The sequence below is a fragment of the Alkanindiges illinoisensis DSM 15370 genome (genome assembly GCF_000619845.1).
GTDB lineage: Bacteria > Pseudomonadota > Gammaproteobacteria > Pseudomonadales > Moraxellaceae > Alkanindiges > Alkanindiges illinoisensis.
Genome location: NZ_JHUX01000011.1, coordinates 1 through 51156, shown reverse-complemented (window position 1 = coordinate 51156; position 51156 = coordinate 1). Strand labels below are relative to the sequence as shown.

47 protein-coding genes and 2 pseudogenes are annotated in these 51156 nt (G+C 47.1%); 23 read left to right on the top strand and 26 right to left on the bottom strand.

The annotated features are described in order from the left end of the window. Positions 1–725: 725 nt before the first annotated feature. On the bottom strand, positions 726–1937 hold the full coding sequence (tyrS, locus tag Q337_RS0114075; RefSeq protein WP_026472131.1) for a tyrosine--tRNA ligase: 1212 nt from the start codon (positions 1935–1937) through the stop codon (positions 726–728). Between the two features lie 73 nt (positions 1938–2010). Here tyrS and Q337_RS0114070 point away from each other — a divergent pair, with 73 nt between their 5' ends. Both Q337_RS0114070 and Q337_RS0114065 read left to right on the top strand, forming a co-directional pair. Continuing rightward, positions 2011–3141, top strand: a complete 1131-nt coding sequence (locus Q337_RS0114070; protein ID WP_026472130.1) for an anhydro-N-acetylmuramic acid kinase — start codon at positions 2011–2013, stop codon at positions 3139–3141. A gap of 30 nt (positions 3142–3171) precedes the next feature. Next, positions 3172–3438: a hypothetical protein gene (locus Q337_RS0114065; RefSeq protein WP_026472129.1), complete on the top strand. Its 267-nt coding sequence runs from the start codon at positions 3172–3174 to the stop codon at positions 3436–3438. Positions 3439–3493: 55 nt separating this feature from the next. On the opposite strand, the gene Q337_RS0114060 is transcribed toward Q337_RS0114065, so the two are convergent. The 4 genes from Q337_RS0114060 to Q337_RS0114045 all read right to left on the bottom strand — a co-directional run bounded on the left by Q337_RS0114060 (position 3494) and on the right by Q337_RS0114045 (position 7287). Next, the gene (locus tag Q337_RS0114060; protein ID WP_026472128.1) at positions 3494–4396 is read right to left on the bottom strand and encodes a metal-dependent hydrolase; all 903 of its coding nucleotides are present in this window, start codon (positions 4394–4396) and stop codon (positions 3494–3496) included. 211 nt (positions 4397–4607) lie between these two features. Further along, positions 4608–4943, bottom strand: a complete 336-nt coding sequence (gene erpA, locus Q337_RS0114055; protein WP_026472127.1) for an iron-sulfur cluster insertion protein ErpA — start codon at positions 4941–4943, stop codon at positions 4608–4610. Positions 4944–5074: 131 nt separating this feature from the next. Continuing rightward, positions 5075–6073 (bottom strand): putative solute-binding protein, encoded by a 999-nt coding sequence (locus tag Q337_RS0114050; RefSeq protein ID WP_034280510.1) that lies wholly within the window; start codon positions 6071–6073, stop codon positions 5075–5077. A gap of 221 nt (positions 6074–6294) precedes the next feature. Next, entirely contained in the window at positions 6295–7287 is a 993-nt protein-coding gene (locus Q337_RS0114045; RefSeq protein ID WP_026472125.1) for a putative solute-binding protein, read from the bottom strand. A gap of 333 nt (positions 7288–7620) precedes the next feature. Between Q337_RS0114045 and Q337_RS0114040 the strand changes: the two genes are divergently transcribed. Further along, positions 7621–9639 carry an ATP-binding cassette domain-containing protein gene (locus Q337_RS0114040; RefSeq protein ID WP_026472124.1) on the top strand — a complete coding sequence of 673 codons (2019 nt, stop codon included), beginning with the start codon at positions 7621–7623 and terminating at the stop codon, positions 9637–9639. 92 nt (positions 9640–9731) lie between these two features. On the opposite strand, the gene Q337_RS0114035 is transcribed toward Q337_RS0114040, so the two are convergent. The 5 genes from Q337_RS0114035 to dnaA form a co-directional block, all read right to left on the bottom strand. Next, entirely contained in the window at positions 9732–10223 is a 492-nt protein-coding gene (locus Q337_RS0114035) for a CinA family protein (protein WP_034280508.1), read from the bottom strand. Positions 10224–10415: 192 nt separating this feature from the next. Then, positions 10416–12923 (bottom strand): DNA topoisomerase (ATP-hydrolyzing) subunit B, encoded by a 2508-nt coding sequence (gene gyrB, locus Q337_RS0114030; RefSeq protein WP_026472122.1) that lies wholly within the window; start codon positions 12921–12923, stop codon positions 10416–10418. A gap of 33 nt (positions 12924–12956) precedes the next feature. After that, positions 12957–14078, bottom strand: coding sequence for a DNA replication/repair protein RecF (gene recF / locus Q337_RS17895; RefSeq protein ID WP_051526904.1), 1122 nt, complete (start codon positions 14076–14078; stop codon positions 12957–12959). Between the two features lie 24 nt (positions 14079–14102). Beyond that, positions 14103–15257 carry a DNA polymerase III subunit beta gene (gene dnaN, locus Q337_RS0114020; protein ID WP_026472121.1) on the bottom strand — a complete coding sequence of 385 codons (1155 nt, stop codon included), beginning with the start codon at positions 15255–15257 and terminating at the stop codon, positions 14103–14105. A 137-nt stretch (positions 15258–15394) separates the two neighbouring features. Further along, positions 15395–16780, bottom strand: a complete 1386-nt coding sequence (gene dnaA / locus Q337_RS0114015; protein WP_026472120.1) for a chromosomal replication initiator protein DnaA — start codon at positions 16778–16780, stop codon at positions 15395–15397. A gap of 823 nt (positions 16781–17603) precedes the next feature. Between dnaA and rpmH the strand changes: the two genes are divergently transcribed. The 5 genes from rpmH (at position 17604) to mnmE (ending at position 21680) form a co-directional block, all read left to right on the top strand. Then, positions 17604–17738: a 50S ribosomal protein L34 gene (rpmH, locus tag Q337_RS0114005; RefSeq protein ID WP_026472118.1), complete on the top strand. Its 135-nt coding sequence runs from the start codon at positions 17604–17606 to the stop codon at positions 17736–17738. A 38-nt stretch (positions 17739–17776) separates the two neighbouring features. Then, the gene (rnpA, locus tag Q337_RS0114000) at positions 17777–18181 is read left to right on the top strand and encodes a ribonuclease P protein component (protein WP_026472117.1); all 405 of its coding nucleotides are present in this window, start codon (positions 17777–17779) and stop codon (positions 18179–18181) included. 11 nt (positions 18182–18192) lie between these two features. After that, complete coding sequence (yidD, locus tag Q337_RS0113995) at positions 18193–18489, top strand: membrane protein insertion efficiency factor YidD (protein ID WP_026472116.1); 297 nt, start codon at positions 18193–18195, stop codon at positions 18487–18489. A gap of 36 nt (positions 18490–18525) precedes the next feature. Further along, on the top strand, positions 18526–20223 hold the full coding sequence (gene yidC / locus Q337_RS0113990; RefSeq protein WP_026472115.1) for a membrane protein insertase YidC: 1698 nt from the start codon (positions 18526–18528) through the stop codon (positions 20221–20223). Positions 20224–20327: 104 nt separating this feature from the next. After that, positions 20328–21680 carry a tRNA uridine-5-carboxymethylaminomethyl(34) synthesis GTPase MnmE gene (gene mnmE / locus Q337_RS0113985; protein WP_026472114.1) on the top strand — a complete coding sequence of 451 codons (1353 nt, stop codon included), beginning with the start codon at positions 20328–20330 and terminating at the stop codon, positions 21678–21680. A gap of 125 nt (positions 21681–21805) precedes the next feature. On the opposite strand, the gene Q337_RS0113980 is transcribed toward mnmE, so the two are convergent. The 4 genes from Q337_RS0113980 to mpl all read right to left on the bottom strand — a co-directional run bounded on the left by Q337_RS0113980 (position 21806) and on the right by mpl (position 26282). Continuing rightward, on the bottom strand, positions 21806–22363 hold the full coding sequence (locus Q337_RS0113980; protein WP_034280502.1) for a DUF4142 domain-containing protein: 558 nt from the start codon (positions 22361–22363) through the stop codon (positions 21806–21808). A gap of 400 nt (positions 22364–22763) precedes the next feature. Then, complete coding sequence (locus Q337_RS0113975) at positions 22764–23024, bottom strand: GlsB/YeaQ/YmgE family stress response membrane protein (RefSeq protein WP_026472112.1); 261 nt, start codon at positions 23022–23024, stop codon at positions 22764–22766. A gap of 203 nt (positions 23025–23227) precedes the next feature. Beyond that, entirely contained in the window at positions 23228–24574 is a 1347-nt protein-coding gene (locus tag Q337_RS0113970; RefSeq protein WP_026472111.1) for an NCS2 family permease, read from the bottom strand. 313 nt (positions 24575–24887) lie between these two features. Beyond that, the gene (gene mpl / locus Q337_RS0113965) at positions 24888–26282 is read right to left on the bottom strand and encodes a UDP-N-acetylmuramate:L-alanyl-gamma-D-glutamyl-meso-diaminopimelate ligase (protein WP_026472110.1); all 1395 of its coding nucleotides are present in this window, start codon (positions 26280–26282) and stop codon (positions 24888–24890) included. Positions 26283–26464: 182 nt separating this feature from the next. Between mpl and Q337_RS0113960 the strand changes: the two genes are divergently transcribed. Both Q337_RS0113960 and Q337_RS0113955 read left to right on the top strand, forming a co-directional pair. Then, a complete protein-coding gene (locus tag Q337_RS0113960; RefSeq protein ID WP_026472109.1) occupies positions 26465–26824 on the top strand; it encodes a DMT family protein in 360 nt (119 codons plus the stop codon). A 59-nt stretch (positions 26825–26883) separates the two neighbouring features. Then, complete coding sequence (locus tag Q337_RS0113955) at positions 26884–27270, top strand: hypothetical protein (protein ID WP_026472108.1); 387 nt, start codon at positions 26884–26886, stop codon at positions 27268–27270. A gap of 119 nt (positions 27271–27389) precedes the next feature. Here Q337_RS0113955 and Q337_RS0113950 read toward each other — a convergent pair whose 3' ends face one another. Beyond that, on the bottom strand, positions 27390–27779 hold the full coding sequence (locus tag Q337_RS0113950) for an EF-hand domain-containing protein (protein ID WP_026472107.1): 390 nt from the start codon (positions 27777–27779) through the stop codon (positions 27390–27392). A gap of 433 nt (positions 27780–28212) precedes the next feature. Between Q337_RS0113950 and purE the strand changes: the two genes are divergently transcribed. Continuing rightward, positions 28213–28731 (top strand): 5-(carboxyamino)imidazole ribonucleotide mutase, encoded by a 519-nt coding sequence (purE, locus tag Q337_RS0113940; protein WP_026472106.1) that lies wholly within the window; start codon positions 28213–28215, stop codon positions 28729–28731. Positions 28732–28777: 46 nt separating this feature from the next. Beyond that, the gene (locus tag Q337_RS0113935; protein ID WP_026472105.1) at positions 28778–29917 is read left to right on the top strand and encodes a 5-(carboxyamino)imidazole ribonucleotide synthase; all 1140 of its coding nucleotides are present in this window, start codon (positions 28778–28780) and stop codon (positions 29915–29917) included. Positions 29918–30116: 199 nt separating this feature from the next. Here Q337_RS0113935 and Q337_RS0113930 read toward each other — a convergent pair whose 3' ends face one another. After that, positions 30117–30512, bottom strand: coding sequence for a GFA family protein (locus Q337_RS0113930; RefSeq protein WP_026472104.1), 396 nt, complete (start codon positions 30510–30512; stop codon positions 30117–30119). A 655-nt stretch (positions 30513–31167) separates the two neighbouring features. Here Q337_RS0113930 and Q337_RS17890 point away from each other — a divergent pair. The 3 genes and pseudogenes from Q337_RS17890 to Q337_RS0113910 all read left to right on the top strand — a co-directional run bounded on the left by Q337_RS17890 (position 31168) and on the right by Q337_RS0113910 (position 34272). Beyond that, complete coding sequence (locus Q337_RS17890) at positions 31168–31764, top strand: nucleotidyltransferase domain-containing protein (protein WP_051526903.1); 597 nt, start codon at positions 31168–31170, stop codon at positions 31762–31764. A 276-nt stretch (positions 31765–32040) separates the two neighbouring features. Beyond that, positions 32041–33213: pseudogene (locus Q337_RS17885) on the top strand (lytic murein transglycosylase); the annotation flags it as partial. A 309-nt stretch (positions 33214–33522) separates the two neighbouring features. Then, complete coding sequence (locus tag Q337_RS0113910; protein ID WP_169733769.1) at positions 33523–34272, top strand: DUF4850 domain-containing protein; 750 nt, start codon at positions 33523–33525, stop codon at positions 34270–34272. 40 nt (positions 34273–34312) lie between these two features. Here Q337_RS0113910 and Q337_RS0113905 read toward each other — a convergent pair whose 3' ends face one another. Next, a complete protein-coding gene (locus tag Q337_RS0113905) occupies positions 34313–35089 on the bottom strand; it encodes an AraC family transcriptional regulator (RefSeq protein ID WP_034280498.1) in 777 nt (258 codons plus the stop codon). Positions 35090–35217: 128 nt separating this feature from the next. Between Q337_RS0113905 and Q337_RS0113900 the strand changes: the two genes are divergently transcribed. Continuing rightward, positions 35218–36138 carry an ATP-binding protein gene (locus Q337_RS0113900; RefSeq protein ID WP_034280520.1) on the top strand — a complete coding sequence of 307 codons (921 nt, stop codon included), beginning with the start codon at positions 35218–35220 and terminating at the stop codon, positions 36136–36138. Between the two features lie 63 nt (positions 36139–36201). On the opposite strand, the gene Q337_RS0113895 is transcribed toward Q337_RS0113900, so the two are convergent. From Q337_RS0113895 to grpE, 4 genes are all read right to left on the bottom strand, one after another. Further along, the gene (locus tag Q337_RS0113895; RefSeq protein ID WP_026472100.1) at positions 36202–37116 is read right to left on the bottom strand and encodes a matrixin family metalloprotease; all 915 of its coding nucleotides are present in this window, start codon (positions 37114–37116) and stop codon (positions 36202–36204) included. Between the two features lie 166 nt (positions 37117–37282). Continuing rightward, positions 37283–37666 (bottom strand): lysozyme inhibitor LprI family protein, encoded by a 384-nt coding sequence (locus Q337_RS0113890; protein WP_051526905.1) that lies wholly within the window; start codon positions 37664–37666, stop codon positions 37283–37285. Positions 37667–37921: 255 nt separating this feature from the next. Next, on the bottom strand, positions 37922–39880 hold the full coding sequence (dnaK, locus tag Q337_RS0113885) for a molecular chaperone DnaK (protein WP_026472098.1): 1959 nt from the start codon (positions 39878–39880) through the stop codon (positions 37922–37924). Positions 39881–40118: 238 nt separating this feature from the next. After that, positions 40119–40697 carry a nucleotide exchange factor GrpE gene (gene grpE, locus Q337_RS0113880; protein ID WP_026472097.1) on the bottom strand — a complete coding sequence of 193 codons (579 nt, stop codon included), beginning with the start codon at positions 40695–40697 and terminating at the stop codon, positions 40119–40121. A gap of 300 nt (positions 40698–40997) precedes the next feature. Here grpE and Q337_RS0113870 point away from each other — a divergent pair, with 300 nt between their 5' ends. Further along, positions 40998–41573, top strand: coding sequence for a YceI family protein (locus Q337_RS0113870; RefSeq protein WP_026472095.1), 576 nt, complete (start codon positions 40998–41000; stop codon positions 41571–41573). Positions 41574–41635: 62 nt separating this feature from the next. After that, a complete protein-coding gene (locus tag Q337_RS0113865) occupies positions 41636–42235 on the top strand; it encodes a nitroreductase family protein (protein ID WP_026472094.1) in 600 nt (199 codons plus the stop codon). Between the two features lie 96 nt (positions 42236–42331). Here the strand turns inward: Q337_RS0113865 and Q337_RS0113860 are convergent, their stop codons facing one another. From Q337_RS0113860 to Q337_RS0113850, 3 genes are all read right to left on the bottom strand, one after another. Further along, the gene (locus Q337_RS0113860; protein WP_034280494.1) at positions 42332–44059 is read right to left on the bottom strand and encodes a CocE/NonD family hydrolase; all 1728 of its coding nucleotides are present in this window, start codon (positions 44057–44059) and stop codon (positions 42332–42334) included. Between the two features lie 81 nt (positions 44060–44140). Further along, positions 44141–44980 (bottom strand): archaetidylserine decarboxylase, encoded by an 840-nt coding sequence (gene asd / locus Q337_RS0113855; RefSeq protein WP_034280516.1) that lies wholly within the window; start codon positions 44978–44980, stop codon positions 44141–44143. Positions 44981–45012: 32 nt separating this feature from the next. Continuing rightward, positions 45013–45864, bottom strand: a complete 852-nt coding sequence (locus Q337_RS0113850) for a sulfurtransferase (RefSeq protein ID WP_026472091.1) — start codon at positions 45862–45864, stop codon at positions 45013–45015. A gap of 210 nt (positions 45865–46074) precedes the next feature. On the opposite strand from Q337_RS0113850, the gene dtd reads away from it, so the two are divergent. The 5 genes from dtd to Q337_RS17880 all read left to right on the top strand — a co-directional run bounded on the left by dtd (position 46075) and on the right by Q337_RS17880 (position 49464). Next, a complete protein-coding gene (gene dtd, locus Q337_RS0113845) occupies positions 46075–46515 on the top strand; it encodes a D-aminoacyl-tRNA deacylase (protein ID WP_026472090.1) in 441 nt (146 codons plus the stop codon). A 34-nt stretch (positions 46516–46549) separates the two neighbouring features. Next, positions 46550–47266, top strand: coding sequence for a DUF2711 family protein (locus Q337_RS0113840; RefSeq protein ID WP_051526902.1), 717 nt, complete (start codon positions 46550–46552; stop codon positions 47264–47266). Between the two features lie 107 nt (positions 47267–47373). After that, positions 47374–48240: an EamA family transporter gene (locus Q337_RS0113835; RefSeq protein ID WP_026472088.1), complete on the top strand. Its 867-nt coding sequence runs from the start codon at positions 47374–47376 to the stop codon at positions 48238–48240. Between the two features lie 29 nt (positions 48241–48269). Then, a complete protein-coding gene (locus tag Q337_RS0113830; RefSeq protein WP_026472087.1) occupies positions 48270–49010 on the top strand; it encodes a hypothetical protein in 741 nt (246 codons plus the stop codon). Positions 49011–49050: 40 nt separating this feature from the next. Next, positions 49051–49464 (top strand): DUF1622 domain-containing protein, encoded by a 414-nt coding sequence (locus Q337_RS17880; RefSeq protein ID WP_084494864.1) that lies wholly within the window; start codon positions 49051–49053, stop codon positions 49462–49464. Here Q337_RS17880 and Q337_RS0113820 read toward each other — a convergent pair. Together Q337_RS0113820 and Q337_RS0113815 are read right to left on the bottom strand one after the other, a co-directional pair. Further along, positions 49427–50593, bottom strand: a complete 1167-nt coding sequence (locus Q337_RS0113820) for an aminotransferase class I/II-fold pyridoxal phosphate-dependent enzyme (RefSeq protein WP_026472086.1) — start codon at positions 50591–50593, stop codon at positions 49427–49429. The genes Q337_RS17880 and Q337_RS0113820 overlap by 38 nt on opposite strands. A gap of 20 nt (positions 50594–50613) precedes the next feature. Next, a pseudogene (locus tag Q337_RS0113815) lies at positions 50614–51156 on the bottom strand (biotin synthase BioB); the annotation flags it as partial.

Genomic DNA, 51156 nt, shown 5'->3' with positions numbered 1-51156 from the left:
ACTTGCATGTGTTAAGCCTGCCGCCAGCGTTCAATCTGAGCCATGATCAAACTCTTCAGTTTAATATCAATTGTGCCTTTAATCTAAGACACCAAATCTGGCTCATTAATCGAATACTTGCTAAAAATTCGCTCAAATAAACTTCGAGAAATTCTCACCAGTTCAAATCAATGATAATTTATCATCGCCAAAAACCAGTAAAAATCCACACAAGTTGTTCTTTACAATCTTTTAATGAATCAGCCCTTAATCTCTTAAGGGCCACAACACCTCGTCAGTGTTGCATCGTTCAGGTCGGCCATTCTACTCATTTCAAACCGCTTGTCAATCAGTTTTTAAATATTTTTTCGATCATCTCTACTTCAACTATTTAAATCATTTTACTGATTGATTTGGCTAGGTTTTTAGCTAACTCGCTGTTTAATAACAACTTATCGTTTCGCTTCATCATCGCCGTGGTGCGCATTATAGGGGGTTTAAAATGCTTTGCAACCCTTATTTTAAAATAATTGATTAGGCGTTTATGTTTTAAGCATTTTTCTGATATATGCTTAGTTTTTGGTCTATTTAAGCTTGGTTTCAAGCTTTTTATCATTCCGCATTGCAAAAAGAACTTTATTTAATCTTTCATTTATTGTGATTATTTTGGAAATTGAAAAACAGTGAATAAATGACTTTTAATAAAAAAGCGGCCTAATGTAGCCGCTTCTTGCAAATACTAGTAATTAGGCAACTACCTTAACGCGTGCAATGGCTTTTTTACCCGCCTGAATGATGACTTCATCCCCCTGCTTCAGGGTAAAACTGGCATCAATCACTTGCTGATCGACCTTGACTGCACCACGGCCTAAAGCATCCTTGGCTTGTGCCGCATTTTTGGTTAGACCGGCGCGTGACAATACACTAGTAATAAATAGCTGCTCCTGACCTTCCAGTGACAGTTCAACTTTATTGATGTCTTCCGGGATTTCGCCATCAACAATGCGATTGCCAGCACTCTTATGTGCATTGGCGGCAGCATCAGCATCATGGAAGCGTTCGACCAGTTCCAGTGCAATGATGCGTTTGATCTCCTGCGGATTGCGCCCTGTGGCCATTTCTTGCAGGTATTGCTTTACTTCCGACATTGGTTTAAAGCTGAGCAGTTCAAAATAGCGCTCAATCAGGCTATCCGGCATGGATAGGATTTTCTGGTAAATGGTACCGGGGGTATCAAACACGCCAATATAGTTGCCCAAGGATTTGGACATCTTTTGCACGCCATCCAGACCTTCCAGAATAGGTACAGTAATGCATACCTGTGGTTCCTGATCATAACGGCTTTGCAGGGTGCGGCCCATGAGCAGGTTAAAGGTTTGGTCGGTACCGCCTAGCTCGACATCGGCCTTGAGTGCTACTGAATCATAGCCTTGTACCAGCGGATACAGGAATTCATGAATGGCAATTGGCTGTTCTTCATTAAACCGCTTGTGGAAATCGTTACGTTCCATCATGCGTGATACCGTTTGCTGACTGGCCAGACGAATCATGTCAGCAGCAGTCATCTTGTCAAACCATTCGCTGTTAAACACCACTTTGGTTTTGACCGGATCAAGAATTTTAAAAACCTGTTCCTGATAGGTTTTGGCATTGGCCAGTACGTCTTCACGGGTTAACGGCGGACGCGTAGCACTTTTGCCCGTTGGATCGCCAATCATGCCAGTATAGTCGCCGATCAGAAAATACACCTCATGGCCGAGATCCTGAAAGGTTTTGAGCTTATTGATCAGCACGGTATGGCCCAAGTGCAAGTCAGGGGCTGTGGGATCAAAACCGGCTTTAATCCGCAGTGGACGGTTTTCTTTTAATTTTTTCAGCAAGTCTTCGCGGGAAATGATGTCGGCAGTGCCGCGCTCAATTAGCTCAAGTTGTTGCTCAGCAGGTAAAAATGTTGTCATGGCAAATCAAAAACAATAAAGTTGGCATTGCGCGATATACTAACTTTTTTTTGGGCGAATTGCAGGCTTTGATATGACAGCAATATATATAGGGATTATGTCGGGCACCAGCATGGATGGTATTGATCTGGTGGCTGCCTCATTTGATCCGCTGGTATTGCATGCTACCTTGACTGTTCCTTTCCCTGAAGAATTGCGTGATGAACTGATGGCCTTAAGCTCGCCCGGTGACAATGAAATTGAGCGCATGGGTCAGGCCGATGTGGCTTATGCCCGTCTGGTTGGACAAGCAGTGCTTCGATTGCTGGAAGAAAATAAGCTGGATTCATCAAAAATTATAGCCATTGGCAGTCATGGTCAAACGATTCGTCACCGGCCGCATTTGGGCTTTAGCCTGCAAATTGGCGATCCAAACTTAATTGGTGAAATCAGTGGAATTCCTGTGGTATCTGATTTTCGCCGCCGTGATCTGGCAGCAGGTGGTCAGGGTGCGCCATTGGTGCCTGCCTTTCATCAGGCCCTGTTTGGCGATGCCAGCATTAATCGTATTATTTTAAATCTGGGTGGAATTGCCAATATTAGTGTGCTGCCTGCAGGAAATCCGGCACATGTGTATGGCTATGACACTGGCCCGGCCAATGTGCTGATGGATGGCTGGTGCAAGCGGCATACCGGACAGAATTATGATCAGGATGGCGCCTGGGCTGCCAATGGCAACTCGATTCCAGCACTAATGGAAATTATGCAGCGGCATGATTACTTTGGTAAAAAGCCGCCAAAAAGTACCGGACGTGAAGACTTTAATATGGACTGGCTGGATAATCAGCTGGATGACTGGCGTAATCAGGCCGATTATGACCCCAATGATGACCATCCTGAAAATATTCAGGCTACCTTGCTCAAGCTTACTGTTCGGCCAATTAAAAAAGCCATTGCACGCTGCGGCCTGCCTGGCGGGGAGCTGTATGTTTGTGGTGGTGGAGCATACAATAAAACCCTGATGGAGCAGTTACGCTGGAAACTGGGCAAGCATGACTGGATTGTTGAAAGTACTGAGGCACTGGGCTTGTCACCCACCTGGGTTGAAGCCACCGCATTTGCCTGGCTGGCCAAACAGCGTATTGAACAGCAGCCGGGTAATTTGCCCGTCGTGACTGGTGCCAGTGGATTACGGATTTTAGGCACGCTAACAGGCTCAGTTTAGGTGCTAAATTGAGAAGCACTGGTTAAATTTATGTGGAAATGGTTATTACAACAACTTGATATTAGTGCCGAGCTGCCAAGATTTTCTATGCTGTATATGGGCTTGTCTGGGGTCGTGATGGGCATGGCTTTTGTCGGGCTGTATTTTCATTATGTACAGCAGGATAACCATTTGTTGGGCATTGCCATTATTCTCACCTTGCTCATGTCATTGTATGAACGCTACTGGATTAAAGCGCATAAAAGTGCCAACCTGACATTGCTATCTGCCGTGATTTACAGCCTGCTTATGTTATAAACAGGCGTTTTCACTCAAGCTTTACTATTTAAAATTTTAAAATTAAATTCCGGATTTAAGCAGCCGTCAGTGCGGCAGGTGAGCGATTGAGATAATCCAGTGCCTGCTGGGTATTGCCTTCGTGCACTGGATGGAAACTGGGTAGCAACCAGCGCAAACTGGCTTTAAGCAAATAGCTAAAGCGCGGCACATGATCGGTTTTACGACCCGTTTTTTCCATGGCCCATAACATTTGCAGTGCATTATAGCGCGCATACTGTTTGGCATCGGCATCCTCACGGCAAATTGCGCGCAGGCCATCTGCCCAGACTTTGACTAATATTGGCAATACAATCGCCATGAGTGCCTGTCGGCTCAGATAAAAGCCAAACTCATTTTCAAACAAATGGGCAAACAGGTCAAACGCTACACTACGATGTTCAACTTCTTCCGCCAGATGCCAGCGAAACAGGTCAGCCATCACGGGATCAGCGGCATCCAGACTGGTGTTGTCCAGCGACCACTGGCCTGCCACGCCGGTAAAATGTTCAATTGCAGCGACTACCCCAATACGGGTGAGCAGCCATAATTTTTCAGTGGCTTTAAATTGCAGTGCCTTTATACCTGCCGGTGCTTCACCCAGTAAAACCTCAAACAAATAATGCATGCGGCGGTTATAGGCCTCTACATTAATCTGATGGGCTTTAAAATACTGTAAGGCATGCTGATGGGTACGCCCATGCACGGCTTCCTGGCGGATAAAGCCCAGCACATCCTGTTTCAGTTGCTCATCCTTAATATAAGGCAGCGCCTTATTATAGACCCGGCAAAACCAGAACTCACCGGCTGGCAATACCAGATGGGCCACATTTAAAAAATGGGTAGAAAAGGCATCATTGGGAATCCAGTGCTTGGGAACCCCTGAAAAGTCAAACTGAACCTTACGTGCTTTAAGCTGATGATGGGCAAATGCGATCATGGGCTTTGTCCTGCTGCAACAATCAATACTGTCACTACTATAAAAAATTGCAGTCCAGGCAAACCAGCGCTATTGAGGACATTGACACGCCTTGTTGTCCTTTAATGATAAAACAGGCGATAAACCCTATAAACAAAGGCAAATCCATAAAAAAAGCGCCCTGATTTAGGACGCTTTTTCATTATATTAATAGGCGTATTGCAGTACTAGCTCATATGGAAAATGAGGAACCACAGCCACAGGTAGTGGTGGCATTTGGATTTTTTACAATAAACCGCGACCCTTCCAGTCCTTCCAGATAGTCCACTTCCGAACCCACCAGATACGGATAGCTTAATGAATCCACCAGCATGGCAACGTCACCATTTTCAAATCTGGCATCATCATCATTGGCTGCTTCTGCAAAGCTAAAGCCATAGGAAAAACCTGAACAACCGCCACCCGTCACATAAACGCGTAGCATTAAGTCGTCGCCACCTTCCCCTTCGCGCAATTGACGAACCTTGTTCGCTGCACGATCTGTCAATACCAAAGCAGGAGCGTTCATGCCTGTCTCCAAAAACATAAAATCCGGGCCAGTACACTGGCAATATCAGGTTGCTACTGTAGCACAACCCAAACTATAAATTGGGTTGTGCTGCTGCCTTTTCAAGCATTTTTGCAACAGGATAACCGATTTTACTCGTCTTTGAGCGCACATTCAAAGCTGGATGGTTCAGCCTGACAGCGCGCACGCTTGAGGAACGACATCATTTTCTTGTTATAAATGCCTTCTTTGGTTAAGGCAATCCGCGATTCACGCATCAGTTTCACATAGCCAATCTTGTCATTGGCTGGAATGTCCATCCAGTACTTGGCTGGTACTTCTTTTTCCATTTTGCCCAACATGCCAAAGGCACGCGGTAACTGGCCAGCAATCCACTCACGGGATTTTTGTCCGTAGCCCGCCGGGAACTTATCCTTGCGAATAATCACGTTACCGGTGACCTGCAATAATGGGAAACGCACAATCGCGCCCTTGGTTCCCAGACCCTTGTATAATTCCATGGGTTTATAGGCAACAATCGGTGCGCCAATAATATCAACCTGACCATTGTTAAACTTGCCACCAAAGTTGGTGACATCGCTGGATACCGGCTGTGCACCAATCTGCTGAACCATTTTGGCCTGTGCCTTGTCATAGTCCAATACGGCAATTTTTTTGCCGGCTGCCTTGGCAATAGTATTTAAGTTGCGGTCATTAACAAACAAATAGGCTGCACCAACGGGGATTACACCAGCCACTTCATACGGTCCACTCACCATATCGGCGGCCAATTGGGGCTTGGCCAGTAACTGCATGACATTTACAGCCAGTTTCAAGTCAGGCAGTGCGCCAATGGCATCAATTGAACCGGTAAAGCTATTGAACTGGCGGCCACGCATGCCACTAATGGCAGCACCATCACACTTGCCGGCTTTGAAGTCTTCTGCCGCCACGCGCTCATCGGTATAGGCTTTAAGCTGAACATCAGCACCCCAGCCTTTGGCAGCCAGTGCATAATCTTTCATTAACGCATAGACATCACCAGCAGTGCCTACCAGATCAAATACGCAAAAAGTTTGTTTGGCCTGAACCTGACTGGATGCCATGGCAATAACACCCGCCATTACTCCGAATTTTAACTGTTGTAACATAATTTTTATGTCCTCATGTCCTGTTGGGGATGGTACTGCTTTTCCAAGCAGCTTTAACAGTGCTAGGTATAGTCGCTTCCGTTGCGTTTAACAATAATCTTTTGGCAGTTTTTCCTGTCACTACGGTCAATAAAAAACCCGACCTAAGCCGGGTTTTCTATTACTTTCCAGGATAGCAAATATTTATAACATCAGCGATCAAGGCAGCTTATTGTCGAGAATTACTCGTCTTTCAGTGCACATTCAAAGCTGGATGGCTCAACCTGGCAACGCGCACGTTTTAGCAGGCTCATCATGCTCTTGTTGTACAGGCCTTCTTTGGTTAAGGCAATGCGTGATTCGCGCATCAGCTTCACATAGCCTACTTTGTCATTGGCTGGAATGTCCATCCAGTACTTGGCAGGAATAGCAGCTTCAGTTTTGTTAATTAGAGAGGTCATGCGTGGAAGCTGGCTAGCAATCCAGGTACGGGATTTTTGACCAAAACCAGCCGGGAACTTGTCCTTACGAATGATCACGTTGCCAGTAACCTGCAGAATCGGGAAGCGTACAATCGCACCTTTAGAACCCAGACCTTTATGCAGTTCCAGTGGCTTGAATGCCATGGCTGGTGCGCCAATGATATCAACCTGACCATTGTTAAACTTGCTACCAAAGTTGGTAATATCAGCAGAAACAGGCTGTGCACCAATTTGCTGAACCATTTTGGCCTGTGCCTTGTCATAGTCCAGTACTGCAACTTTTTTACCGGCTGCTTTTGCAATGGTATTGATGCTACGGTCATTCACCATCAGGTAAGCTGTACCCAATGGCACTACACCTGAAACTTCATAATTACCATTAACCATGTTGCTGGCCAGTTTTGGGCTTGCCATTAACTGCATGACGCTTTGCGCAACCTTGCTGCTTGAAATCGCGCCAATCGCATCAATTGAACCGGTAAAGGTATTGAACTGACGTCCACGCATGCCCGTTAAGCTAACAGCATCACATTTGCCGGCTTTAAAGTCTTCTGCCGCCACGCGCTCATCGGTATAGGCTTTAAGCTGAACATCAGCACCCCAGCCTTTAGCAGCCAGCGCATAATCTTTCATTAGGGTGTAGGTATCACCGGCGGTACCCAGCAAGTCAAACACACAAACGGTTTGTGCCTGAGCAGTATGGGACAGGGTGAAAACAGACGCAGCCGTCATGGCCAAAGCAATTTTTTTCATCTTTAACTTCCTAGCAGAAAATTTCAGCTATGCTTGTAGGGTGAAATTGGACATCATCCAAGTTGATATATTCTATCGGACAATTGTGTGAAACAATAGAGTATTTACTCCAATTTGCTCCACCATTTTTTGTTTTTTTACGTGTGGTTTATATTATTTGTTAATGGATTGTCTGTTAATAAAACGGGCTAAGTATTCATCCTGCTTTCATGATGATGCTACCATGAACCCACTATGAAGTCATGTCACACGAATTCTAAGGCTTAGCCTAGCACAAGTTAAGTAGTATTTAGACTATAATTTGCCTTTCCTTTACATTGCTCCGGATGCGTCATGATTCAGCTTCAAAATTTTGCTATTCGCCGTGGTGGCCGCCTGCTGTTTGAAAATGCCACCATGCAATTGCATCATGGCTGGAAAATTGGGTTGACCGGCGTGAATGGTGCAGGTAAATCCACCCTGTTTGCGGCCTTATTGGGTTCTATTCAGGGTGATGTCGGCAGCTTATCCCGGCCTGCAGGCTGGATTGTGGCGCACATGGCGCAGGAAGTTGAAAGTCAGGAAACCTCAGCCATTGATTTTGTATTGTCTGGTGATGAGGAGTGGTGGGATATTCACCAGCAGCTGGAACATCAGGCTGACCAGCTGGATATGGATACCCTGACCCAGCTGTATGGCCGCTTTGATGAAATTCATGGTTATACCGCGCCTGCCAGAGCAGCACAAATGATGGCAGGACTGGGCTTTCTGGAAAACCAGATCAGGTTACCTGTATCGAGTTTTTCCGGTGGCTGGCGCATGCGCCTAAATCTGGCGCGTACCCTGATGAGCCGCTCCGACCTGCTATTGCTGGATGAGCCGACCAACCATTTGGATCTGGATGCGGTATTGTGGCTGGAAGACTGGCTTAAAGCCTACGAAGGTACACTGGTACTCATTTCGCATGACCGTGATTTTCTGGACGGCATTGTTGATCATATTATTCATATTGAAAATGCCCAGGTAACGCTTTATACCGGCAATTATTCCACCTTTGAACAAACCCGCGCTGAACGGCTGTCCCAGCAGCAACAGGCTTTTGAAAAACAGGAAGCCACCCGCGCACACCTGCAAAAATACATTGACCGCTTTAAGGCACAAGCTACCAAGGCGCGACAGGCGCAAAGTCGTATCAAACAACTGGAGCGTATGCAAAAACTGGCGCCTGCGCATGTGGATACGCCATTTACCTTTAGCTTCCGTGAACCGACCCGTATGAGTTCACCCCTATTGCGGCTAGATCATGTGGATGCGGGTTATGCCAGCAAACTAATTCTGAAAACGATTAACCTGCAAATTACACCCGATAGCCGTATTGGTTTGCTGGGCATGAATGGCGCGGGTAAATCCACTTTAATTAAAACACTAGCGGGTACACTGGCGCCTTTAACAGGTGAACGTGCTGCCAGTGAATTGCTCAATCTGGGCTATTTTGCTCAGCACCAGATGGACGCGCTGGATGGTGATGCCTCACCTATGCTGCAACTGGCACGTCTGGCTGGCCGGCAAATATCCGAAGCCACTTTGCGTGCTTTTTTAGGCAGCTTTGGTTTTAGTGGTGAGCGCATGGATACGCCCTGTGAAAGTTTTTCTGGTGGCGAGCGTGCCCGTTTGGCGCTAGCACTGATTGTCTGGCAAAAACCCAATGTATTAATTCTGGATGAACCCACCAACCATCTGGACTTGGACATGCGCCATGCGCTCACCATGGCCTTGCAGGATTTTGAAGGTGCCGTAGTGCTGGTGTCGCATGAACGCCAGCTGATTGCCAGTGTATGTGATGAACTGATGCTGGTGCATGATGGCAAGTGTGAAGCCTTTGATGGCGATCTGGTGGATTATGCCAACTGGTTACGTCAGGCGCGCATTGAAATGGAAAAACAGCAAAAAGCCCTAACGCAAAAAACTAACGATCAAAAAACATCATCGATTCCTGCTGAAAAACCTGCGGTTGTAGCAGCGCCTGTTCAGGTGTTAACCCAGCCTGCCCCTTCTGTGTCATCTGCTGCTAATACAGGTTTAAGCAAGGAAGAATCTCGTAAAGAAGCTGCACGGCGCCGTGAGGCCACTCGGCCGTTACGGGATAAAATTGAAAAGCATGAAAAGCAGCAGCAAAAAGTTCATCTTCGGTTAACTGAAATTGAAAATTTGCTGGCCGATGAATCCTTATATTTGCCTGAGCAAAAGACTGTATTACTAAAATTGATGACTGAACAAACCGAGTTAAAGGCCACGCTGGAACACAGTGAAAATGAAACGCTGGAACTCATGCTTGAGCTAGAAGAGATGCAACAAGGGTTTAATCAAGCGTAGATTTTATTTTTAAAAATTAAAAACCATCTGTTCCACGTGGAACAGATGGTTTATTTTTCTTTGCAATAACAATGGTTGAACGTATTTACCTTTTAAGCTGCATGTTGCTGTTTTAGGTATTGCATCACCAGTTGGGCAATCCGGTCTATGGCCTGTAAAATAATTTCTTCGGCCGAACCCTGAAACACTTCACGGTGATTATAGGATTGCTCCCGAATAATGATATGAAAAAACATGGTGCCCACTGGCTTTTGTGGGGTTTCACTACCGCCCGCTGAAGCCAAACCTGTCACACCAACAATAATATCCGCATCAAAAAACTGCTTCAGGTTTTTAGCAATGGCTTCAGTTACTTCGGCGGATTCAGGCGTGAACTGATCAATTAATTCCTTGGGAACTTTTAGCAAATCCTGCTTGATACAGGCATCGTAACAAACCAGACTGCCCAACAGGCACTTTCCCGCATGATTGGTCAAAGAAAATTCTGCGGCTAAACGCCCGGCTGTGGCACTTTCCACAAAAGCAATTTTTAGTTTCTGCTCTGCCAAAAGCTGAGCACATTGTGCAACATGCTGAGACGACATATTCATCCATTCCAGTTACTTTCCTTCTGTCGAAGTTAGCATGGATATTCTTGCGTCGGCGTTATGTTTTGGTTGAGGTTTATTATCGTGGTGCAGTGTTTATTTTCCGTTTTTTACTATGGCGTATCCAGCTTTCACCTATAAAAAAGCTGCAACCTGTGCAGCTTTTTTATAAGGAACTAACTCAAAACATTAAATGTCCAGATTGGTTACTGTCAGGGCATTTTCTTCAATAAATGCACGGCGTGGTTCCACGTCATCCCCCATCAGGCAGCTAAACATGTGATCGGCATTGATGGCATCATCAATCGTCACTTGCAGCATGCGGCGATTTTCCGGATCCATTGTGGTTTCCCACAGTTGTTCAGCATTCATCTCGCCTAGTCCTTTATAACGCTGGATCATCAGGCCACGACGGGAATCCTGCATAATCTGGTTCCACAGGTGATGGAAGCTACCAATGGGAATCTGTTTGTCGCCACGCTGCATATAAGCCCCTTCTTCCAGCAAGTGCAGCCAGCTTTGGCTGCTATTGATCAGACGGGCATATTCTGTAGACTGCAATAGCGCAGTTTCTAGCAAATAATGCTGTGGCAGGTTATGCACATACACTGTCAGACGCGGCCAGTAAAGGGTTCTGGCCACTCCTTCGGGTGTTTCACTGCTAAAACTTTCCAGACTAAATTCAGGTAACAGGCTTGGCTGAATCTGATTGATTTTCTCAACCAGTTGACCAGCCCAATGCGTGACATAAGCCTGGTCTACTGCTTGTTCCACGTGGAACATCGGCACTTGCAGCAAACCTTGCAATAGACTGGCCGGATAACGCTGACCTAATCTGTCCATGGTTTTCTGGGTAGTCTGGTAATCAGCAATCAGCTTTTCCAGTGCACTACCATTAATGGCAGGCGTATCCGGACTGACATGTAATTTCAGCTCATCCAGTGCACTCGACACCAGATATTGTTCCAGGGCTTCACCATCTTTGAGATACTGTTCCTGCTTGCCTTTCTTGATTTTATACAAAGGGGGCTGGGCAATATAAATATAACCGCGCTCCAGCAACTCAGGCATTTGACGGAAAAAGAAGGTTAGCAACAGGGTACGAATGTGAGAACCATCCACGTCGGCATCAGTCATCAGGATGATCTTGTGATAACGCAATTTGTCCGGGTTGTATTCTTCGCGGCCAATGCCACAGCCCAACGCAGTAATGAGTGTGCCAACTTCCTGACTGGAAATCATGCGGTCGAAGCGCGCCCGCTCCACGTTCAGGATTTTACCTTTTAGCGGTAAAATAGCCTGCATCTTGCGGTTACGGCCTTGCTTGGCACTACCACCCGCAGAGTCCCCTTCCACAATATACAGTTCGGACAATGCCGGGTCTTTTTCCTGACAGTCCGCCAGCTTGCCGGGCAAACCTGCAATATCCAGTGCACTCTTGCGGCGGGTCATTTCACGGGCTTTACGGGCTGCATCACGGGCACGCGCTGCATCAATGATCTTGCCAACAATGGTTTTGGCTACATTGGGCTTTTCCAGCAGGAAAGTTGAAAACTCACGGCTCATGGAGGATTCCACCGCAGGTTTTACTTCACTGGATACCAGCTTTTCCTTGGTCTGGCTGGAAAACTTGGGATCAGGCACTTTTACTGAAACAATGGCAGTTAACCCTTCGCGGGCATCATCACCAGTGACATTTACCTTTTCCTTCTTCAGCAGGTTTTCACTTTCCATATAAGTGTTCAGACAGCGGGTTAACGCTGCACGAAAGCCAGCCAGATGCGTACCGCCATCTTTTTGTGGAATGTTATTGGTAAAGCAATACACACTTTCCTGATAGGAATCGTTCCACTGCAAGGCCACTTCCACCCCAATGCCATTATCTGCCTGCACGGTAAAATGGAATATTTCATTGAGTGGATGCTTGCCTTCATTAATGTATTTGACAAATTCAGACAGGCCGCCTTCATAGTCAAACACATGCTCAACATTGGCCCGTTCATCTTTGAGGACAATACGCACGCCAGCATTTAGGAATGACAATTCACGCAGGCGACGTGCCAGAATATCAACTGAAAAAATAGTCTGGGTAAACGTATCACTACTGGGCCAGAAGCGTAATGTCGTACCTGTTGTGCTGGCTTCACCAGCGACACGTAGCGGATAATCCGGCACGCCATGGCTGTATGATTGCTCATATAGCTGGCCATTACGGCGAATATTCAAGGTCAGCTTGCTGGACAGGGCATTAACCACCGACACCCCTACCCCATGCAAACCACCGGAAACCTTGTAGCTGTTGTCATCAAACTTGCCACCAGCATGCAGGATGGTCATGATGACTTCAGCAGCGGATACACCTTCTTCCGGATGGATATCCACCGGAATGCCACGGCCATTGTCACTGACGCTCACGGATTCATCGGAATGAATGATGACCTTGATTTCGTCACAGTGACCGGCCAATGCTTCATCAATGGCATTATCCACCACTTCAAACACCATGTGGTGCAAGCCAGTGCCGTCATCAGTATCACCAATATACATGCCAGGACGCTTACGAACTGCATCCAGACCGCGCAGCACCTTAATGCTGGAAGAATCATACGCCTTAGGAGTGTCTTGCTGTTGCAGCGAATCTTGTACTGAATCTGGTGATGTTTCGGTCACTGACTGGGTCTGGGAATCAGAACTCATGTTGTCTCCCTGATGATTCATATTTAAAAATGCTTAATTCAAATGAGATGGCACGTCATCGCCAGAAAATGGCTGGGACTGAACCTGACCGTTGCTGACTTCAAAAACAGCCGCCGGTGTGCTCAGGATTTCCTGCATTTTCTGTACCGCACTGCCATTGAGGGTAGTTATAAAGACTTGACTGTTTAAGCCGGCCAAGGTGGACAATAATCGTCCCTGGGCAGTGTCATCCAGCTCGGCACTAAAATCGTCTAATAATACCACAGTTTCCTTGTTCAAGTCTTGCAGCAGATGTATTTGCGACAGCTTTAATGCCACCATCAGCAGCTTTTTCTGGCCACGGGACAGTACCTCATCAGCAAGGCCTAAGGACGTTTTTAACCGCAAGTCTGCGCGATGTGGCCCATGCTGCGTGGTAGCTCGATCCATGTCCCTGCTACGGTGCTGCACCAGACTGGCAGCTAGTCCCTGCTCACTGTCAAACCCTGCCGTATAGGTCAAACTAATTTCAATTTGTGGTAGTAACTGCTGGCGGTAATGCTCAAATAAGGGCTGCCATTGCAGTATGACTTTTTCACGCAGGCCATCAATCAGCTCGCCGTATTCAGCCAGCCCATGCTCCCAGCTTTGAATACTTTGCAGCCAGAGTTTCTGATCACTGAGCGGATGCTTCAGCAAATTATTTCGCTGCTTTAACGCACGTTGATAACGCAGCCATAAGCCGTGAAACTCATGTTCCACGTGGAACATCAGCCAGTCCAGTAACTGACGGCGTGGCTTGGAACCCGTATCCAGCAAGCTAATGGTATCCGGGTCAATCAGCTGGATTGGAAGTAGTTTGGCCAGCTCACTTTGTGTGGCGACCGTATCACCATTAAGCCGGATAATTTGTTCGCCAGATACAAACTTTTGCAGGCCTAACCGGTAGTGAGTCGATTCAGCGTAAACTAGCCCGTCGAGCTCACTGTGCTGAATATATTGCTTAACCAGATTGGTGCGGAATGAACGGCCAGTGGCCAAAATATGAATGGCTTCCAGAATTGATGACTTGCCACTGCCATTAGCACCATAAAAAATATTAAAGGGCTGAAGCTGGGCCAGCTCCACCCCTTTTAAATTACGGATACGCTCAATATGCAGGCGCTGTAAATGCATGGCAAATGGCCAGAATGAACAGGATTAAACCCGCATTGGCATCACAACATACAGGCTGCTGCTAGTGGTCGGGTCTTGTACCAAAGCCGAAGCATTGGCCTCTGACAAGGTGAGCTGTACCTGATCACTGCTTAGTACTCCGATTACATCCAGCAGATACTGGGCATTAAAGGACATCTCTAAGCTATCCCCTTCATAGGAAATGGCCATGTCTTCAACTGCCTCATCCTGCTCGGGATTATTGGCCCGGAGTTGCAGTTCATTGTTTTTAAACACCAGAAATACACCACGTAATTTTTCATTACTTAAAATCGCAACACGCTGCAAAGACTGGCGGAATTGATCATGGTTAATGAGTACAATCTTGTTGCCATGCCGAGGCAGCACACGACGGTAATCCGGAAACTTGCCATCAATCAGCTTGGTGGTAAAACGAACAACAATCTCGTTGTCCTTTTCCTTATCCTTGCTGTTTAAGGTAATGCTGACATTCATCAGCTCGCGGCCAATAATCAAGGTTAAGGGCTGCTCATCCATCGAGAGCAGGCGCTGTAGCTCACCCACAGCCTTGCGTGGCACAATGGCTTGCAGCGTTTGCTGGCCTTCAAAAATAGCGGAGGTTTCAGATAGTGCCAGACGATGGCCGTCTGTAGTCACAGCACGCAGTTGCCCCTCGCCGGCTTCAATCAGTGTTCCGGTTAGGTAAAAGCGCACATCCTGCACAGCCATGGCAAAGGCGGTTTTATCCAGCAGCTTTTTCAGTTCACTTTGCGCTACCTGTACAGACTCACCAGCCACCACGCCATTGCTAGCCAGCAAGGGGTAATCTTCTGCTGGTAGTGTCCCTAGTACAAACCGGCTATTTCCCGACTTTAAAATGCAGCGCTGGTCATCAGTCACTTGCAGGTCAATCAGCGCAGCATTAGGCAGGGATTTACAGATATCTACCAGCTTGCGCGCAGGCACGGTAGTTTCTCCTGCCTGCAGACAGGCACCATTGGCAAGCTGGGCACTGGCCACCAGTTCAACTTCCAGATCAGAACCCGTTACCGTGAGTTGCTGCTCGGTAACCTGTAACTTGATATTGGACAAAATACTTAAGGTATGACGACGCTCTACCGCCCCAACCACATGAGATAAGACATTTAATAACAAGTCTTTACTGATTTTCAGGCGCACGCTGCATTCCTCTTGAGATCATACATTTCAACACCGCATGCTTATTAACGCATGGTAATTTGATTTAATGCGGATTGAAATTAAAACAATAATGATTACAGACGCAATCATAAAAATAATAGTGTTTATTGTGCCAGTTAACTCTGCAATAAGCGCAATAAATTTTGATAATCTTCGTTAAAGGCTGGATCTGACTGACACAGCTCCCGAACCTTGTCACAGGCATGCATCACGGTGCTGTGATCGCGTCCACCAAAGGCTTCACCAATATCGGGAAAGCTGTCATTGGTTAGTTCACGCGCCAGTCCCATGGCAATCTGACGTGGCCGTGCATAAATCCGGGTACGCTTGGGGCCAATCAGCTCTTTCAAGGGAATCCGGAAAAATTCGCTGACCACGCGCTGGATATTGTCAATGCTCATGGTACGGGCACGTATCGCCAGCACATCCTTTAGGGATTCACGCACCACTTCAAGGTCAATGGTCGTGCCCTTAAAGCGTGAAATGGCAACAACTTTATTTAAGGCACCTTCCAGTTCACGCACATTGGCCACCACCTGCTGGGCAATAAATAATGCACAGTTGCGTGGTAACTCAATGCCATTGCTTTCGGCTTTCTTGAGCAAGATTTCAATACGGGTTTCCAGATCCGGCGGCTCTACCCCAACGGATAGTCCCCATGAAAAACGCGATACCAGACGTGGGTCTAGTTCAGTCAATTCCTTCGGATAGCGGTCTGACGTCAGGATAATCTGCTTGGATTCATCCAGTAAAGCATTGAAAGTATGAAAAAATTCAACCAGACTGGCTTTACCGGTCAGCAAGTGAATATCGTCAACCAATAACAAGTCCAGTGAACGACAATTTTGCTTGAACTCATCAATCTTGCCGCGCTGCAAGGCACTGACAAAATCCTGAACAAAATTTTCTGAGGTCATGTAAATGACCCGCGCATTTGGTTTGGCCTGTAGCAAGGCATTGCCGACTGCATGCATGAGGTGAGTCTTACCCAGACCGGTAGGCCCATATAAAAACAGTGGATTGTGTTGTGATTCCCCCAACTGGGTCAGGACCCGGCGGCAGGTTTCAGCGGCCATCTGGTTAGAACGGCCTTCAACAAACAAGGCAAAAGTAAATTGCGGATTTAGCTGGCGTTTTTTCTGAGCTGGTGGATTTTTACTGCTATCGGCTTCTACCGCGACCTTGCGCTCCCGCCCTACCCCATTCATGGCTTCAGCAGTAGGCGCTGCACTGGCAGGCTCAGCAGCCTGGGAAATAATTTCACCGGGCCGCGAATCAACCTGGATATGCACTTCGGAAATACGCCCGGCACTGGCCTTATTCACCAGATGACGGATCTGGTCCAGATGATGTTCCTGTATATAGCGGGTCCAGTAATGATTGGGCGCAAGCAACACCAGCGCATTGTCACGTTCTTCAGCATGAAGCGGACGAATCCACATCGTGAATACATTATCCGACAACTCATGCCGCAGTGTATTCAGACATTCTGCCCAGATCATGACACCCCCAAACAATGATGAACAATAAAAAAATGAACTAACGATAACCAGCGCTAATCAACTACGGCATATCTCATGCATATCCGGGATTTTATCAATGCTCACTTCCTGATGAGGACAGCATTCTAACCAACTTATCAACATCTGTCATGGCGTCCATACCCTGTGCTTGCTGCTTTCTTGAACATTAAATTCATTTTTTACGAATTTAAATTTAAAAATGCCTGTGGAAAACTTTTTGGATAAACTTGTGGATAAAATAATACCCAAAGTTATCCACAAATCATACACAAATCTCAATTCCTTTTATCCACAAGCTAACTTAATGTTTAAATTAAAAAATAAGCTGGTTTCCACAGAAAAACACGCTCCTAATAATAATAAAGATGAATTTAATAAATTTAAATTTAAATTATGTTTATGGTTTTATGGGGATAACTTGGATTCTCTGTTATGAATTCAAAGTTGAAAAATTCAGGCTTAAACATAATTATTCCTAGCATGGACGTAAATATAGTAAGCTTGTGGATAACTTTCAACAATAAGTTAAATTATTGAGATTATACTATTGTTATTTAAAGATTTAATTTTTAATAATTAATTGTGAATAATTTTGTGGATAACACGGCAAGGGCTTAAAATTATATATTTATTTAAAAAATGATCAAATATATCATGCGGTTATTTAAATAAATAATTTGAATGCTTGTTTGGCTGCTCCGGCATTAGCACAAAAAAAAGGCATCAAACAAGGGCTTTTGTTTGACACAGCGAGCAGAGGTCAATAAAATCGCGTTCTTTTTGTCAGCTTTGAGTTTTCATCATGAAACGTACTTTCCAACCCAGCGTGATCAAGCGTAAGCGTGTCCATGGTTTCCGTGCCCGTATGGCTACCAAGAATGGTCGTCAGGTGCTGGCGCGTCGTCGTGCAAAAGGCCGTCATCGTTTAACCGTATAAGCAGTTAAACGTGCAAAGACGCGTGCGCGTCGGGTAATATGACATCGTTTGCATTTCAGCCAGAATGCAGGCTACTGACAGCTGCTGATTTTAAGGCAGTGTTTGACTGTGCCATGTATAAAGTCCATCAATCTGGTTTTTTGGTATTGGCAATCCGGCGCAATGCTGAATCTTCTCAAAGCCGTATCGGCATTGTGGTGGCCAAACGAAAAATCAAGCGCGCACATGAGCGTAACCGCTTTAAACGGTTGACCCGAGAAAGTTTCCGGCTGCACCAGCAACAGCTACCTGCACTTGATATTATTGTGATGGCAAAGCAAGGCGCCGATCACATTGACAACCCGCAATTGCATCAGGAATTGCAAAATGCCTGGCGCATGCTACATACCCGGGTTAAAAAACAGCAGCTGATCCAGCAGCCAATTTCTCCTCCAGTCACGTAAAGGGCAGGCCAATGGCTGGTTTTTTACGCTGGTTGATCCGATGTTATCAAATTGCCATCAGTCCACTGCTTGGACCCCGATGCCGCTATATCCCTACCTGTTCCCAATATGCCCTTGAGGCAGTTGCCCTGCATGGGGCAGGCCATGGCGGCTGGCTGGCTTTCAAGCGGGTCTGTCGCTGCCATCCGTGGGGCGGGCAGGGCTATGATCCGGTGCCTTCGATCCGACAGCCGATGCGCCAATTTATATCGTTTCAGCCGCTTGATGCAAAGCAGGTAAAATCTGGTATTCCGTTTCGGCAATGCTAGGTGTTTCAGACAGCTTTATTTTTTGGGGTAAGCACTATGCAACAGTGGGGCAGAATTGCAATTCTGGCAGCCATGTTTGTGACCGCGTATTTAATTATCTTGGCGTGGCAAAAGGACTATGGTCCAAACGCTCAGGTAAACCAGCCACCAGCAGCCATTGCAGCAAAAGCAGGATCAACAGCAGATGTTCCCAGTGCAACCCGTACTGGCACAGCTACCGATATTCCCTCAACGACGCCGGTAAATGCCGCAAACCCTGCTGTGGCGAATGTTGCTGCCAGCAGTAATCTGATTGAAGTGACAACTGACGTTTACCATTTGTGGATTAATCCCAAGGGTGGGGACGTTGTGCGTGCTGAATTGCTTCAGCATGACCTGAACAAGAATCAGGACAACAAGCCGTTTGTCATGCTGGAAAACGATGCCAGCCGGGTTTATATCGCCCAGTCCGGCTTGATTGGCACTAATGGCCCGGATAATGCCAATGGACGTGCCAGTTTTGAAACCGAAAGCAAGCAGTACAAGCTGCTGCCTGGCCAAAAAACACTGGTGGTGCCACTGGTCTATCAGGCCAGCAACGGTGTTGAAATTATCAAGAATTTTACCTTTAAGGCCGGTGAATATCCGATTGGGATAAGCTACCGGATTATTAACCGTGGCAGCCAGCCATGGCAGGGCCAGATGTTTGGCCAGATCAAGCGTGACAGCAGTGCTGATCCCAGCAAGAGCCATCAGGGTATTTTCCAGCTGGGAACTTATCTGGGTGGTGCGTGGGGAACGCCAGACGAGCAGTATAACAAGCTCAAGTTTGATGACTTCCAGAGTGATGGCTTAAGCCAGCAGGCCAAAGGCGGTTGGGTTGGCGTGGTTCAGCATTACTTTGTCACTGCCTGGATTCCAGATGCCAAGTACAATGCCACGCTGGAATCACGCAAGGTTGGCAATGACAATGTGATTGGTTTCCGTACCCCGCTGATTAATGTTCCGGCTGGCAAGCAAATGGACGTTAGTGCCACGCTGTATACCGGTCCCAAGGTACAAGCCAAGCTCAAGGATTTGGCACCAGGTCTGAATCAGACAGTGGATTATGGCTGGTTGTGGCCCATTGCCCAGATCCTGTTTATGGGACTGAAATTCTTCTACAGTATTGTAGGCAACTGGGGTTGGGCCATTATCCTGCTAACCTGTGCCGTTAAACTGGTACTGTTTCCGCTATCAGCCAAAAGTTACCGCTCCATGGCCAAAATGCGGGTGATTGCACCGGAAATGCAGCGCTTAAAAGAAGAGCATGGCGAAGACCGCATGAAGTTTTCGCAGGAAATGATGGCACTGTACAAAAAAGAGCAGGTTAATCCATTGTCCGGTTGCTTGCCTTTATTGCTACAAATGCCGATTTTCCTGGCGCTGTACTGGGTGCTGATGGAAAGCGTGGAACTGCGTCATGCCCCGTGGCTGGGCTGGATTCAGGATTTGTCTGCCATGGACCCGCTGTTCATTTTGCCGCTGATCATGGGTGTTACCATGTATGTGCAGCAAATGCTCAACCCGCAGCCGACTGATCCGATGCAGGCCAAGGTGTTCAAGCTTATGCCCATTATCTTTACCGTGTTCCTGCTGTTTTTCCCGTCAGGACTGGTACTGTACTGGATTTGCAATAACCTGCTGACCATTCTTCAGCAGTGGCTGGTTAATCGTTCGATTGCCAGGGAAGCAGCAGCCAAAGCCACCAGCTAAATGCTGCTATGTGTTTTTAAAAACCGCCTGAAGTGATACGCTTGGGCGGTTTTTTTATGCCAGCTGTTAAACCATTTATTCGCCTGTTTACCTGAGGTGCGATTATGACGCTAACCACCACGATTACTGCAATTGCCACGCCTCAGGGACGCGGCGGTGTTGGTGTTATCCGCCTGTCAGGCCCCAATGCTTTTACCATTGCTGAGGCTTTAACAGCAAAGCCGCTGCCGGCACCGCGTATGGCCGGATTTCGCCAGTTTAAGGACGCACAGGGTGAGGTGATTGATGAAGGCTTGATTCTGTGCTTTAAAGCCCCCCATTCGTTCACTGGTGAGGATGTGGTTGAAGTACAGGGACATGGCGGGGTGGTGGTGCAAAATGCGGTACTGGCGCGCTTATTGAGTTTGGGTGCTGTGGCAGCCAAGGCAGGTGAATTTTCGCTGCGTGCCTTTGAAAATGGCAAAATGGATCTGGTGCAGGCAGAAGCCATTAGTGACCTGATTGATGCCAGTAGTGAAGCGGCTGCCCGTTCGGCCGTGCGTTCCCTGCAAGGTGCTTTTTCGCTGCGGGTGAATGAAGTTCTGGAGCAACTCATTCATTTACGCCTGCATGTGGAAGCTGCCATTGATTTTCCCGAAGAGGAAATTGATTTTCTGGCGGATGGCCGGATTTTAAGCCTGCTGGAGCAAGTACAGGGGGCAGTAAGCCAGGTCCAAAAATCGGCCAAACAGGGACAGTTATTGCGTGAGGGCTTGCAGGTGGTGATTGCAGGCAAGCCCAATGCCGGAAAATCCAGCCTGCTGAATGCCTTGGCCGGGGTTGATCGCGCTATTGTCACCGACATTGCCGGCACCACCCGTGATGTGTTGCATGAAAGAATTACCTTGAATGGCCTGCCCATTACCCTGACCGATACTGCTGGCTTGCGTGAAACCGGTGATATTGTGGAGCAGGAAGGCATCAAGCGCGCTTATAGGGAAATTGAACAGGCTGACCTGTTGTTATTGGTCTATGACCTGACCACTGATAATGATCCACTGGCACTGGCCGATGGATTTTTTCACCAGCGTGATCCTAAGCGATTATTGCTGATTGCCAACAAGGCTGATCTGGCGGGACAAACCCCGCATCAGGATGAGTTAAATGGCTTTAAGCGCATTATATTATCGGCACGGCAAGGTGATGGCCTTAATACGCTCATACAGGCGATTAGCGCGCATGCAGGCTATCAGCCCGAGGAAAGTACCTTTATTGCCCGGACACGGCATCTGGACGCAATGGTGCGCTGCCAGCAACATCTGGCTGATGCTCGTGTTCAGCTGGTTGAATTTCACGCCGGGGAACTGATGGCAGAATCTTTGCGTCTGGCGCAAAATGCATTAAGTGAGATTACCGGTGAATTTAGTGCAGATGATTTGCTGGGCAAGATTTTTGGCAGTTTTTGTATTGGCAAATAAAGCTAAGCCCGTGCCCTGAGAAAAGCAAAACTGACAGAACAGGACGCAAAACTTAGGGCTTGGATAGCTATAAAATTGTGCTGACCATTGGCCAGCACAATCATCAGATCTAAGAATAATTGGAATTATTTAAGCGAATCACTGAGTTGCTCAGCCATTTGCAAATGCATGGCAACAGCAGCACGGGTCATGGTCAGGTGATTACGCAGATCAGGATGCTGTGCATTGGGAATCAGTTTCTTATCGATGGTTTCCAGAACCATTTTATGCACTTTTACCTGACTTTCCATATAGGTTTTATCAAAGTCCTTGGCGTCTGCCTTGTTTAGCTTCATCACCACGTCGTCACTGTCTTTTTGCAGCTTCATGCTCAAATGATTGTTCTGTGGTGCCATATTGGCACTGGTCAGCAGCGCTTTGCCTTTCTGGTCATTGTCAGTATGTTCACTCACCATGCGCTGGGCAAAGTTTCTAACATCAGCACGCTGGGCTTTTTGTAATGCAATTTGACCCTGGGAAATTTCGCCCATATTAGCTGTATGCAGAACGGATAAAATCTGAGCATCACTCATTTTGGCTTTCATCATATGCATGCCGTCACCATCATGCATTCCATCCATGCTTTGACAGCCAGTCATGGCAACCAGTACACCCAGCAATGCTCCAGTAGCAATATTTTTCATAACCTTTCCTCTATTTGCTATATACACGTGTAAAACTAAAGACTAGGGCATGAAAATAAATAATTTGTAAGATTTTAACTCACGTTTTAAAGGGGTTAGGTGAAGAATTGGCAATTAATGTAGCGTTATATAACAATTTCTGCTTTAAATAACAGTGTATTAAATTAAGTTAACAATCATTGAACTAAATAGACCTGAGCTGCAAAAACCAGTCGTGCAAATAAAAATTTAACGCCTTATTAATAGATAGGTTTACTTCAATAAAGACTTTAATCTTTAAATTTATAAGCTCAATAAAGCCTTTTAGTCATGCAAGCCTGATTACTTGTAGAGAAAATCAAAGTCAGGTTCTCGCAGCTTTAATGATCAGACCTACATGACTTTTAAACGCATGGAAATACTAAACCTGATGACGTTTACGCATCACCAGATTATAAATAAACAGCACTACTACTGCACCGATCACTGACATGATAAATCCGGCTGCTTCACCATCGGCATACCAGCCCAAGCCGCGTCCCAGATAAGTGGCTACTAGAGAGCCAATAATGCCAAGCACAGTCGTTACAATAAAGCCGGCCTTGTCATCGCCTGGATGAATGGCCCGTGCAATCAGCCCGGCAAAAAAACCAATAATAATGGCACCAATCAGTGAAAACATGGTTGTCTCCTTAATTTATGATTTCCAGTTAATTAAGAAATACCATGTGACCAAAAACAATCAAAAGGGCTTTGGTGGACTTTGGGTGAAGGATTGTAGTTATTGTTACGATTGGATTTTTTAGTTTCTGGTATAAAAAACCGTGCGCCAAAATTACCGATTGGCAAATTTAACGCACGGTGGAACAGGGACAGGCCAGATAATTAAATTGCCCAGCCACCGATATAAAACGCGGCCAGGATAATGGCAATGGTGACGGTGCCGATATTCAGCTTGCGCCATTCGCCAGCAAACAGGCGACCAATCACCAGCGCACTAAAGCCCAGCATGATGCCAGTCACAATATTGCAGGTGAGCACGATAAACACTGCACAAATCAGGCCGGACATGGCCCCAACAAAGTCGGCAAAATTGATCTTGCTCACGTTGCTGAGCATCAGCAGACCTACATACATGAGCGCAGGTGCGGTGGCGTATTCAGGCACCAGATAGGCCAGTGGCGATAAAAACAGGATCAGCAGGAACAACAGGCCTACCACAATGGCAGTCAGGCCGGTTTTGCCCCCTGCGGCAGTGCCAGCAGCAGATTCAATATACACGGCAGCAGGGGCTGTACCGAGTAAACCAGAGGCAATGCTGCTCACGGAATCTGAGGTCAGCGCACGCTTGCCATTAATAATTTGCCCGTCCTGATCAATCAGGTTGGCTTGCCCTGCCACCGCACGAATGGTGCCCGTGGCATCAAAAATGGCCGTCATCACCAGTGCAAACACTGTGGGCAGAATTTTTGGGTCCAGTGCGCCCACAATATCCAGACTAAACAGCAGTGAATGACCCGTAGTGTCGGTCAGGCTGGGCATGGCAAACAGGCCCTGAAACTTCACCGCTGGATCAAAAATCAGGCCTAAAATGGAAATGGCAATGATCACCAGCAAAATTGCGCCCGGGACTTTCAGGCGCTCAAGGCCGATGGTGACAGCAAGCCCCAACAGCGCCATGAGCACAGGAAACGAGGTCAACTGGCCCAGACTAATTGGCAGGCCTTCATTGGGATTCTTGATAATCAAGCCAACACCGCTGGCTGCAATTAAAAACAAAAACAGGCCAATGCCCACGCCAATACCATGGGCAATATCCATTGGCAGATTTTTTAAAATCCAGGTGCGAATACCCGTCACTGAAATCAGGGTAAACAAAATACCCATTAAAAATACCGCACCCAGCGCCACTGGAATACTCACCTGCTGGCCCAGCACCAGACTAAAAGCAGTAAATGCGGTGAGTGAAATGGCGCAGCCAATTGCCATCGGCACATTGGCCCAAAAGCCAATCAGCAGGGAGCCAAAACCAGCAACCAGACAAGTGGCAACAAACACCAGTTCCGGCGGAAAACCGGCCTTGGCCAGCATGCCTGGCACCACAATGACCGAGTACACCATGGCCAGAAAGGTGGTAAGACCAGCAATAATTTCCTGCCGGACATTGCTGCCGCGTGCACTGATGCCAAAAAAGCCATCAAGCCCGCGTGGGTTGGAGTGAGGGGCAGTCATAAAGTTCCTCTTCGCAGCGCCATCGCGCCGATGTTCTGACAAATACAATTTCTGATGGTTCACCCTGCACCAATCAATGCCGGTTTTTTTGGTTAAACCATGCCAATGATACACGTCCGCATCACTGTTTTGCGCGGGAAAAAGCTGGCTTAACCAGTCAGCAAGTTGCGCATTTTGCTGAGAGCAGTGTGATTAGGTAGTAAGAAACATCCCTAGCGATATCCCCAGCAATAGCGACTTGGCATATCAATAATCATAAAAAAAGCCAGCCGTCATCAAGCAATGGCTGGCTTTTTTATGGGGTAATAATGACTTATCTGGTCTTTAGTGCAGCAATAATTTTCTGGTGCAGGCCACCAAAACCGCCATTCGACATAATCACCACGGCATCGCCAGACTGCGCTTCTTGCTGAATACGGCCAATAATTTGCTCCAGTTGCTGGGAAATGGTGGCTGAATTGGATGATGCAGCAATCACTGGGGATAAATCCCAGTCCAGTCCTTCTGGCTGATACCAGATCACTTCATCGGCCATGCGGGCAGAATGTGCCAGATTATCCTTGTGGCTGCCCATGCGCATGGTGTTGGAACGCGGCTCGATAATGGCCCACAGTTTGCGCTGGCCAATTTTTTTGCGTGCGCCATCCAGCGTGGTTTCAATGGCAGTCGGATGATGGGCAAAGTCATCATAGACCTCAATGCCATCAATGGTCGCTAGCAGCTCCATCCGGCGCTTGATACCTGCAAAATTTGACAATGCATCACAGGCGACCTGTGGGCTAACCCCAACATGATAGGCTGCTGCAATGGCGGCCAAGCCATTGGACACATTATGCTGGCCGCTCATGCTCCAGTTCACGTGACCTGCGTCGATACCCTGATGAATCACCTTAAACTGGCTGCCATCGGCGCTGATTAGCTCAGCTTGCCAGTCTGTTGCTGTACTGTTGCTGTCATTGCTAACAATGGCAGTGCGCTGTACTGGCGTCCAGCAGCCCATGTCCAGTACTTCGTCAATATAGCGTTCAGTGATCGGGGCAATAATCTGGCCTTGGCTGGGAATCGTGCGTACCAGATGATGAAACTGCTTTTGAATGGCGGCCAGATCATCAAAAATATCAGCATGATCAAATTCAAGGTTGTTTAAAATGGCGGTGCGTGGCTGGTAATGCACAAACTTGGAACGCTTGTCAAAAAACGCCGAATCATATTCATCGGCTTCCACCACAAAGTAGTTTTTCTCAGCGTTTACCTCACCACCAAGACGCGCACTGTGGCTAAAGCACAACGGTACGCCACCAATCAAAAAGCCCGGATTTAAACCTGCCTGATCCAGAATCCATGCCAGCATGGTGGTGGTGGTGGTTTTGCCATGCGTTCCGGCCACGGCCAGCACATGACGGCCACGCAGCACATAATCCGATAAAAACTGTGGGCCAGAGGTATAAGGCAGGCCCGCATTCAGCATGTATTCTACGGCCTCAATGCCGCGCTTCATGGCATTTCCCACAATCACCAGATCGGGATGCGGCTGTAAATGACTGGCGCTATAGCCCTGCATTAGCGCAATGCCAGCAGCTTCCAGCTGGGTAGACATTGGCGGGTAAACATTCTGGTCTGATCCGGTGACGGTGTGACCCAGTTCGCGGGCCAGCAGCGCCAGTGAACCCATAAACGTGCCACAAATCCCCAAAATATGCAGATGCATTGCTGTATTTCTCCATGCCAGAACCAGTGCGTGCAGGCGAGTGCCTAAAAAATGGGCCTGCTAAAAATTGCCAAGAACGATAGCAAGGCTTAGGCTAAAAAGATACTGTTAGCCCTGTCTTTTACTGCTGTATTGCAGTCGCTGCATTGAGCAGGAATGCATGGCACTATTTGAGAAAATCCATGACAAATTTATGGTTTCCGCTGTGTTTGCTGGTGGTGTCCAACTGTTTTATGACGTTGGCCTGGTATGGTCACCTGAAGTTTTTACATCACGCGCCCATGTGGCAGGCTATTCTGTGCGGCTGGCTGATTGCCTTGCTGGAATATGCCTTTATGGTGCCGGCCAACCGGTTTTTAAATGAACAGGGCTGGAGCCTGGGTCAAATGAAAATCACGCAGGAAGTGATTACCCTGCTGGTGTTTGTGCCGTTTATGCTGTGGCTGTTTAAACAGCCATTTAAGCTGGATTATCTGTGGGCAGGTTTATGTTTGTTAGGGGCAGTTTTTTTTGTGTTTAGAAGTCAGCTGATGAGTGCTTAATTAGATTTAGTTTAAATCTATATAATTCAAAGTTAATAATTGAATAATAAGGATATTTTATGGATAAAAAATTTGTAGGTATTGTTTTGATAGTAATGATTGTTGGGATAGGAACATGGAAGTTCATCACTTATCAAGTCACTAAATATCAATTAAATAATGCTGAAACTAAGCATGAATGTGGCTATTTTGAAAGATATGAAGTCAGGGATGAATCTAAAGGACATATTAAATTTACTACTTATATTCACATGAAAACTTATAGTAATAAAAATCTGGAATTCATGTTTCATGGGCGATTTCATAAAAAAATAAGTTATATCGAAACAGATTTAAAACCGGGTCAAAAATTATGTGTTGATTATATTTTCCCCTTTTTAAAAGAAGATGGAGAAACTTTTCTAAAAGCCATTCAAGTTGAAAAAATGCCTATTAAGTTACAATGATTCAATAGTAAAACTCCCCCTGAAATTAATTTTTAGTATTATATTTCATAAGCTTAGTTGGAGGGAATAATAAAGCGTGATTCTATATAGAATCACGCTTTTGTAAGCTTATTTTTTTCTTACAAAGCAGGTTTCATTGCATTCCCACGATGATGCTTGAAACTGGCACGTTTGGCCTGCGCGGTTTTTAATTCATCCATGCTCAGGCTGCCATCCTTGTTGCTGTCCAGACGGGCAAAGCGGTTCTTTTCAAATTCTTGCTTGTGGGCTTCCCACGCGGCTTTTTTCAGTTCATTAAACCGAGCAAATTCGGTGCTGGACAGCTTGCCATCTTTATTGGCATCAGCCTGCTGGAACAGTGCGGCCTGCTGAGCCTGCATTTTGGCCATATGTTCGGTACGCTGTTGTGCTTTGTCAGCATTCGCTGGTGTGGTGCTGGCAGCGAAGGCAGATACGGCAATGCCACCGCTTAAGATTGCTACCGATAAGGTTTTTAATAACGTTTTCATGGTTCATTCCTGAATTTATGGCTTGAGAGGGCTTTACGTGATCAGCTCTGGAGCAGTTATCGTATGGTTTTGCACACCACCAACCTGTTTGATCACGCGATGTAGCCATCATAACGGCTGGGCGTCTCTACAGTTTGCAGAAAGCGTGTAGAACTACCCTGATTGGCAGTCCGGCTGAGGCACTTATGTAATTATTTGAAATACAGTGCGTTATTTTGGCTGATAAGTTAATTTTTATCCCATATCTGTGCAATTTCAAACCACTCGTGAAGCAATCTGGCAATTTAATAAACTGAAGCAGCTCACAACTGGCACTAATGGCGGCTATTTCATGCATTTGCACTTAAAACCTGATAATTTTCTTGGCTGCTGCTGCTTTTTCAGGCAAAATATGCGGTCTTTTTTTTAACAAACGCTCTGGATTGCCGTGCTTATGAACTCGTCCGTTAACCCTGCCAACCCGCCGCTGGTTGGAATTATCATGGGCTCTCAGTCTGACTGGGCGACGCTTGAACACACTGCCAACATGCTTAAGCAGCTCAATGTGCCGTTTGAAGCCGAAGTGGTGTCCGCGCACCGTACGCCGGACCGTTTGTTTGAATATGCTGAAACAGCACGTGCGCGTGGCATTCAGGTGATTATTGCCGGGGCAGGTGGCGCAGCGCATTTACCGGGCATGTGTGCCGCCAAAACCGATTTGCCAGTGCTGGGCGTGCCTGTGCAGTCATCCATTTTAAATGGCGTGGATTCGCTATTGTCTATTGTACAAATGCCGGCAGGCATTGCCGTGGGAACGCTGGCCATTGGCAAGGCTGGTGCCACCAATGCAGCCATTTTAGCCGCACAGATTCTGGGCTTAAACAACCCGGCCATTGCTGAAGCGGTACAGCAGTTCAGGCTGGCCCAAACTGAGAAAGTCAGCAGCAACAATATTCCCGGTCAAACGCAATAAGGCTGACAGCATGGCAACCATAAAAAATCTAGGCAGCAACTCCCCGATGGTCAAGACAGTGGGTATTTTTGGTGGCGGCCAGTTGGGACGAATGCTGGCACAGGCTGCGTTGCCGCTCGGGGTAAAATGTACTTTTTATGAAGCTGGAAGCGAGTGCCCGTCAGCAGCGCTAGGTCGGGTAATTGACAACACACAAGCCAATGCCCTGCAAACCTTTATGGACAGTGCGGATGTATTTAGCCTTGAGTTTGAGAATACGCCACTGGCTGATGCCGATGCACTAACCCAGCACAAAACCCTGTATCCACCGCGACAGGCTCTGGCCATTGCCCAGCATCGGTTGTCAGAAAAGGCGCTGTTTGACCAGCTTGGCATTCCCGTGGCACCGTATTCAGCCATCCATTCATTGGCCGACCTGCAACACGCTGCCACACAACAGGGTTTGCCCTTGGTGGTAAAAACCGCAACTGGTGGCTATGACGGTAAGGGCCAGTTTGTAATCCGTGAAACAATGCAAATTGAGCAGGCCTGGGCAGAGCTGGGCAAGGCTGCCCCACTGATTGCCGAAAGCTTTGTGCGTTTTAGCCGTGAAGTGTCGATTATTGCAGTGCGTGGGCAGGATGGTGAAGTGCGCACCTGGCCACTGGCTGAAAACCATCACCATCAAGGCATTTTATCGCATTCGATTGTGCCAGCGCCGCACAGTCAGGATTTGCAGCCGATTGCCACTGATTATATTACCCGCCTGCTGAATCATTTGAATTATGTCGGCGTGCTCACGCTGGAACTGTTTGTGACTGAACAGGGCCTGTTTGCCAATGAAATGGCACCACGGGTGCATAATTCCGGGCACTGGAGCATTGAAGGTGCCGTGTGTTCGCAGTTTGAAAACCACATGCGTGCGGTTGCAGGCTTGCCGCTGGGTTCAACGGCATTGGTGAAGCCCACCGTGATGGTTAATATTATTGGCCAGCATCCTAGCAGCACCGACATTCTGGCGCTGGAAGGTGCGCATTTGCATCTCTATGGCAAAACCGAGCGTGCCGGGCGCAAGCTGGGTCATATCACCCTGATGCCCGTAGACAGCCGCCAGTTAAGTCAGTTGTGTCAGCAACTTGCTACTCTGTTGCCAGAACCATTGGCACTCACAGCAGATATGGTGATTCCACTGGCAGATGAGGTCTAAAAAACACGGTCTTGTTAGACAATTTTTTTGGTTTTTGTGTCTTACCATTTTATAATGGTAACGTGAACGGCTAGTTTAGTTTGTTACACCCTTTCGATGGGGCACATCGACCAAACCCTCTTTCAAAGGTGGCTCCTGCCACCTTCTTTTTTGCCTAAAATTAATCAAAACCAGTTTTAAACGCTAGACTTGAAAGCCATTAAGGCCGTTCTGCATATTGTGGCAAGCCATCGCAAACTACATTCCATTCGGCTTTGGATGCGGCAAAAATATGCATACTTGGGCCATGGGTGAGTGGTGTGTCTAGTGTGCCCAAGCGCAAGCGATAATGTACTGGGTCATTGTCGCGCTTGCTATAAATCGGCGCACCGCAATTGCCACAAAACACCCGGTGTACACCGGGGCTTGAACAAAATTCCTTTAAGCTGGTTTCGCCTTTGACTAACTCAAAATCTGCACATTTAATGGGGGCATTCACCGCATAAGCACTGCCATTGGCTTTGCGGCAACGCTGGCAATGGCAAATCACCACCTCACCAATTTCGCCATGAATCTGATATGCCACACTACCGCACAAACAGGTTCCAGAATACATAGTGCCCTCTTAGATCAATTATCAGTAGTTATCCACAAGTCAGTAATATTTTTCATGGTTTTATTTGAATTTAAAAGTCCTTATTTTCAAATTCAAATTCTAAAGCTGTTAAAATTAACAGATTGTGGATAAGTCTGACTAGCTAAAAAGCGGGAACTAGAAATGAATTCAAAGTTTTAAATTTAAACTTTTGAATTCATTTTTTTATACTGTGAGCCTATGGGCATTACTAAAAAATCGGCTTTTAGCCAAGAATTATGAATTTAAAACTATAAAATTTGAATTTAAAGTTGCTGCCACAAAATGAATTTAAATTTTTGAATTCAAAAATTATGTCTGGGTATAAAAAATTTGAATTCAAAAGTTCTGGTTTAAATTTAAATATTTTATTTTGAATTTATTTTAATCATTGTTTGGGATAACACATGACAGATTTTCATCCTGTCATCTCAGCAGCAGCGCATCAAGAAATTCAACAGCGGCTTTTGCGTGCTGAATAGAAACATGAGGTCAAAATTCTGTATGCCATTGAATCAGGTAGCCGTGCCTGAGGCTTTCATTCGCCTGATAGCACACTTTATTGGTAAAAGGGACGTACGTTTTGTTTATCTCTGCTCACAGGACTGGTATTTGACTTACGCGATATATCGCTCATGTGGAAGATCGCCGCGATGTGATTGAATATCCTATTGTTGACGAAATCGATATCAATGGTTGGGATTTGCGTAAGGCACTGCGCTTACAAGCCAAAAGCAATCCGGCCATTGTGGAATGGTTAAATTCACCCATTATTTATCGTGAGCAGGGTAGTTATGCAGTTCAGGCGCGACAGTTGCTTGCACAGCACTACAATAAGGCACGTGGGTTTTATCATTATCGCAGCACTGCCAGTTTCAATTTTCAACAATTCTTGCAAGGAGAGCAGGTCAGGCTGAAAAAATACTTATATGTACTGCGTCCGCTGCTGGCAGTACGCTGGATTGAACAGTTTGGCGGCGTTGCACCGATTGAGTTTGAACGGCTGCGTCAGGTATTAAATGAGACTTCCGTGCAACAGGCGATTGATGCCTTACTGGTACAAAAGCGCCAGCATGGTGAGGCTGAAGTACAGCCAGCGATTCCCGTGTTACAGCAATGGATTAAGGCCGAATTGGCGCGGTTACAGCAGGTGATGCCGGCACAGGATATGGAACCTATCGCACTTGCCCGCTTAAATCAGTTATTTTCGCAGTTACTACACGCACAAGAATAACATTGAGGTAACCACACCAAAAACAGCAAGGTTTATTGGGCTTTATAGGTGGTCTTTGTACTGCTACATATTAAAACCAAGCGGCTTTTTATAGGCCGGGTTGGGCGTGTTAAGGTAATTAACAATAACGTGAGTATCCATAGCCATTGAATGGCTTGATTTGCATGCTGATAGTATGCAGATGGGTGCTCTAATATTTATGCGCGTTAAGGTAGAACAATGAAACGTAGTGATATCACCAAAAAACTATCCCTATTGGCCATGGCTTGCATGCTGACAATACCTGTAAGCGGTTTTGCTGCTGATGACCAATTTGCTGAAAGCCAGTTTCAGGGCTGTTTAAGCAATTTGCGGGGTGATGCGATTGCAGCCGGGGTGTCCGGGCAGGCGTTTGACCAGTATACGGCCAACCTTGATCCGGACATGACCGTAATTGAAAAACTGAATTATCAGCCCGAATTTAGTACGCCCATCTGGGATTATTTGTCAGGTCTGGTGGATCAGGAACGGGTTGATCTAGGGCGCCAAAAAATGACCCAGTATGCGGATGCACTGCAGCGTATTCAGGCGCAATATGGGGTGGAACCTGCGGCTGTAGTGGCTGTATGGGGCGTAGAAAGTAATTTTGGCGATATATCCGGGAAATATTCACTGGTGCAGGCACTGGGCACATTAAGCTGCTACGGCCGTCGTCAGGGTTACTTCCGTACCGAACTCTATGCCGCCTTGCGTATCCTGCAGGCTGGGCATATTAGCGAAGATCGCCTGCGTGGTTCATGGGCAGGTGCATTTGGTCATACCCAGTTTATGCCATCAACCTTTGAGCGTCTGGCAGTGGATTTTGATGGTGATGGCCGCCGTGATATTGTCGATAGCGTGCCGGATGCACTGGCTTCAACCGCCAATTTTCTCAAGAAATCTGGCTGGCAAAACGGCATGCCGTGGGGCTTTGAAGTTCGCTTGCCTGATGGGTTTGATAGCAGCGGCGAGGGCAGGCGCACTAAACGCTCACTGGCCAGCTGGCAGCAACGTGGCCTGACCCGCGTGGATGGCTCTCCCCTGGTTCAGGACAATTTAAGCACCTCCAGCATGGCAGGCTTGCTGGTTCCCTCAGATACCAGTGGCCCGGTATTTCTGGTATTTAAAAACTTTGATGCGTTTTATAGCTACAACGCCGCAGAAAGCTATGCACTGGCCATTGCACATTTATCTGATCGGCTTAAAGGTGCAGGCCCGCTGGTTACCCCGTGGCCAACCGATGATCCGGGTACATCACGGGCGGAACGTCGCGAAATCCAGCAATATTTGCTGGCCAAAGGCTATGATATTGGCGAACCGGATGGCCTGATTGGTGACAAAACCCGGCAAGCCATCCGGCAGGAACAGGCGCGCTTTGGCTTGCCGCAAACCGGAAGGGGCGGGCAGCGTATCCTGCAAGTGCTAAGGCAGAATGCCCAACAGCCTGGTCAAGTTAGCAATGGTAGCGCAGCAGCAAATACAGGTACTGTAAGCCAGCCTGTACCTGTCATCACCACCACTCCCACCACCGAGCAAAGTGAAAACCTGACCATTCAGCAAACGATCCGGCAGGCTCCAAAAAACATGCAGGGTGAACCGTTTTAATCCTGTTGAATAATAGGAATGACCAAGCAGGATACATGTGATCCTGCTTTTTTTATCAGGAAAACAAGCGCTATGTCTTTGCAGCTCAGTGGTTATTTTTACAGGATGCGGTTTTTATTCGTTGGCTTGGGTCTAATGTTAGGTGTAAGCACGACAGGCTTTGCCGAGGATCATATTTACCAGTTTGCTTTCCCAAAATTACACAGCTCAGCGGCAGAACGTGCCCGGATTCACCAGTGGATAGCGCTGGGCAAAGCCCGGTTTAAGGGAAATATTTTCATTCCGGCCTATGGCATTAGTATTGAAAACCCGGTTAGTGACGGCACAAAAGAAGATGCTTTACTCAAGGATTTTTCATCCTGCCAGCCAAAAGCCTGTGATTTCAACTTTACAATCAATGCTGCACAGGCACAGCAATTGGCACTTTATCAGGTCGAAGGCTTGGGATGGTTTTTGGCACCCAGGCACTGGAACATTATTGAAGCCAGCATGGGGCCATCGGGCATTGCAGCGCTTGTCATGTTTAGTCCTGATGGAAAACAGTATTTAAGCATGGACGATAGTTCCGCCTGTGTAGGCTGTGCATTAAGCAGTGCGTCATTGTTTTTTAAAACCGCGCAACAGGAAGCCAAAAAAAATGAGTTCTGGTTTTATACCGGCAGTAATGTTCCTGTAAATATTGTGCATTTAAAAACTGCTCCATACGGGGGCCAAACGGCGCTTTACCACTATCAACTGGTTTCACATTATCCTAGTGATGGCGTGGCAAAATTTACTGGCATGCAGGCAGATATTGTTAATTTCAGGCGGATGACTGTTAGCCTAAATCCAAAGGACAAAGTACTGGCACAGGCGATGCTTAATTTTTACTTGTTCAGCCATTAATCTGATTTTGAGGGAGTGATGTTCCACGTGAAACATCAGCTTAGGACTGGCGGCAAAACAGGGAAGGGGTCAAGCCAAAATGTTGCTTAAAGCTGGCGGTAAAGGCACTCTGGCTGGCATAACCGACATCAAGCGCGACAGAAATAATTTTTTCACCACGCGCTAGTTTTTCAAGCGCTAAAAGCAGCCGAGCTTGTTGCCGCCACTGACCAAAACGCAGACCGGTTTGCTGGATAAAGCGGCGCTGCAAGGTCATCTGGCTAATGCCCAGTTGCTGGGAAATCTGGGCAATGGTGCTGTGCTGCTGCGGGAAGTCCAGTAACTGCTGGCAATGCTGTTGAAGGCGTAAATCCGTAGGCCATGGCAAGTAAAAGGGCAATACAGGAGATACCTTAAGTTCATCCAGTAACAGCGCTGTAATGCGGCCTTCACGTGAATTTTCGGTATAGGGTGCCATAATCTGGCTGCTGGCCAGAATTAGCTCGCGCAGCAACGCTGAGGTTTGCAGCACACAAATGGCCGCATTAAAATGCATCACCACACTGGGTTGAATAAAGACGGTACGCATTTTAACTGCCGTTAACATGGTGACGGCATGCCATGTCTGCGGCGCCAGCCAGACTCCACGCTGTGAGGGCACAATCCAGCGGCCTTTTGCGGTTTCAATTAGCATAAGGCCTTCAATGGCATACAGGAGCTGGGCTGTATCATGTGCATGGGTGGCAAAATAATGGCCAGCCGTATAATCGGTTGCCATGCTATAAAGCGGCACATGCGCCTGTTCAAAGGCCACAAAATAATTGGGATCAGACTGCATAAACAAATGTTGCTTTGGCGACAATTTTTGAAAGTTTAGCGCAATACAATCGCAGCCAATAGCCGCATAATAGAAACATTGGCGGTCAGCCGGTGGCCGTTTTGCCAGAGTGGAGCATTGAGATCAACATGACTGAGAAACGTAGCGAACAGGATTTAATTCATGCCATTGCCCAGCTCACTGCACGGCTGGATCAATTGACACAGGTTTTTGGCCATCTTTCTCCCTCGGTAGTGCCGGATACTGCGGTGCTGGATACCGCCATAGCCTTTCGCTGGGAAAAGACCGAGGGCCTGCTACAAAGTGCTGGCTTTATTCCCTTGCACCAGCCGCAATTGATTGAGTTTGATGCCCTGTGCAATGTGGACAAGCAGCAGTTAAAAATTCGCCAGAATACCGAACAGTTTGTGAAGGGATTTTTTGCCAATAATGTGCTGCTCACCGGTGCACGCGGTACGGGAAAATCTTCACTGGTTAAGGCCTGCCTTAAGGAATTTCATACGCTGGGCTTGCGTGTGATTGAAGTAGAAAAAAAGTTTTTAAATGACTTGCCGCGTATTGTGGCGGCCATTAATAACCGTCCGGAAAAGTTTATTATTTTCTGTGATGACCTGTCGTTTGAAGAAGGTGATACCAGCTATGCCGGGCTAAAAACCGTGCTGGATGGTTCAATTGCCGGGCCTTCCAGCAATGTACTGATTTATGCCACGTCCAACCGTAAGCATCTCATGGTGGAAAAAAACCGCGATAATCTGGAATACCATCAAAGTCCAGATGGCGAAATTCATCCGGGCGACAGTATCGAGGAAAAAGTATCTTTGGCAGATCGTTTTGGCCTGCAAATTACCTTTTATGGTTTTAGCCAACAGGAATATTTAAACCTGATCCATGCCTGGCTTAGCCGCTTTGGCTGGTCTGATGAAGACATCAAGGCACAGGAAAAGTTAGCATTGCAATGGGCCACGCAAAAGGGCAACCGTTCTGGCCGGGTTGCCATGCAGTTTGCCAAGCAGGTGGCCGGGCAACGCATGATTGAGCAAGGCCACTAAAATTTTTTAGGTTCCACGTGGAACCTAAATGATAAACATCAGTATCAGTGGTTTTTATTTTAGTTATTGAAGGTGTTGTGACAGCAGGGTTTTATCAGCCACCGTCAGGCGAAAATGATCCACATCCTGCTGTTTAAGAACTGGATACATCAGAGCATACGGATCGGTGTTATGGCCAAGACCCAGCGCATGTCCCAGTTCATGCGCAATGGTCAGGCGTAAGTCAGCAGCTGAACTAAATTCATAGATATTGATGTGCTGGCCATCATAAACCCCTTTTTCAAATTCACGGGGCACAAAGCGCGCCTGATAGCGATTAACTGCCTGATTGTAGTGATCGGCCATTTGATTGAGGCTACCTGCCACCTGATTTAAGGCGTTGACTTGCTGATTATAAGCTGCAATGGCAGTGCGGATATCCTGCTGTTCTGCATCCAGCAGACGCTGCTGTTGCTCCAGTTGCTGGCGGTTAAACTCATCCAGCGTGCCCAGCGCATTCCAGTCCTGCACGGTGCGGTTATAGCTGGCTAGCCGCTGCTGAAAGGCGGCTTCACGCAGATCCAGTTGCTGGCGTTGCTGCTCCAGTTGCAGCTGGCGCTGACGATACTCACTATTATTGCTTTGCTGGCTGGCGAGTTCCTGCTCAAGCTGTTGCTGCTGGGAATGGCGCAGGTTACTTTCAAGCTGCCGCTCATCAAAACGCAGGTTAATGCTTAGGCGCGATGAGGGATCATAAACAAATAAGGTTTTGCCTGTGCCCTGATGCCAGATTTCAGCGGCTTGTTTGGCTAAATCAATCACTTCGGTTTTTGACAGGTTAAACTGCGGGTCAACCTGCCCAATCCGGTAATGTACCCGGTTATCAAATGGATGCAACAGCTGGGTGGCCAGACTGGTGTGGCGACGCTGCGATTGTCCCACCTGATATAAATAAAACAGAACGATGATGACCAGTAAGATAGGCAACCAGGAACGCATTAGCATGAACACGAATAGAGTTATTTTATTGAGTATAAAATGGCGCGTGCGCAGATTAAAGCAAACTTTTTAGTAAAAACCGACCTGGAAAGCAGGTATAAAAAACCGCTCACATGGAGCGGTTAATAACAGACAGATGCTAAAAAGTAGTTTTGGCGCAAAGCTGTTAATTATCCAGTTTGCTGGCTATGCAACCCACGGTATTACATTCACGCAGACGGTCATTGAGCCAGTTGGTGCGACTGGTGGTCTGATCCAGCAGGCAGGCGCTATCAATCACTTCACCCATATCCACGCTATTCATGGTGCAAGCCTGATCACGTTGCTTGATCCAGCGAATCTGCGCACGCCGCAGGGTTTTTTTCTCATTCACTTTGAGTTTTTTGACCAATTGCTGATAGGTAGCATTGAGCTCTTTATCGGCTTTTTGGTAAATGATATTGCTACAGTGAATGGCATCCAGACTATTGCGGGTATGGTCACAATTATCAGCCTGCGCTGCTAAACACACAGTGGCCAAGCCAGCCCCCAGTAGTAATTTTTTCATCATTGCCTGCATCATTATTGTCCTCGGTTGTTGTCTTAAATCTATTGATTAATCAAAGCCATTATTGTTGGTCATTATGAATGACTTAAGGGATAAATTTTAATGCGCGACAGGCTAAATACCAGTGCGCATTTGTTAATCCATAGTTTTAAAAGCCTGACATACAAATCCAAAAAAATTTAAGGCCATAAAAAAACCGCTCCGGTTTTTCAACCAGAGCGGCTTGTATGTCTTACCCGGAAGGGTCAGGCCGACAAATTATTTTTTGTCGTCTTTCACTTCGGTAAACTCGGCATCAACCACGCCATCATCGGCTGGTTGTTGCTGTTGCGCACCTGCATTCTGACCAAAGCTGTTTGGATCAAAACCCTGTGCACCACCCGCATCACCACCCTGGGCCTGGTTCTGCTCGTAAACGCGCTGCATCAGTGGCAGGGAAGCATTGGACAGCGCTTCGATCTTGGCCTTGATGGCATCAACATCATTTTCCTTGGTCGCAGCTTCCAGTTCAGAAATTGCCGCATCAATAGAGGCTTTTTCTTCATCGGTGGCTTTGTCGCCCAAGTCCTTGATGGCTTTTTGCGTGCTGTGTACCAGACCATCTGCTTCGTTGCGTGCCTTGGCCAAGTCCTCGAATTTTTTATCTTCTTCGGCATTGGCTTCGGCATCACGGATCATTTGTTCAATTTCAGCATCAGACAAACCGGAGTTGGCTTTAATCTGAATCGATTGCGCCTTGCCAGTACCTTTGTCCTTGGCCGATACGTTTAAAATACCATCGGCGTTGATGTCAAAAGTCACTTCAATTTGCGGCATGCCACGTGGTGCTGGTGGAATGTCATTTAAGTCAAAGCGACCCAGCAATTTGTTTTGCGCCGCCATTTTGCGTTCACCCTGGAACACCTGAATGGTGACTGCTGGCTGGTTATCATCGGCTGTTGAGAAAACCTGTGATTTCTTGGTCGGAATCATGCTGTTTTTCTCAATGATCGGTGTCAGTACACCGCCCATGGTTTCAATACCCAGTGTGAGTGGCGTTACGTCCAGCAGTAGTACGTCTTTCTTGTCACCGCCCAGTACCGCACCCTGAATTGCTGCACCTACGGCAACGGCTTCATCCGGGTTCACGTCTTTACGTGGCTCTTTACCAAAGAATTCCTGCACTTTGGCCTGTACCAGTGGCATACGGGTCTGACCACCCACCAGAATGACATCCTGAATATCAGAGGCAGATAAGCCTGCATCTTTCAGTGCAATTTTGCAGGGTTCCATGGTGCGGGCAACCAGATCGCCAACCAGCGCTTCCAGTTTGCTACGGGTAATGTTCACCACCAGGTGTTTTGGCCCAGTCGCATCCGCAGTAATGTAAGGCAGGTTTACTTCGGTAGACGTTGCAGAAGACAGCTCAATTTTGGCTTTTTCCGCAGCTTCTTTTAAGCGTTGCAGTGCCAATGGATCATTCTTCAGGTTAACGCTTTGTTCTTTCTTGAATTCTTCAACCAGAAAGTCAATCAGTGCCAGGTCGAAGTCTTCACCGCCCAGAAAGGTATCACCATTGGTGGACAGTACTTCAAACTGCTGTTCGCCATCTACATCGGCAATTTCAATAATGGATACGTCGAAAGTACCGCCGCCAAGGTCATACACGGCAATTTTGCGGTCGCCTTCTTTTTTGTCCATACCAAAGGCAAGGGCAGCAGCAGTTGGCTCGTTAATAATGCGCTTAACGTCCAGACCTGCAATTTTACCAGCATCTTTGGTGGCTTGACGCTGCGCATCGTTAAAGTACGCTGGCACGGTAATCACCGCTTCAGTCACCGTTTCGCCCAAGTAATCTTCGGCGGTTTTTTTCATTTTTTTCAGGATTTCAGCAGAAACCTGTTGCGGTGCCAGTTTTTTGTCGTTGACGTTTACCCACGCATCGCCATTGTCAGCCTGAACAATTTTGTACGGCACCATGGCGATGTCTTTTTGTACCACGTCATCGCTGTAGCGACGGCCAATCAAACGCTTGATGGCAAACAGGGTATTTTTTGGGTTGGTAACAGCCTGACGCTTGGCGCTCTGGCCAACCAGTACTTCACCATCTTTATAAGCAATAATGGATGGCGTGGTACGTGCGCCTTCAGCATTGTCGATTACTTTTACTTTGTCGCCTTCCAGTACGGCAACACAGGAATTGGTGGTGCCTAAGTCAATGCCAATAATTTTGGCCATGTGTATCTCTCCTCATCATTTTGCAGTAGTGGCTGCTTGTTATCCGATATCGGTGTGAATCGGTGAATTTCAAGCAAATCCTGCAAAAAATTTTAAAAATAATTCAAAAAAAACGTCGAAAAACAACGAATCACAGCACTGCTTATGTACACCAGCAGGTTAGTCAAACTTAATCAATCATCAGCGTGCTTTAGACAGGGCAAGATGCCAGCGCGCGGGGTTAATTCATTTGTTGCGGTTACTGACCAACGGTAACCATGGCCGGACGCAGCAAACGGCCGGACAGGCTATAGCCTTTTTGCAGCACATTGGCTACCTGACCTGCCGGGGTGTTGGGATCAATGCCTACCGCCTGATGCAGCTCGGCATTAAATGGCTGACCTGCCGGATCGACCACGCTAATGCCGTGTTTTTCCAGCGCACCGAGCAGGTTTTTGTGGGTCAGGCGCACCCCTTCGATCACCGGGTTTTCATCGTTTCCGGCAGCAGCAATGGCACGCTCCAGATTGTCCACCACGTCCAGCAAGCTACCGGCAAATTTTTCCAGTGCATATTTTTTGGCATTGTCGGTTTCCCGCTCAACCCGCTTCTGGAAGTTGTACATGTCGGCATTGGCACGGGCTTTGACATCGGTAATTTCTGCTTCGAGTTCGGCAATGCGCGCCTGCAAATCTTCCGGGTTACCGCTGTTGTCATTGTCATCTACAGGCGTACCGGAAGGCACAAAATCGCTGTCGTTCTTGATCTGATCCTGTGGGTCGATCTGCTCATTGTTGTTGGTGCCGTTTTCAGGTATGGAATTGTCTTGGCTAGACATGGCTGACCTCCGTTTAAAAAATTGAATCATGTACAGTCCTTAGGCCTTGCGGCAATATTTTGACGTTGCTGTACGTTTCAGTAAAACCTGTCCCTTGAGTGAGGGTAATCCTGCTGAAATTCAAGAAACTAATACTGTTTTTTTGGTGAGTCTGTTGATTTTTAAACCAGCAATGTTCCAAATATGCAACAAACTGTTGTTAGAAATGACCCTGACATTTAAAAACCATTGGCTACAATGAAGCACGACTAACAAATGAGGCGAATGACAATGCAAAAGTTAATGATGCAAAAACTAAAAATGCTTGCCCACACCACGGTGATCAGTACAGCGCTGATTGCAGCCAGCAGTGCCAGTATGGCAGCCACCACGGATTACCAGATTGATTCCAAGCACACGGCCACTCTGTTTAGCTGGAGCCATTTTGGTTTTTCCAATCCGACAGCCAACTTTAATGATGTGCAGGGCGTAATCAGCGTCGATGACAAGCACCCGGAAAAATCCAGCGTGAGCGTGACCATTCCTGTAAAAAGCATGGACAGCCATGTGGAAGCACTGGACAAGGAATTCTTAACGGATGCCTGGTTTAACGAAGCCAAATATCCCAATATCACCTTTAAGAGTACCAAGGTTCAAACCAAGGATAAAAAGCACTTCAAGATTACTGGTGATTTAACCGTAAAAGGGGTAACCAAGCCGGTGGTACTGGATGCCACTTTAAATGGCATGGGTGAGCACCCGATGGCCAAAAAACCAGCCATTGGCTTTAACGCCACCACCAGCTTCAAGCGTTCCGATTTTGGTATTGCGCAGTATGTACCTGCGGTTAGTGATGAAATCAAGGTCAACATTACCACTGAAGCGCTGGCTAAATAACCGGTTTTAATCAATCGATTCAGTTTTTTTAAGTTTTAATATTTTGGTAGGAATACAAAATCATGGCCAACCCGTTTTTAGACAGCATTGCAAAACGCCGCTCCATTTATCACATTGGCAAAAATGTCACAGTGTCACAGGATCAAATCAGTGAGCTGATTCAGACCGCTGTTGAACAAAGCCCGTCATCGTTCAACTCACAAAGCTCGCGTGCCGTGATCCTATTTGGTCAGGCCAGTGTGGATTTTTGGGAAATTGTGCGTGAAACCCTGCGCAAGATTGTGCCGGAAGCCGCCTTTGAAGCCACCAGCAACAAGATTTCCTCGTTTGCAGCCGGTTTTGGCACCGTGCTGTTTTATGAAGATCAGGACATTATCAAAAACCTGCAGGAGCAGTTTGCCCTGTATGCGGAAAACTTCCCGGTCTGGTCTGAGCACTCTACCGGTATTGCCCAGTTTGCGGTGTGGTCGGCACTGGCTAATGAAAACATTGGTGCTACGCTGCAACACTACAATCCAATTATTGATGATGAAGTTGCTGCCCGCTTTGGTATTCCAGCCAGCTGGAAACTGCGTGCGCAAATGCCGTTTGGTTCGATCGAATCACCAGCCGGTGACAAGAACTACATGCAGCGTGATGAGCGTTTCAAGATTTTTGGCTAGAGGTTGAAGCCTGTTTTAAGCAGGCTAATGCTAAAAAACGCAGCAGGGCATGACTTTGCTGCGTTTTTTAATTTTTCAAACCTGTAAGACCATATTTTAATAAAGAACCGAACTGGCCGGTAGCATGGTCGGTAATTCAATAAAGCCGCTGATATTGGCTTGTGCATGGGCCTTGCTGCTACGGCCAAAGTAACGGCTGCGGCTGCTAATCACCAAACCCAATACCTCACCCTGTTTAAGTTTTGCATTCACAGCTGGTAAATCAATACCCTTGGCCGGGTCATCTATGGGCACAGACAACTGGCTAAGCATTTGATTGCGATAATGCAATTTTTGCAGGTTGATGGGAATTACCTGTTCGTTTAGCACCTGATAGCTGCCTTTGCCGGGTGTCCAGCGCGCCAGTGACACAAATAGGGTCGGGGAGTTTTGGGCTTTAGTTGCATCAGGCGTATCAATGTTGAGATGCAAACGTGGAATGCCGGTGAGCCATTGATCCTGAGTCATGCGGGTGAGTGGTAGCAGTAACGGCCGTGAACCGCCTTGTTGCGGTTGTTGCCAGTTGGCCGGCAAGTGCTGGGGTGTCAATAAATGCCGCAGGCGATCGGTTGATTTAAACAGCCATTCATAGCCACCGCCAGCCGTCATGTGTAATGCTGGCAGCGGATAATCGACACGGGGCTGTAAGGCATCAATGGCTTGCACTGGACTATGGTCAATGCACACTGCCGGAATCTGGCTGGCCTGCGCAGGCTGGTCTTTGAGCTTGGCATCAAACCAGTGGGCAATCATGGCCTGAATATTAAGTATTTTGCCCTGACAATTCATGTTTTTGCCAATGTACCAGGCCGGTAGCTCAAGCCCTGGTGAATGCTGCACACCGGGTTGCAGGTGCCCGCCTTCAACACCCAGCAAGCGCACATCATGGCCAGCCTGCTTTAGGCACTGGTAGGCTGAAATGCCTTCATTAAACGGAAACAGCACATCGCGAAAACCCTGAATAATCAGCGCATCCGCCTGTGGCGCCTGCTGGGTATCACAAAACCAGCGTGCCTGATGGGTTTTTAAGAACTGGTAAGATGACGCTGAAATCGCGCCATTTTTGGTGTCCTGATAGGCCATTTTCAGTGCCGGATCAAATTTGTTCCAGTTCCACCAGTCACCCACAATATTCAATAAATCCAGCCAGCCACTTTTGGGCACACCATTGGGCGCAAGGCTGTATTCCAGATTATACCAGGTGGTGACGGGTACGAGTGCCTGAATGCGCTTGTCCTGTGCCGAAGCAATATATTGAATGGCCCCGCCATAGGATTCACCAATCATGCCAACCCGTGCGCCATTAGTATTACGGGCCAGTTGTGGCAAATTTTTCTCAGCCCAGTCAATCACCCGGCTGACATCACGGCCTTCAAATTGCGGATCAGTCAGGCGGATTTTACCACCCGTGCCATCAAGCCCGCCATGCCCGCGCTGGTCAAAACTAATCATCCAGTAACCGCGTTTCCATGCTGCTTCCGCGCCTTGTCCGGTGGGCATGACGCTACCATACAGGCTCAAATACGGGCGTTTCATGCGTGACAGGCCAAAGCCATGCGTGTGAAGGATCAGCGGTGCAGTTTGGCCGGGTGCAAGTGCTGGCTGGTATACGGTAAAGGACAGGGTAACGCCATCATCCGTGGTCATGCGCATTTGATAATGGCTTTGCTTCAGCGTGCCCTGCGCCGTGGTGGGCAGCAGGGGCTGAACCTGACGCGTGGCACAACCCGTTAAGGTAAGCAGTAGGCTTAAGCCCAACAGGCTAAGCGATGTTTGAAATGCCATAAAATTCCTTTTTATAGCAGCCATGCTTCAGCAAAACATGGCGTTGAAAGTTTTAAACTAACAGACTAAACAAGCGTATAATTATTGCGCGTTAAGGACAGTACCCATGGCCTGACCCATCATCACGGTACTGCCCGCTTCAAACGGGGCCAGCCAGTTAATCTTACTGTTTTCAAACAGCACAATGGCGGTAGAACCCAGATAAAAACGGCCCAGCTCTGCGCCTTTATCAAGCTGAAGGTCATGCTTGCGATGTTCCAGCTTGCCGGATGGCTTGATCTTGCCGGTAGCCACACATTCAATACCAGCCACAATCATGGCACCCACCAGCACCACGGCCATGCGGCCCACGCTGGTGTCAAACAGGCACACTAGACGCTCATTACGGGCAAACAGGGCTGGTACATTTTCAGCAGTGACGGTATTGACCGAAAACAGCTTGCCCGGTACATAAATGGTGTCAGTCAGACGACCCGCAAACGGCATATGTACGCGGTGATAATCACGTGGTGACAGGTATACGGTAGCAAATTCACCACCAATAAAATGTTGCGCCAGTGCGGCATCACCAATCAGCTGGTTTAGGGAAAAATTTTGTCCCTTGGCCTGAAAAATCTCGTCACCGTCAATTTTACCCAGCTGGGAAATCGCACCATCGGCAGGGGAAACAATGCTGGTCGGTGAAGGATCCACCGGGCGGGCATCCACTTTAAGTGCGCGGGTAAAGAATTCATTAAACGAGCCAAACCGGGACAGCTCTTCAATTTCCGCCAGACTCATATCAATTTGATAACGGTCATGGAACAGCTTGATAAACGCCTTTTTCACCAGCGGATTTTTGCTGGCGGCCAGCGTGCCGACCAGACGGCTTAAACCATGCTGCGGTGCCAGATGCTGAAAGTGGATAAAAGCCTTATCCATCAAACTTTTCTTTTGATTGGTGTTGTCTTGACTCAAAGCGGATGTTCTCCTGTCACAATAGGCGTATCAAGTCGATTGCCCCATTCACTCCACGCGCCATCATACGCGCGAACCGGCCAATTGAACAGCCGCGCCAGCACATAGGCCAGCCCGGAACGATGATGGCTCTGGCAATACACAATTACGGGTTTTTGCGGGTTTAGGCCTTGCTGCTGTAGTTCCGCCATAATCTCGGGCAGGGACCGTAAACACAGGTTATTTTGCCGATCCAGCACAGTGTTCCATTCATAATGAAATGCGCCTGGCAGGTGCCCGCCACGCCGTGCGGCCAGCCGTGCGCCAGTGTATTCGCCATGGGTGCGGCAGTCCCACAGGTTATAGGTATCTGGTTGTTCAGCCAGAATCGTTGTTAGCTCATCCAAGGTAATGCGTGGCTCAAGGTTTAATGGGCTAGGTTGAAAAGCTTCAACCGCAGCAAGGCTGGGCACCTCACTGCTGGTGGGTAGGCCCTTGGCCAGCCAGCTATGAATCCCGCCATTCAGTAAACTTACCTTGTCAAAACCCAGAATATGCAGCGTCCAGATCAAGCGGCCTGCCCAGGCGCCGCCTTCATCGTCATACACCACCACCTGATGCTGGGGTGTAATTGCCAATATTTGTAGCAGTTGTTGCAGTTGCTCATCATCTGGCAGCAAACCCGAGGCATGTTCTTCCTGCCGAACCAACAGGGCAGGTGCTAAGGACAATGCATTGGGCAAATGCACCTGTTCATATACCCGGGGCTTGCCCAAATCGATAATGCGCAATAAGGGATGATTCAGCACAGGCAGCAGTTGTTCGGCATCCACCAGCAGGGGCAGGCTAAGGGGTTCGGCAGGCGTCATGAGCATGATAAAAAGGCAGTAAAAAACTACTGTACAAGAACTTGGCTTGGTTGACTACACAAAGCATTTTGTATTTTTTACAAAATTTTTGCAGCGTAAATCAGGTTCAGGCATAAAGGCTGTAGCGTAGCTTAAAGCATAAATCCATCACAACAATTGCAGCATCGGCCTGCTTGTTTCACAATAGCCAAAACAGTCTGGAATCATATCATGCGGGCACTAATTCAGCGCGTTAAGCATGCCAAAGTTGAAGTGGATGGCAATGTCATTGGGCAAATTGAGCAGGGCTTACTGGTGTTTATCGGCCTTGGCAAAACCAATACCCTGCAAACTGCCGAAAAAATGCTCAAGAAAATTTTGGCCTACCGTCTGTTTAGCGATGACGGTGATCGCATGAATTTAAATGTGCAGCAAGTGAATGGCGGCTTGCTGCTGGTGTCGCAGTTCACCCTGATGGCCGAAACACGCAAGGGATTGCGTCCGGATTTTGGCCCCGCTATGCCACCCGATGAGGCGCGTGAGCTGTTTAGCCAACTGGTTGCCCATGCCAAAAATGTTTATCCGAATGTGCAAACTGGTTCGTTTGGTGCCGACATGCAGGTGAGCCTGCAAAACGATGGACCAGTCACTTTTATGCTGGATATGGATTAAGTATTCATTTCAATAAGATAATTTTGAGGCGGCTATGCTTAACAACAGAAAGAAGCGCATAAAAGACAGAATTTTGCCGGAACAGCCGAAATATGCTTCTTGTCCTATTGATGGGAGAATTAAAGAATATTATGCCGGGCAGTTTGATGAGGTATATATTGTTTTACATCCTTTTCTAAATCCTATCAAATTAAAAAACAGTGATTTTTTGGACAGTAATTTTCCAACCAAACAGGAAATACTAAATGGTATGGAACCGATTTCATGGGAGGATGTCCGGCAAGCTTTGGGTTTCCAAAGTCTAGCAGATGTGGATATCGCGCTGAGAACAATGATTCATGGTCTTAATGCCAAATATAAAAATGAGCACCTTTCCAGGCAGTTAATAGATTATTTACATGCTGAAGATATATGGGAGCCAAGAGATGGCGTTATTTCTGAGTATGTAGAAAATTATATTTATCATGCACTGGTCGAGTTGGGATATGAGTGGGTCTGGCTTGGTGATGATCTAGGGACTGAAAGAAAACTGTACTGGATAGAGGATCTTTTTGATGAAGACAAGATACCAGCAAATGGTTGCATTTTTACACCTGATTATAAGGTTTTAGTGACAGCCCATTGGGATAGTCATTGTTCCTTTCTATGTGGATCAAAAGAAATAATAGAGAAGATTTTACAATTTTCACCGCTTGAAGGTTTTTATTGTACAGATAAAACTGAGGTTTATTGGGGCGTATATCCGCAGTAGTCTGGATTAAGTAACAGGACATATAGATCATTATTTTTTGAAAGATTCACCTAAATGTGGATTCATTATTGTAAGGGTATTCGGTGACTTGGATTTTCTTTACCATCATGGCTGCATTTATGCAGGCCTGGCGCAATGCTTTTCAAAAGCAGCTTAGCACCACCGTAGATGCCTATGGCGTTACGCTGGCACGCTTTATTGGTGCAACGCCGCTGGCTATATTGTATTTGCTATTGCTGTATCACTTTCAGCCAGTGGCCCATTCAATCTCCATAAGCAGTTTTGGAGCTCGCTTCTGGCTGTATATTGGTATGGTGGCGGTGAGCCAGATTCTGGCCACAGTACTCATGGTGAAACTGTTTCAGCAAAAAAACTACGCCATTGGGGTAGGCCTAGCCAAAAGTGAAGCGATTCTGGCCGCTATTATTGGGGTAGCCGTGCTGGGTGTGCAGTTGTCTTGGCTGGGCTGGCTGGGTGTACTGGTAGGCGCAGTCGCGGTATTTTTACTGAGTGGTGCGCGTTCCATGGCCACACTGTCATGGCCAACGCTGTGGACAGGGCTTGCCAGTGGCCTGTGTTTTGCCATTGCCTCGTTAATGGTGCGGGAAGCCAGTCTTGAGCTAAGCCAGTTGCCGTTTTTGCATCGTGCGGGCTGGGTGTTGTTTTGTGCCATTAGCTTGCAAAACTTGCTATTGCTGGTCTGGCTGTCTATAAAAAGTCCGCAAACGCTAACCGCCATGCGACAGCGCAAAGGTTTAACGGCACGGGTGAGCCTGGCCAGTTTTTTGGGGTCACTGGGCTGGTTTAGTGCCATGAGTTTGCAGTCGGTGCCTTTGGTCAAAACCTTGGGGCAAATTGAGGTGCTGTTTACCTTGTTGATTTCCCTTTACTTCTTTAAGGAAAAACTGGTAAAAACTGATCATGCGGGATTGTGGCTGGTGATGCTGGGGGCGGTGCTGGTGATTTGGGCTTGAGTAGTGATTGATAGAGATAATTTGAGAAAATGAATATTGAAATGCTTACTGCAAAAATAGCTTTTGGGAGTGTTCAACTACGTAATTACAGCGACTGGGCAGAATCCTTATTGGATCAGGGTAATGAAAGTGAAAATATTATGATTCTTGCCAGTTTTGGATTAGATAAAAATATTGATAAATATGAAATTGAAACATATTTTGAAAAATGTCTTTCCGAATTGAAGCTTAAATTGCCTACTAGGGAAAAAGCTCTAAAAATTTATGCCAAGCAGCTTTGCATAGAATTATTGCAAGAAAATATTTTAGTAAAAAAAGCAATTGATGACTTAAGTCGTTTATGGTCACTAACAGACTATGAAGAACCCTTATTTAGAATCTGGGATGAATTAAGTGAGGATATCTATTTTATTGAAAATGAAGAGCATGGTGCTTTCTGGAATAGTGGACTGACTAAAGAAAATCAAAGCACCTATATTAAAGAATTCGCTGAACAGTTCTTGCAACTTTTAGAATTAAAGCTTCCTGAAAATTTCTGGCAACTCAGCTACTGTGAGAGTTGTAAATATATTGGGAAATTAACAATAGAAACTAAAATAGAATGGTTACCAGTAACTAAGTTTAAGTTTTTTAAATTTTCTACAGAGCATTTAGTAAATTATGCTGCTTGTGCAAAGTGTCTAACCCCTTATCCTTTAACAATGACAGATTTTACTGGACGTAAAAAGTATCTTAAAATGGCTAAAATTCTCACAAATAATCCCCTTTAACTTTCTAAGCCCTAAATTAAAACTTAAGGCATCTTAATTTATGTTCGAGCAAACCGAAACCTTTGTCATTCAAGCCGTAAGCTGGTTGCGCCTGATGGTGGAAAGCGTTGGCGCGCTCATTATTGCCTTTGGTATTTTCGCGGCTCTCTATGGATTTTTAAAAGCTTTTGTTAGCCGCCATCCTGATGGTTTTACACCGGTTCGACTTATCTTCGCGCGTTATCTGGCTTTAGGCCTGGAGTTTCAACTGGCTGCCGATATTTTATCAACCGCCGTATCACCCAGTTGGGAACAAATTGGCAAACTGGCAGCGATTGCCATTATTCGGACAGGTTTAAATTTCTTTTTAATGAAGGAAATGCAGGAAGAACGGACAATTGAACCCAAAAACAAGCCAGAAAATATTAATCCAGTAGTTATCGAAGCAAAGCCTGATGAACAGCCAAGGCACTAATTAAATGAGATATGTGCTCATCCGTATGTGCCGCGCTTAAGGTAATTCTTAAGCGTGACGTTCCACGTGGAACAGTCGGTGGACGAATTGCACTAACCAAAATGCCTTGCTCAAGCAATTTTGCTGACAATGCTAATGTATCCTCAGCACTTCCTACAATAATCGGTTGAATCGCGGACTGACTCGGAAGTAGTTCCCAGCCTTGTGCCATTAAAGCGCTGCGCAAGCGGCTAATATGTTGTTGTAATTTTAATTGCCGCCACGGCTCCTGCGCAATCACATCCAGTGCAGCCAGGGTTCCTGCCGCAATCAGTGGCGGTGTTGCGGTGGTATATACAAAAGTACGTGCCCGGCTTTTTAAATAGTTAATCAGTAATTCCGAACCAGCCACAAATGCGCCAAAAGTTCCAATCGCCTTACCTAGCGTGCCCATGTATACATCAACCTTGGGCAAAGGCTGAGTACGCAAGCCAAAGCCATGCGCATCGTCAATCATCAAGGCGGCTTGGTGTTGCTCGGCAGTTTTTATTAAGTCAGGCAACGGCGCTTCGGTGCCATCCATGCTAAAAATCTGATCAGTCACAATCAATTTTTGTTCAGTAGAATCCTGACTTAACCATTGATTCAGTTGCGCAATATCCAGATGCGGATAACGGCGCAGCCTGACACCAGTTTGGGCGCCTGCCAGTCGTGCCCCATCCAGCAGCGAGGCATGGTTTAAGCGATCCTGGTAAACAATGCCGGATTTGCTGTCGGTTAAATTACCCATGAGGGCATCAATTACCCCCAGATTGGCCATATAACCGGTAGAAAACAGCATGGCTTTTGGATAACCGGTGACTTGTGCCAGTCGCTGTTCCAGTTGCTCATGAATGGCATGATGTCCCGTGACTAGATGCGCAGCCCCTGCGCCAATGCCATGCTGTTTTAAATAATCAACAGTTGCTGCGGTAACGGCTGGATGACTGGCCAGCCCTAGATAATCATTACTGGAAAAGTTAATCAGGGTTTTGCCGTGGCGTTGCACCAGCGGTGTCACACCCTGATCAATTACTTGCGTGTAACGGTCTAAATGCTGCTGTTGCAGAGCAGCATATTTTTGTGCCAGCTTAAACTGTTCAAGACTCATGCTAGAAAATCAGCCCGCCCTTAGGCACTCATTGCATTGATTGCACTAGCCTTAATATCCAGCCTGGCTTTTTCCTTGCTAAGGCCCAGTTGTGCAAATAAAACTCCATCACGGCTTTCACCCGCATTGGGCGTGGTCAACAATTGCTCACCAGAGAAAAACGAATTGGCACCCGCCTGAAAACATAAGGCCTGCTCAGCATCGGTCAGGCCTTCACGACCCGCAGACAGGCGAATATAACTCTTGGGCATCAGGATACGGGCAGTGGCAATGGTTCTGACCCATTCAATCACACTCACCTTGGGGGCATCTGCAAGGGGAGTGCCTGCAATCGGCACCAGCATATTGATGGGTACTGACTGGGGATGGATGGGCTGGGTGGCCAGTTCATGCAATAAGCTGATGCGGTCGCTTTGCTGCTCACCTAAGCCTAAAATGCCACCACTACACACTTTCATGCCACTGTTACGCACATGCTCTAAAGTTTGCAGGCGGTCATCAAAGCTGCGGGTGGTGATCACATTGCTGTAATGCTGGCGTGAGGTATCGAGGTTATGGTTGTA

Excerpts from the sequence above, each read along its gene's own strand:
- tyrS (WP_026472131.1), bottom strand. The coding sequence starts at position 1,937 with ATGACAACATTTTTACCTGCTGAGCAACAACTTGAGCTAATTGAGCGC.
- Q337_RS0114070 (WP_026472130.1), top strand. The coding sequence starts at position 2,011 with ATGACAGCAATATATATAGGGATTATGTCGGGCACCAGCATGGATGGT.
- Q337_RS0114065 (WP_026472129.1), top strand. The coding sequence starts at position 3,172 with ATGTGGAAATGGTTATTACAACAACTTGATATTAGTGCCGAGCTGCCA.
- Q337_RS0114060 (WP_026472128.1), bottom strand. The coding sequence starts at position 4,396 with ATGATCGCATTTGCCCATCATCAGCTTAAAGCACGTAAGGTTCAGTTT.
- erpA (WP_026472127.1), bottom strand. The coding sequence starts at position 4,943 with ATGAACGCTCCTGCTTTGGTATTGACAGATCGTGCAGCGAACAAGGTT.
- Q337_RS0114050 (WP_034280510.1), bottom strand. The coding sequence starts at position 6,073 with ATGTTACAACAGTTAAAATTCGGAGTAATGGCGGGTGTTATTGCCATG.
- Q337_RS0114045 (WP_026472125.1), bottom strand. The coding sequence starts at position 7,287 with ATGAAAAAAATTGCTTTGGCCATGACGGCTGCGTCTGTTTTCACCCTG.
- Q337_RS0114040 (WP_026472124.1), top strand. The coding sequence starts at position 7,621 with ATGATTCAGCTTCAAAATTTTGCTATTCGCCGTGGTGGCCGCCTGCTG.
- Q337_RS0114035 (WP_034280508.1), bottom strand. The coding sequence starts at position 10,223 with ATGTCGTCTCAGCATGTTGCACAATGTGCTCAGCTTTTGGCAGAGCAG.
- gyrB (WP_026472122.1), bottom strand. The coding sequence starts at position 12,923 with ATGAGTTCTGATTCCCAGACCCAGTCAGTGACCGAAACATCACCAGAT.
- recF (WP_051526904.1), bottom strand. The coding sequence starts at position 14,078 with ATGCATTTACAGCGCCTGCATATTGAGCGTATCCGTAATTTAAAAGGG.
- dnaA (WP_026472120.1), bottom strand. The coding sequence starts at position 16,780 with ATGATCTGGGCAGAATGTCTGAATACACTGCGGCATGAGTTGTCGGAT.
- rpmH (WP_026472118.1), top strand. The coding sequence starts at position 17,604 with ATGAAACGTACTTTCCAACCCAGCGTGATCAAGCGTAAGCGTGTCCAT.
- rnpA (WP_026472117.1), top strand. The coding sequence starts at position 17,777 with ATGACATCGTTTGCATTTCAGCCAGAATGCAGGCTACTGACAGCTGCT.
- yidD (WP_026472116.1), top strand. The coding sequence starts at position 18,193 with ATGGCTGGTTTTTTACGCTGGTTGATCCGATGTTATCAAATTGCCATC.
- yidC (WP_026472115.1), top strand. The coding sequence starts at position 18,526 with ATGCAACAGTGGGGCAGAATTGCAATTCTGGCAGCCATGTTTGTGACC.
- mnmE (WP_026472114.1), top strand. The coding sequence starts at position 20,328 with ATGACGCTAACCACCACGATTACTGCAATTGCCACGCCTCAGGGACGC.
- Q337_RS0113980 (WP_034280502.1), bottom strand. The coding sequence starts at position 22,363 with ATGAAAAATATTGCTACTGGAGCATTGCTGGGTGTACTGGTTGCCATG.
- Q337_RS0113975 (WP_026472112.1), bottom strand. The coding sequence starts at position 23,024 with ATGTTTTCACTGATTGGTGCCATTATTATTGGTTTTTTTGCCGGGCTG.
- Q337_RS0113970 (WP_026472111.1), bottom strand. The coding sequence starts at position 24,574 with ATGACTGCCCCTCACTCCAACCCACGCGGGCTTGATGGCTTTTTTGGC.
- mpl (WP_026472110.1), bottom strand. The coding sequence starts at position 26,282 with ATGCATCTGCATATTTTGGGGATTTGTGGCACGTTTATGGGTTCACTG.
- Q337_RS0113960 (WP_026472109.1), top strand. The coding sequence starts at position 26,465 with ATGACAAATTTATGGTTTCCGCTGTGTTTGCTGGTGGTGTCCAACTGT.
- Q337_RS0113955 (WP_026472108.1), top strand. The coding sequence starts at position 26,884 with ATGGATAAAAAATTTGTAGGTATTGTTTTGATAGTAATGATTGTTGGG.
- Q337_RS0113950 (WP_026472107.1), bottom strand. The coding sequence starts at position 27,779 with ATGAAAACGTTATTAAAAACCTTATCGGTAGCAATCTTAAGCGGTGGC.
- purE (WP_026472106.1), top strand. The coding sequence starts at position 28,213 with ATGAACTCGTCCGTTAACCCTGCCAACCCGCCGCTGGTTGGAATTATC.
- Q337_RS0113935 (WP_026472105.1), top strand. The coding sequence starts at position 28,778 with ATGGTCAAGACAGTGGGTATTTTTGGTGGCGGCCAGTTGGGACGAATG.
- Q337_RS0113930 (WP_026472104.1), bottom strand. The coding sequence starts at position 30,512 with ATGTATTCTGGAACCTGTTTGTGCGGTAGTGTGGCATATCAGATTCAT.
- Q337_RS0113910 (WP_169733769.1), top strand. The coding sequence starts at position 33,523 with ATGTTAGGTGTAAGCACGACAGGCTTTGCCGAGGATCATATTTACCAG.
- Q337_RS0113905 (WP_034280498.1), bottom strand. The coding sequence starts at position 35,089 with ATGCAGTCTGATCCCAATTATTTTGTGGCCTTTGAACAGGCGCATGTG.
- Q337_RS0113900 (WP_034280520.1), top strand. The coding sequence starts at position 35,218 with ATGACTGAGAAACGTAGCGAACAGGATTTAATTCATGCCATTGCCCAG.
- Q337_RS0113895 (WP_026472100.1), bottom strand. The coding sequence starts at position 37,116 with ATGCGTTCCTGGTTGCCTATCTTACTGGTCATCATCGTTCTGTTTTAT.
- Q337_RS0113890 (WP_051526905.1), bottom strand. The coding sequence starts at position 37,666 with ATGATGAAAAAATTACTACTGGGGGCTGGCTTGGCCACTGTGTGTTTA.
- dnaK (WP_026472098.1), bottom strand. The coding sequence starts at position 39,880 with ATGGCCAAAATTATTGGCATTGACTTAGGCACCACCAATTCCTGTGTT.
- grpE (WP_026472097.1), bottom strand. The coding sequence starts at position 40,697 with ATGTCTAGCCAAGACAATTCCATACCTGAAAACGGCACCAACAACAAT.
- Q337_RS0113870 (WP_026472095.1), top strand. The coding sequence starts at position 40,998 with ATGCTTGCCCACACCACGGTGATCAGTACAGCGCTGATTGCAGCCAGC.
- Q337_RS0113865 (WP_026472094.1), top strand. The coding sequence starts at position 41,636 with ATGGCCAACCCGTTTTTAGACAGCATTGCAAAACGCCGCTCCATTTAT.
- Q337_RS0113860 (WP_034280494.1), bottom strand. The coding sequence starts at position 44,059 with ATGGCATTTCAAACATCGCTTAGCCTGTTGGGCTTAAGCCTACTGCTT.
- asd (WP_034280516.1), bottom strand. The coding sequence starts at position 44,980 with ATGGATAAGGCTTTTATCCACTTTCAGCATCTGGCACCGCAGCATGGT.
- Q337_RS0113850 (WP_026472091.1), bottom strand. The coding sequence starts at position 45,864 with ATGACGCCTGCCGAACCCCTTAGCCTGCCCCTGCTGGTGGATGCCGAA.
- dtd (WP_026472090.1), top strand. The coding sequence starts at position 46,075 with ATGCGGGCACTAATTCAGCGCGTTAAGCATGCCAAAGTTGAAGTGGAT.
- Q337_RS0113840 (WP_051526902.1), top strand. The coding sequence starts at position 46,550 with ATGCTTAACAACAGAAAGAAGCGCATAAAAGACAGAATTTTGCCGGAA.
- Q337_RS0113835 (WP_026472088.1), top strand. The coding sequence starts at position 47,374 with ATGGCTGCATTTATGCAGGCCTGGCGCAATGCTTTTCAAAAGCAGCTT.
- Q337_RS0113830 (WP_026472087.1), top strand. The coding sequence starts at position 48,270 with ATGAATATTGAAATGCTTACTGCAAAAATAGCTTTTGGGAGTGTTCAA.
- Q337_RS17880 (WP_084494864.1), top strand. The coding sequence starts at position 49,051 with ATGTTCGAGCAAACCGAAACCTTTGTCATTCAAGCCGTAAGCTGGTTG.
- Q337_RS0113820 (WP_026472086.1), bottom strand. The coding sequence starts at position 50,593 with ATGAGTCTTGAACAGTTTAAGCTGGCACAAAAATATGCTGCTCTGCAA.